General features: G+C 62.6%; 40 protein-coding genes (1 of these 40 cut by a window edge). 18 read left to right on the forward strand and 22 right to left on the reverse strand.

Annotated elements, in window-relative coordinates; genetic code table 11:
- The 7 genes from DM374_RS09015 to acs all read right to left on the reverse strand — a co-directional run.
- Window positions 1-668, reverse strand: the 5' portion of a protein-coding gene (locus tag DM374_RS09015; RefSeq protein WP_110969535.1) for an aspartate aminotransferase family protein. Its footprint begins 553 nt before the window's first position; only the first 668 of its 1,221 coding nucleotides appear in the window; its start codon is at window positions 666-668; its stop codon lies beyond the left edge, outside the window.
- 406 nt (window positions 669-1,074) lie between these two features.
- Complete coding sequence (gene argR, locus DM374_RS09020) at window positions 1,075-2,055, reverse strand: transcriptional regulator ArgR (protein WP_110969536.1); 981 nt, start codon at window positions 2,053-2,055, stop codon at window positions 1,075-1,077.
- A gap of 135 nt (window positions 2,056-2,190) precedes the next feature.
- Complete coding sequence (locus DM374_RS09025; protein ID WP_095156828.1) at window positions 2,191-2,955, reverse strand: ABC transporter ATP-binding protein; 765 nt, start codon at window positions 2,953-2,955, stop codon at window positions 2,191-2,193.
- 66 nt (window positions 2,956-3,021) lie between these two features.
- Window positions 3,022-3,720 (reverse strand): ABC transporter permease, encoded by a 699-nt coding sequence (locus DM374_RS09030; protein ID WP_110969537.1) that lies wholly within the window; start codon window positions 3,718-3,720, stop codon window positions 3,022-3,024.
- Window positions 3,717-4,406: an ABC transporter permease gene (locus DM374_RS09035; protein WP_110969538.1), complete on the reverse strand. Its 690-nt coding sequence runs from the start codon at window positions 4,404-4,406 to the stop codon at window positions 3,717-3,719. The genes DM374_RS09030 and DM374_RS09035 overlap by 4 nt, the downstream gene beginning before the upstream one ends.
- A gap of 89 nt (window positions 4,407-4,495) precedes the next feature.
- Window positions 4,496-5,281 (reverse strand): ABC transporter substrate-binding protein, encoded by a 786-nt coding sequence (locus DM374_RS09040; protein WP_110969539.1) that lies wholly within the window; start codon window positions 5,279-5,281, stop codon window positions 4,496-4,498.
- A gap of 570 nt (window positions 5,282-5,851) precedes the next feature.
- The gene (gene acs, locus DM374_RS09045; RefSeq protein ID WP_110969540.1) at window positions 5,852-7,807 is read right to left on the reverse strand and encodes an acetate--CoA ligase; all 1,956 of its coding nucleotides are present in this window, start codon (window positions 7,805-7,807) and stop codon (window positions 5,852-5,854) included.
- Between the two features lie 404 nt (window positions 7,808-8,211).
- On the opposite strand from acs, the gene DM374_RS09050 reads away from it, so the two are divergent.
- Window positions 8,212-8,472: a DUF2790 domain-containing protein gene (locus DM374_RS09050; RefSeq protein WP_095156824.1), complete on the forward strand. Its 261-nt coding sequence runs from the start codon at window positions 8,212-8,214 to the stop codon at window positions 8,470-8,472.
- A gap of 100 nt (window positions 8,473-8,572) precedes the next feature.
- Here the strand turns inward: DM374_RS09050 and DM374_RS09055 are convergent, their stop codons facing one another.
- Window positions 8,573-10,132: a sigma-54-dependent transcriptional regulator gene (locus tag DM374_RS09055; protein WP_110969541.1), complete on the reverse strand. Its 1,560-nt coding sequence runs from the start codon at window positions 10,130-10,132 to the stop codon at window positions 8,573-8,575.
- 271 nt (window positions 10,133-10,403) lie between these two features.
- Here DM374_RS09055 and phhA point away from each other — a divergent pair, with 271 nt between their 5' ends.
- The 4 genes from phhA (at window position 10,404) to DM374_RS34070 (ending at window position 13,137) form a co-directional block, all read left to right on the forward strand.
- Window positions 10,404-11,192 (forward strand): phenylalanine 4-monooxygenase, encoded by a 789-nt coding sequence (gene phhA, locus DM374_RS09060; protein ID WP_110969542.1) that lies wholly within the window; start codon window positions 10,404-10,406, stop codon window positions 11,190-11,192.
- A gap of 42 nt (window positions 11,193-11,234) precedes the next feature.
- Complete coding sequence (locus DM374_RS09065; protein ID WP_110969543.1) at window positions 11,235-11,591, forward strand: 4a-hydroxytetrahydrobiopterin dehydratase; 357 nt, start codon at window positions 11,235-11,237, stop codon at window positions 11,589-11,591.
- The gene (locus tag DM374_RS09070) at window positions 11,591-12,784 is read left to right on the forward strand and encodes an amino acid aminotransferase (RefSeq protein ID WP_110969544.1); all 1,194 of its coding nucleotides are present in this window, start codon (window positions 11,591-11,593) and stop codon (window positions 12,782-12,784) included. Before DM374_RS09065 ends, DM374_RS09070 begins: the two co-directional genes overlap by 1 nt.
- A 221-nt stretch (window positions 12,785-13,005) precedes the next feature.
- A complete protein-coding gene (locus DM374_RS34070) occupies window positions 13,006-13,137 on the forward strand; it encodes a hypothetical protein (RefSeq protein WP_256680101.1) in 132 nt (43 codons plus the stop codon).
- Between the two features lie 184 nt (window positions 13,138-13,321).
- On the opposite strand, the gene arfB is transcribed toward DM374_RS34070, so the two are convergent.
- The 7 genes from arfB to DM374_RS09105 form a co-directional block, all read right to left on the reverse strand.
- Window positions 13,322-13,735 carry an alternative ribosome rescue aminoacyl-tRNA hydrolase ArfB gene (gene arfB, locus DM374_RS09075; protein ID WP_110969545.1) on the reverse strand — a complete coding sequence of 138 codons (414 nt, stop codon included), beginning with the start codon at window positions 13,733-13,735 and terminating at the stop codon, window positions 13,322-13,324.
- A 99-nt stretch (window positions 13,736-13,834) separates the two neighbouring features.
- Complete coding sequence (locus tag DM374_RS09080; RefSeq protein ID WP_110969546.1) at window positions 13,835-15,250, reverse strand: amino acid permease; 1,416 nt, start codon at window positions 15,248-15,250, stop codon at window positions 13,835-13,837.
- Between the two features lie 659 nt (window positions 15,251-15,909).
- Window positions 15,910-16,968: a 23S rRNA pseudouridine(2605) synthase RluB gene (gene rluB, locus DM374_RS09085; protein WP_110969547.1), complete on the reverse strand. Its 1,059-nt coding sequence runs from the start codon at window positions 16,966-16,968 to the stop codon at window positions 15,910-15,912.
- Between the two features lie 151 nt (window positions 16,969-17,119).
- Window positions 17,120-17,932: an SMC-Scp complex subunit ScpB gene (scpB, locus tag DM374_RS09090; RefSeq protein ID WP_110969548.1), complete on the reverse strand. Its 813-nt coding sequence runs from the start codon at window positions 17,930-17,932 to the stop codon at window positions 17,120-17,122.
- A gap of 16 nt (window positions 17,933-17,948) precedes the next feature.
- Window positions 17,949-18,647, reverse strand: a complete 699-nt coding sequence (locus tag DM374_RS09095; RefSeq protein WP_177431539.1) for a segregation and condensation protein A — start codon at window positions 18,645-18,647, stop codon at window positions 17,949-17,951.
- A gap of 128 nt (window positions 18,648-18,775) precedes the next feature.
- Window positions 18,776-19,405 carry an L-threonylcarbamoyladenylate synthase gene (locus DM374_RS09100; protein ID WP_110969569.1) on the reverse strand — a complete coding sequence of 210 codons (630 nt, stop codon included), beginning with the start codon at window positions 19,403-19,405 and terminating at the stop codon, window positions 18,776-18,778.
- 13 nt (window positions 19,406-19,418) lie between these two features.
- Window positions 19,419-20,282, reverse strand: coding sequence for a PHP domain-containing protein (locus DM374_RS09105; protein WP_110969550.1), 864 nt, complete (start codon window positions 20,280-20,282; stop codon window positions 19,419-19,421).
- A gap of 67 nt (window positions 20,283-20,349) precedes the next feature.
- On the opposite strand from DM374_RS09105, the gene DM374_RS09110 reads away from it, so the two are divergent.
- The 6 genes from DM374_RS09110 to DM374_RS09135 all read left to right on the forward strand — a co-directional run bounded on the left by DM374_RS09110 (window position 20,350) and on the right by DM374_RS09135 (window position 24,402).
- Window positions 20,350-20,946 carry a septation protein A gene (locus DM374_RS09110; protein ID WP_095156813.1) on the forward strand — a complete coding sequence of 199 codons (597 nt, stop codon included), beginning with the start codon at window positions 20,350-20,352 and terminating at the stop codon, window positions 20,944-20,946.
- Between the two features lies 1 nt (window position 20,947).
- A complete protein-coding gene (locus DM374_RS09115; protein WP_095156812.1) occupies window positions 20,948-21,247 on the forward strand; it encodes a YciI family protein in 300 nt (99 codons plus the stop codon).
- Between the two features lie 124 nt (window positions 21,248-21,371).
- Complete coding sequence (locus tag DM374_RS09120; RefSeq protein ID WP_110969551.1) at window positions 21,372-21,764, forward strand: translation initiation factor 2; 393 nt, start codon at window positions 21,372-21,374, stop codon at window positions 21,762-21,764.
- A gap of 7 nt (window positions 21,765-21,771) precedes the next feature.
- A complete protein-coding gene (locus DM374_RS09125) occupies window positions 21,772-22,449 on the forward strand; it encodes a response regulator transcription factor (protein WP_095156810.1) in 678 nt (225 codons plus the stop codon).
- 126 nt (window positions 22,450-22,575) lie between these two features.
- A complete protein-coding gene (locus tag DM374_RS09130; RefSeq protein WP_110969552.1) occupies window positions 22,576-23,001 on the forward strand; it encodes a periplasmic heavy metal sensor in 426 nt (141 codons plus the stop codon).
- A 60-nt stretch (window positions 23,002-23,061) separates the two neighbouring features.
- Entirely contained in the window at window positions 23,062-24,402 is a 1,341-nt protein-coding gene (locus tag DM374_RS09135) for a sensor histidine kinase (protein ID WP_110969570.1), read from the forward strand.
- A 121-nt stretch (window positions 24,403-24,523) separates the two neighbouring features.
- Here DM374_RS09135 and DM374_RS09140 read toward each other — a convergent pair whose 3' ends face one another.
- Complete coding sequence (locus DM374_RS09140) at window positions 24,524-25,078, reverse strand: nitroreductase family protein (RefSeq protein ID WP_110969553.1); 555 nt, start codon at window positions 25,076-25,078, stop codon at window positions 24,524-24,526.
- A gap of 129 nt (window positions 25,079-25,207) precedes the next feature.
- On the opposite strand from DM374_RS09140, the gene DM374_RS09145 reads away from it, so the two are divergent.
- Window positions 25,208-26,662, forward strand: a complete 1,455-nt coding sequence (locus DM374_RS09145) for a TrkH family potassium uptake protein (RefSeq protein ID WP_110969554.1) — start codon at window positions 25,208-25,210, stop codon at window positions 26,660-26,662.
- Here the strand turns inward: DM374_RS09145 and DM374_RS09150 are convergent.
- Window positions 26,619-27,698, reverse strand: a complete 1,080-nt coding sequence (locus DM374_RS09150; protein WP_110969555.1) for an AraC family transcriptional regulator — start codon at window positions 27,696-27,698, stop codon at window positions 26,619-26,621. The two genes, DM374_RS09145 and DM374_RS09150, sit on opposite strands and share 44 nt — an antisense overlap.
- A gap of 142 nt (window positions 27,699-27,840) precedes the next feature.
- Here DM374_RS09150 and DM374_RS09155 point away from each other — a divergent pair, with 142 nt between their 5' ends.
- Window positions 27,841-28,152, forward strand: coding sequence for a DUF962 domain-containing protein (locus DM374_RS09155; RefSeq protein ID WP_110969556.1), 312 nt, complete (start codon window positions 27,841-27,843; stop codon window positions 28,150-28,152).
- A gap of 14 nt (window positions 28,153-28,166) precedes the next feature.
- On the opposite strand, the gene DM374_RS09160 is transcribed toward DM374_RS09155, so the two are convergent.
- Complete coding sequence (locus tag DM374_RS09160) at window positions 28,167-28,988, reverse strand: UDP-2,3-diacylglucosamine diphosphatase (RefSeq protein WP_110969557.1); 822 nt, start codon at window positions 28,986-28,988, stop codon at window positions 28,167-28,169.
- A 129-nt stretch (window positions 28,989-29,117) separates the two neighbouring features.
- Between DM374_RS09160 and DM374_RS09165 the strand changes: the two genes are divergently transcribed.
- Window positions 29,118-29,882 carry an AraC family transcriptional regulator gene (locus DM374_RS09165; protein ID WP_110969558.1) on the forward strand — a complete coding sequence of 255 codons (765 nt, stop codon included), beginning with the start codon at window positions 29,118-29,120 and terminating at the stop codon, window positions 29,880-29,882.
- 77 nt (window positions 29,883-29,959) lie between these two features.
- Window positions 29,960-30,844, forward strand: coding sequence for a DMT family transporter (locus DM374_RS09170; RefSeq protein ID WP_110969559.1), 885 nt, complete (start codon window positions 29,960-29,962; stop codon window positions 30,842-30,844).
- 3 nt (window positions 30,845-30,847) lie between these two features.
- Here DM374_RS09170 and DM374_RS09175 read toward each other — a convergent pair whose 3' ends face one another.
- Complete coding sequence (locus DM374_RS09175; protein ID WP_095156800.1) at window positions 30,848-31,129, reverse strand: SelT/SelW/SelH family protein; 282 nt, start codon at window positions 31,127-31,129, stop codon at window positions 30,848-30,850.
- Between the two features lie 69 nt (window positions 31,130-31,198).
- Between DM374_RS09175 and DM374_RS09180 the strand changes: the two genes are divergently transcribed.
- Window positions 31,199-33,403 carry a patatin-like phospholipase family protein gene (locus tag DM374_RS09180; protein WP_110969560.1) on the forward strand — a complete coding sequence of 735 codons (2,205 nt, stop codon included), beginning with the start codon at window positions 31,199-31,201 and terminating at the stop codon, window positions 33,401-33,403.
- Between the two features lie 249 nt (window positions 33,404-33,652).
- On the opposite strand, the gene DM374_RS09185 is transcribed toward DM374_RS09180, so the two are convergent.
- Window positions 33,653-34,093 carry a MarR family transcriptional regulator gene (locus tag DM374_RS09185; RefSeq protein ID WP_095160068.1) on the reverse strand — a complete coding sequence of 147 codons (441 nt, stop codon included), beginning with the start codon at window positions 34,091-34,093 and terminating at the stop codon, window positions 33,653-33,655.
- Between the two features lie 117 nt (window positions 34,094-34,210).
- Window positions 34,211-36,346, reverse strand: a complete 2,136-nt coding sequence (recQ, locus tag DM374_RS09190) for a DNA helicase RecQ (protein ID WP_095160069.1) — start codon at window positions 36,344-36,346, stop codon at window positions 34,211-34,213.
- A gap of 240 nt (window positions 36,347-36,586) precedes the next feature.
- Here recQ and DM374_RS09195 point away from each other — a divergent pair, with 240 nt between their 5' ends.
- Together DM374_RS09195 and DM374_RS09200 are read left to right on the forward strand one after the other, a co-directional pair.
- On the forward strand, window positions 36,587-37,174 hold the full coding sequence (locus DM374_RS09195; protein ID WP_110969561.1) for a UPF0149 family protein: 588 nt from the start codon (window positions 36,587-36,589) through the stop codon (window positions 37,172-37,174).
- Window positions 37,167-37,550, forward strand: a complete 384-nt coding sequence (locus DM374_RS09200; RefSeq protein WP_177431540.1) for a YbaN family protein — start codon at window positions 37,167-37,169, stop codon at window positions 37,548-37,550. Before DM374_RS09195 ends, DM374_RS09200 begins: the two co-directional genes overlap by 8 nt.
- 51 nt (window positions 37,551-37,601) lie before the next feature.
- Here DM374_RS09200 and DM374_RS09205 read toward each other — a convergent pair.
- Window positions 37,602-40,833, reverse strand: a 3,232-nt coding sequence (locus DM374_RS09205) for a beta strand repeat-containing protein (RefSeq protein WP_157969676.1), incomplete at its 5' end; no start/stop codon positions are given.

Genomic DNA, 40,833 nt, shown 5'->3' on the forward strand with positions numbered 1-40,833 from the left:
AGCAGGGCGTTGTGCTTGTCGCACAGTTCACGGGCGCCTTGCAGGAAAGCCTCGTCAGCCGGGACCACACCGCTTTCGCCCTGGATCGGCTCGATGACGACAGCGCAGGTCTTGTCGGAAATCTGTGCTTTCAGCGCTTCCAGGTCGTTGTACGGCACATGGCTGATACCAGTGATCTTCGGGCCGAAGCCGTCGGAGTACTTCGGCTGGCCGCCGACGCTCACGGTGAACAGGGTGCGACCGTGGAAGCTGTTGACGGTGGCGATGATCTCGTTCTTTTCAGGACCGAAACGGTCGTGGGCAACGCGACGGGCCAGCTTGAACGCGGCCTCGTTGGCTTCGGCGCCGGAGTTGCAGAAGAACGCCCGGTCGGCGAAGGTCGCGTCGACCAGCTTGTGGGCCAGGCGCAGGGCCGGCTCGTTGGTGAACACGTTGGACACATGCCACAGCTTGTTGGCCTGTTCGGTCAGTGCCGCGACCAGTGCCGGATGGGCATGCCCCAGGACGTTTACGGCGATGCCGCCGGCGAAATCGATCAGCTCGCGGCCCGACTGGTCCCAGACTCGGGAACCGGCGCCACGCACGGGAATGAACGCTGCTGGCGCATAGTTGGGAACCATTACCTGGTCGAAATCGGCGCGTTGCACCGGAGCTTGCTCAACGGACATCGGAGTCTCCTGAAGAGGAACGCCTGCCTGAAACTGGCGAGCGATGGGGGGATTGTAAGGAGAGATGAACACTCGGCCTTGCCGCCAAGCGACAACTTCTTATAGCGCCAAACCCTGTTTTTCCAAGGCTTTCGGCAATGCGACAAATAGGGTCGCAAAGGCGCAGTTTAAACGGTGCGAGGTGTTGGCGGGGAGAAGCGATGCGAGGGATAGAGGGTTTTTCTGTGGGGAGATGACCAGGTGGTCATGAGGTTGCCTGCCGCGACCTCATCGCTACATGGGTATCTTCACATCTCGTAGGCAAGACGCGGAACCTGTAGGAGCGGCCCATCGCGGCTATTGGCCGCTCCCACAAGATCGCAAGGGGCAAACGGTTTTGCGATTGCCCGCGATGAGACCCTGACAATCAACCCCGCTCGGCAGGCACCGAGGACAGTTCGAACGGCGAGCTGTTGCGGCGCTGGTTGCGATCTTCACGCGGCGTGGCGCCGAAGAAATTGCGGTACGCGCTGGAGAAGTGCGGACCGGAAGAGAAGCCGCAGGACAAACCGATCTGGATGATCGATTTGCTGGTCTGCATCAGCATCTGCCGCGCCTTGTTCAGGCGCAGCTCCAGGTAATACTGGCTCGGTACGCGATTCAGGTACTGCTTGAAGATCCGCTCCAGTTGCCGACGCGACACACAAACATGCTGGGCAATTTCATCCGTGGTCAGCGGCTCTTCGATATTGGCTTCCATCAGCAGCACGGCCTGGGTCAGCTTCGGATGGCTGGAACCAAGGCGATTCTGCAGCGGAATGCGCTGACGCTCGCCGCCTTCGCGGATGCGCTCGACCACCAGTTCCTCCGACACCGCCCCGGCCAGCTCGGCGCCGTGATCCCGCGCCAGCACCGCGAGCAGCAGGTCCACCACCGACATGCCACCACATGCGGTCAGGCGATCACGGTCCCAGTCGAACAAATGACTGGTAGCGATCACCTTGGGGAAACGCTCGGAAAAATCATCCTGCCAGCGCCAGTGCACCGCAGCGCGGTAGCCGTCCAGCAGCCCAAGTTGCGCCAGCGGATAAACCCCCGCCGACAAGCCGCCCACCACACAACCGGAGCGCACCAACTGCTTGAGCGCGCCAGCCAGTGCCGCGCCCACCGCCGCCGGCGGCTCATCAGCCAGCAAAAACAGCTTCTGGCAGTTTTCCAGGCGCCCGGTCCACGGCTCGCCCGGCAGACGCCAGTCACCTTCGGCTGGGGCTTCGGCCTGGAGAAAAGCCAATTCGTAGGTCACGTCCGGGTGCACCTTCTGCGCCACACGCAGCACCTCTTCGGCCAGCGCAAGGGTCAGCGCCTTGGTGCTGGGCCAGATGAGAAAACCGATTCGCTGGTTGGTCATGAAGTGCGGTCCGAAACCTGAAGTGAGTCTGGCGCCCGTCAGCGTAGACGGGCGGGAGAAAGCCTGGTGCAGGCTGCGCGGGTGGCGCAGCATGACCTATTTTGGTGCAAAGCGGCAGTCTGATAAACCGCGCGCTTATTTCAGGCTACCCGAAAGGAACTGCTGCAGACGCTCGGACTGGGGATTGACCAGCACTTCGCGCGGGTTGCCGGTTTCTTCCACCAGGCCCTTGTGCAGGAACACCAATTGGTTGGAAACCTCACGGGCGAAGCCCATTTCGTGAGTCACCACCACCATGGTCCGGCCTTCCTGGGCCAGCGACTGCATGACCTTGAGGACATCACCTACCAGTTCCGGGTCCAGTGCCGAGGTCGGCTCGTCGAACAGCATGACCTCCGGTTCCATCGCCAGGGCACGGGCGATCGCCACGCGCTGCTGCTCGCCGCCGGACATATGTCCAGGATAGGCATCCTTGCGATGGGCAACGCCGACCTTGGCCAGGTAGTGCTCGGCCTTTTCCAGCGCGTCCTTCTTGCTCATGCCGAGCACGTGCACCGGCGCTTCGATGATGTTTTCCAGCGCAGTCATGTGCGACCACAGGTTGAAATGCTGGAACACCATCGACAGCCGCGAACGCATGCGCTGCAACTGCTTGGGATCGGCCGCCTTGAGCGCGCCGTCCTTGTTGGGCACCAGCTTGAGTTCTTCGTTGTTGAGCAGGATCTTGCCGGCGTGCGGCTGCTCCAGCAGGTTGATGCAACGCAGGAAAGTACTTTTGCCAGAACCGCTGGAGCCGATGATGCTGATCACGTCACCGGCCTTGGCGGCCAGCGATACGCCCTTGAGCACTTCATGGCTGCCATAGCGTTTATGCAGGTCTTGGACTTCGAGTTTGTACATGCTGTCGGTTCTCACAAAGCGTTCAGTCGTGAACACACGCCAAGGGCGAAAAATTTGCCGCGGGCCTCAGCCCTTGCGCGGCGCCAGGTAGCCGAGCCAGCGGCGTTCGGCAAGCTTGAACAGGCGGACCAGGATGAACGTCAGGCACAGGTAGAACACGCCGGCGGTGATATACGCCTCGAACGGCAGGTAGAACTGGGCATTGACGGTCCGCGCCGCACCGGTGATGTCGATCAGGGTGACGATCGAAGCCAGGCTGGTGGTCTGCAGCATCATGATCACTTCGTTGCTGTACTGCGGCAGCGCCCGGCGCAGGGCCGATGGCAGCAGGATCCGGCGGTACATCTTGTAGCGCGACATGCCGACCGCCTTGGCCGCCTCGATCTCGCCGTGTGGCGTGGCCTTGAGGCTGCCGGCGATGATTTCTGCGGTGTAGGCGCTGGTGTTGATGGCGAACGCCAGGCAGGCGCAGAACGTCGCGCTGGACAGCCATGGCCAGAGGAAGCTTTCCCGCACCGCCTGGAACTGGGCCAGGCCGTAGTAGATCAGGAACAACTGCACCAGCATCGGCGTCCCGCGGATCACGTAGGTGTAGAGCCACGCGGTGAAGTTCACCACCGGCTGTTTCGACACCCGCATCAGCCCCAGGGGAATGGCCGACAACAGGCCGAACAGCAGGGAAATCGCCAGCAGCTTGAGCGTGGTCAGCAAGCCACCGAGGTACAGCGGCAGAGCTTCCCAGATGACGTTGTAGTCGAAAATCATAGTTCAGCCGCCTTTACGCCAACCGAGTAGCGTTTTTCCAGGTAACGCAGGGCCAGCAGCGAAACACTGGTGATCACCAGGTACAGCGCCGCCACTGCCAGGAAGAAGGTGAAAGGCTCGCGGGTGGCGTCGGCCGCCTGCTTGGCCTTGAACATCATGTCCTGCAGGCCCACCACCGAAATCAGCGCGGTCGCCTTGGTCAGGACCAGCCAGTTGTTGGTGAAGCCAGGAATCGCCAGGCGAATCATCTGTGGCACCAGCACCCGGAAGAAGATCTGCAGGCTGCTCATGCCATAGGCCATGCCGGCTTCGGCCTGCCCCTTGGGAATGGCCATGAACGCGCCGCGGAAGGTTTCCGACAGGTAGGCACCGAAGATGAAGCCCAGGGTGCCGATACCCGCCATCAGCGGATTGAGGTCGATGTAGTCGTCGAAACCGAACAGCGGCGCGACACGGTTGAGGAGATCCTGGCCGCCGTAGAAGATCAGCAGGATCAATACCAGATCGGGAATGCCGCGAATCACCGTGGCATAAAGATCGCCCAGCCAGGCCAGCCAGCGCACTGGCGACAGGCGCAAGGCCACGCCAATCAGGCCGAGCACGATGGCCAGGGCCATGGACGACAAGGCGAGCTGTAGCGTCAGCCACGCTCCATCGAGGATGACTGCCCCGTAGCCTTTCAACATGATGAGGTCCTCGACCTTAGGGATGAAAAAATGGTGCAAGCCTCAGCGCTTCTGCTGCTTGCACCATTGAACAGGTGACACGACGACGGTTACTTGCTTTCCGGGCCGTAGATATCGAAGTTGAAGTACTTGTCCTGGATCTCTTTGTACTTGCCATTGGCACGAATACCGGCGATGGCGGCGTTGATGCGCTCCAGGTTTTCCTTGTCGCCCTTGCGTACGGCGATGCCGATGCCGTCACCGAAGTATTTCGAGTCGGTGAAGGCCGGGCCTACGAAGCTGTAGCCCTTGCCGGCGTCGGTCTTCAGGAAACCGTCTTCAAGAAGCGTAGCATCGGCAACGGTGCCATCCAGACGGCCGGCGGTGATGTCCAGGTAGATTTCGTTCTGGGTGCCGTAAGGAACGATGGTGGCGCCTTTCGGAGCCAGGACTTCCTTGGCGAAGCGGTCATGGATCGAACCGCGCTGCACGCCGATCTTCTTGCCTTGCAGTTCGGTCAGGCCTTCGCTGATGGCGGTACCGTCCTTCATCACCAGGCGAGCCGGGGTCAGGTAGTAACGGTTGGTGAAATCAACCGACTTCTTGCGGTCTTCGGTGATCGACATGGACGACAGGATGGCGTCGATCTTGCGGACCTTCAGGGCCGGGATCAGGCCGTCGAATTCTTGCTCGACCCAGGTGCACTTGACCTTCATCTCGGCGCACAGGGCGTTGCCGATGTCGTAGTCGAAGCCGACGATGCTGCCGTCCGGTGCTTTCGAAGCGAACGGTGGGTAGGCGGCCTCAATGCCGATTTTCAGCGGTTTTTCGTCAGCCAGCGATGCCAGGGAAAACACGGACAGCGCCAGTGCGCCAAGCAGTGCGAGTTTTTTCATCTGGGAACTCCAATCGGTAAAGGGCAATGCCAGGCAGTTCGACTGCCCACTATGCGAATGAGTACAACGCAGAGCTGCGCGGGGCCTGACCACCGGTCCGGTGCCACGAGCGAGTGATCGGCATTTTAACGACAGCTCGGAAGCCGATATTTCTTCAAAGCGACAAGTAGTTACAGAAGCGCTGGAAGAATGGCCGGGGGATATTGACAGTTTTCGAGGATTATGCAAAAGCGAAAAACAAATAACCTTTAACCGAAGCAATAACCGGGCCCATTATTGGCAAAGCCTTGTAATACGGCAAGTCCAGCCGATTGAGTGTGGGAAATTTCATGAAGTAACGCACCAATAGCGCACATTCACGTTTCCTAACGCCCCGTTTTCGTACGAATCCAGCGACAGAAAGGTTACCGATGAAAGTCGAAGTAACAAAAAACCCAAGGCCCCGCGCAGCTCATGCTGGCGGGGCCTTGGGTTGTCTTCGAAAGATCGCGGGGCAAGCCACGTCCGGGAGGTACTACACAGCTCTTCCGCGGAACGACTGCTGACTTACCCTGCGAAACATTCGGCGCCTCAGGCGACGTTCATGGTCTTGTGGGTCTCGACCAGGTGAGCAACCACGCCCGGATCGGCCAGGGTGGAGATGTCGCCCAGCGCGTCGTACTCGGCCGTGGCGATCTTGCGCAGGATACGGCGCATGATCTTGCCCGAGCGGGTCTTCGGCAGGCCCGGCGCCCACTGGATGACGTCTGGCGAAGCGATCGGACCGATCTCCTTGCGCACCCAGTTTTTCAGCTCCAGGCGCAGCGCCTCGGTTGGCTCCTCGCCACCGTTGAGGGTGACGTAGACGTAGATGCCCTGCCCTTTGATGTCGTGTGGCACACCGACCACCGCCGCTTCGGCGACTTTCGGGTGGGCGACCATGGCGCTTTCGATCTCGGCAGTACCCATACGGTGGCCGGAAACGTTGAGCACGTCGTCGACGCGGCCGGTGATCCAGTAGTAGCCGTCTTCGTCGCGACGGGCACCGTCACCGGTGAAGTACATGCCGCGGAACGTCTTGAAGTAGGTGTCGACGAAGCGGTCGTGGTCGCCGTACAGCGAACGCGCCTGGCCCGGCCACGAATCGAGGATCACCAGGTTGCCTTCAGCGGCGCCCTCGATCAGGTTGCCCAGGTTGTCCACCAGCGCCGGCACCACGCCGAAGAACGGACGGGTCGCCGAGCCTGGCTTCAGTGCGGTGGCGCCTGGCAGCGGGCTGATCAGCACGCCGCCGGTCTCGGTCTGCCACCAGGTGTCGACGATCGGGCAACGCTCTTTGCCGACCGCCTGGTGGTACCAGTTCCAGGCTTCCGGGTTGATCGGCTCGCCGACCGAACCCAACAGACGCAGGCTGGAGCCATCGGCACCGGCAACAGCGGCCTGACCTTCGGCCATCATGGCGCGGATGGCGGTCGGGGCGGTGTAGAGGATGTTGACCTTGTGCTTGTCGATGATCTTCGACACGCGGGTGATATCCGGGTAGTTCGGCACGCCTTCGAACAGCAGCGTGGTCGCGCCGTTGGCCAGCGGGCCATAGACGATGTAGCTGTGGCCGGTGACCCAGCCGACGTCGGCGGTGCACCAGTAGACTTCGCCCGGACGGTAGTCGAACACGCGCTCATGGGTCATGGCGGCGTAGACCAGATAACCACCGGTGGTGTGCAGCACGCCCTTCGGCTTACCGGTGGAACCGGAGGTGTAGAGGATGAACAGCGCTTCTTCGGCACCCATTTCTTTCGGGGCGCAGACGCTGCCGGCAACCTTCATCAGGTCTTCGTACCAGATGTCACGGTGCTGGTTCCACTTGATGTCAGAACCGGTGCGCTTGCACACGATGACTTTCTGGATGCTGTTGGTTTCAGGGTTGGTCAACGCGTCATCGACGTTGGCTTTCAACGGCGTGCGGCGACCGCCACGCAAGCCTTCGTCGGCGGTGATCACCACCTTGGATTTGCAGTCGATGATGCGGCCGGCCAGAGCTTCAGGCGAGAAGCCACCGAAGACCACGGAGTGGATCGCGCCGATGCGGGCACAGGCCAGCATGGCGACCACGGCCTCGGGGATCATCGGCATGTAGATGGTTACCACGTCGCCGCGGTGAACGTCCTGGCCACGCAGGGCGTTGGCAAATTTGCAGACCTGCTCGTGCAGTTCGCGGTAGGTGATGTTGCGGTGTTCGGAAGGGTCGTCGCCTTCCCAGATGATTGCGAGCTGATCGCCACGCTCGGCCAGATGACGGTCCAGACAGTTGTAGGAAACGTTCAGGGTGCCATCGGCGAACCACTTGATATCGACGTGGTGATCGTCGAACGAGGTCTGCTTGACCTTGGTGAACGGCTTGATCCAGTCGAGGCGCTGAGCCTGCTCACGCCAGAAGCCGTCCGGGTTGATCACCGACTTCTGATACATGGCCTTGTAGGTAGCCTCGTCAGTCAGGGTATTCGCCGCAACCTCGGGACGAACGGGGTACAGGGAAGCCGCACTCATCTTTGTTACCTCGGTGTAATAGTTGTTTTTGTATGACCTCGTTTTAACTGTAACAGAGCCTCTCAGGCCATTCGACGTTGGTAGTAACAGGGCGGTCTTTTCGGCCACACGGTGGCCGGAACCGCTCTAGAACGGGCGTCGCCATCTACTCCCAAAGAAACAGAAGGCCCGCCGAGGGCGATTGTTACAAAATTTGCCAACAGTGTTTATCAAAACATCGACTGTTTCAGTTTCATGTCCAGCCCTAAAATTCACCTCGCCAGCAACGGCAACGAGATTAACTCAGGTAACAGCCCCCACGAAGGCACGTTAATCCCGAAATAACTTTCCGGTTTTACTTTTGCTGCACCGTAGCGCCACAAGCGCTACGCCCCCTCTTTCGACCCTGGACAGGTAAATTGAAGATGAAAGCTTTACTGGTATTGGCACTCGGTAGTTTTTGCGCAGCGGCAATGGCCGACGAAGTTGCAAACTCCACCGCCGAGCAGATCCCGGTTGAACAGTACAGCTACTCGCAACATCTGGACATCGCCAAAGTCATTTCGATGAGCGAGATCCCGAACGTCTGCGAAGTGGTTCCAGCCCGCATGACCTATGAAGATTCCCAAGGCCAGAAGCACATCCTCGAATACCGCGTCATGGGTAACGGCTGCTCTAACGGCTAATCAACCTTGCGTGGCTGTCGCGCCTCTTTTACCCAAAAGAGGCGCCACGTCCTGATAACACGCCCTTAATAAAACTCTCGCCTTTTTATAGTTCCGCGAATTATTCGCCGGACTTTCCAATTGCATAATCACGCAACTTGTTGGCAATTGTCGTATGGGAAACGCCCAGCCGTTTACCCAATGCCCGGCTGGTTGGATAATCGCCCTGCAAACATTCCAGCACCGCCTTTTCAAATCGTCCGACAATTTGTGCCAGATCGCCTTCCAACGAGAACTCACCCAATGGCTGGCGGGCGCCATAGTCCGGCAGACGAATATGTTCTGGCTTGACCACCCCGCCCTCGCACAGTGAAACCGCCTGAAACAACACGTTCTCCAGTTGCCGGACGTTGCCCGGCCAGTGGTACTGGCTCAACCGCTCCAGCGCCGCCGGCGCCAGGCGCGGCAAGGGGCAGCCGATCTGCCGGCTGGCCTGGTCGAGGAAGTGCTCAACCAGCGGCGGCAGGCCATCAAGGCATTCGCGCAGCGGCGGGATGTGCAGCGACAGGACATTGAGTCGGTGATAGAGGTCCTGGCGGAATTCGCCACGAGCACAGAGCTCGGACAAATCCACCTGGGTCGCACAGATCACCCGTACATCCAGGTAAACCTCTTCGTCGCTACCTACGCGGCGGAAGCAGCCGTCCTGCAGGAAGCGCAGCAACTTCACCTGCAAACGCGGACTCATCTCATCGACACCATCGAGAAACAGCGTGCCGCCCGCAGTCAGTTCCAGCAGCCCGAGCTTGCCTTCGGCGCGCGCGCCCTCGAAAGCGCCGGGGCCGTAGCCGAACAGCTCGGTCTCGGCCATAGACTCAGGCAATCCGGCGCAATTGAGCGCCATCAACGGTGCTTGGCCGCGCGGGCTGGCCAGGTGACAGGCGCGAGCGAGCAGTTCCTTGCCGGTGCCGGTTTCGCCCTCGATCAGCAGCGGTGCGTCCAGTGGCGCCATGCGCCGCGCCTCGCGCACCACCGCTGCCATCACCCGCGAACTCTGGAAAATGCTGTCGAACCCGCGCAGCTCCTGCTTGCGCACGTTGTAGATGCGTTCGCCGATGCGGTCGGCGCGGTGCAGGGTCAACACCGCACCGGCCAGCGCCTCGCTGTCATCGTGTTCGGATTGCAGCGGCGCGATATCCGCCAGGAACACATCACCCTTGACCTTGACCCGCAGCCCATTGATCCGTGACTTGTTGGCCCGCACCAGTTCCGGCAGGTCGAAATCCTCGGCATAGCGTGACAGCGGAATGCCCGGCACCTCATCGACGCGCACCCCGAGCAACTGCGCCGCCGCACGGTTGGCAGCAACGATCGAGCCGCCCATATCGATCGACAGCACCGGGAAATCCAGCGCGCCGAGCAGTGCATTCAACTCCATGTGCCGACGCTCACTCGGCATCAAACCCACGCGCTTGACCCCGAAGACCCCGGTGATCGCCTCGAATTTCGGCCGCAGCGCCTGGAATTGCAGATTGATCAGGTTCGGGCAGTGCAAATAGATGGCGTTGCCGTGTTCGCCGCCCACCTCGCCGCGGGCGACGTTGATGCCATAGGCCACCAGCAGGTTGAGGATGTCCCGCAGGATGCCGATGCGGTTCTGGCAATGCACTTTGATACGCATGAAAGGTCCTACAAAGCAGTGAGACCGACGATGTTTCTGCTTGAGCGCCGGAAAATTTGTAAATAATACGTTACAAAAACCGACTTTCACAGGGTCACAGCGCCGCGATTTTGCGGATCATGGCCAGATTCGTAAAATCTGCGTTACAAAAACCGCCTGCTGGCGCGGACCTTCACCTACGCAGGTAGCTGAAAAATTCAAAGCCAGCGGCTATCTCTAAGGGCACGGCGCAAGCCTTCAAAACAATAAGAGCCCTCATCAGGAGAGCAGCATGAAACAGACGCAATACGTGGCCCGCGAGCCCGATGCGCAAGGTTTTATCGATTACCCGCCGCAGGAACATGCGGTGTGGAACACCCTGATCACCCGGCAGATGAAGGTGATCGAGGGGCGCGCGTGCCAGGAATACCTGGACGGCATCGAACAGCTCAACCTGCCCCATGACCGCATCCCGCAGCTCTCCGAAATCAACGCCGTACTGGGCGCCACCACCGGCTGGCAAGTTGCCCGGGTGCCGGCGCTGATTCCCTTCCAGACCTTTTTCGAACTGCTGGCCAGCAAGCGCTTCCCGGTGGCGACCTTCATTCGCACCGAAGAAGAACTCGACTACCTGCAAGAGCCGGACATCTTCCACGAGATCTTTGGCCACTGCCCGCTGCTGACCAACCCCTGGTTCGCCGAATTCACTCACACCTACGGCAAGCTCGGCCTGGCCGCCACCAAGGAACAGCGCGTGTACCTTGCCCGCCTGTACTGGATGACCATCGAGTTCGGCCTGATCGATACACCGCAAGGCCGCAAGATCTACGGCGGCGGCATCCTGTCTTCGCCGAAAGAGACGGTCTACAGTCTCTCCGACGAGCCTGAGCACCAGCCATTCGACCCACGTGAAGCGATGCGCACGCCTTACCGCATCGATATTCTGCAGCCCGTCTACTTTGCCCTGCCGAACCTCAAGCGCCTGTTTGACCTGGCGCACGAAGACATCATGGGCATCGTCAGCCAAGCCATGCAGCTCGGCCTGCACGCACCCAAATTTCCACCCAAGGTGGCCGCTTGAGCCGCCCTGCACACCTATAACAATCCACTTGCGGAAAACCTTATGAACGCCTTGAACCAAGCCCACTGCGAAGCCTGCCGCGCCGATGCGCCGAAAGTCAGCGACGACGAACTGCCAGCACTGATCGCGCAGATTCCTGACTGGAACATCGAAGTCCGCGACGGGATCATGCAGCTGGAAAAAGTCTTCCTGTTCAAGAATTTCAAGCACGCCCTGGCCTTCACCAACGCCGTCGGCGAAATCTCCGAAGCCGAAGGCCATCACCCAGGCCTGCTGACCGAGTGGGGCAAAGTCACCGTCACCTGGTGGAGCCACTCGATCAAGGGCCTGCACCGTAACGACTTCATCATGGCCGCGCGCACCGACGAGGTCGCCCAGACCGCCGAAGGCCGCAAGTGATGCACTTCGAGGCCATCACCCGGGTTCCGGGTGACCCGATCCTCGGCCTCATGGAGGCGTACGCCAAGGACAACAATCCCGCCAAGTTCGACCTGGGTGTCGGCGTGTTCAAGGACGCCCAGGGCCTGACGCCCGTGCCGGCGGCGGTGAAACAGGCGGAGCAGCGTCTGGTCGATCGGCAGGCCAGCAAGAGTTATGTCGGCGGACACGGCGATGCCGCGTTCGGCCGGCTGCTCTGCGAACTGGTGCTGGGCAGCGCCTCGCCGTTGCTGACCGAACAGCGCGTCGGCGCCACCCAGACCCCGGGCGGCACCGGCGCCCTGCGCCTGGCTGCGGAATTCGCCCGGCAGTGTCTGCCGGGCCGCGGCATCTGGCTCAGCGACCCGACCTGGCCGATTCACGAAACCATCTTCGCCAGCGCCGGCCTCACGGTCAGCCACTACCCCTATGTCGGCGCGGACAACCGTCTGAATGTCGCCGGCATGCTCGCTGCGCTGGAAACGGCGCCGGAGGGCGATATCGTCCTGCTGCACGCGTGCTGCCACAACCCGACCGGCTTCGACCTGTCGCGGGATGACTGGCAAGCGGTGCTGGAGGTGGTGCGCCGTCGCTCGCTGCTGCCGCTGATCGACTTCGCCTACCAGGGCTTCGGCGACGGGCTGGAAGAGGACGCCTGGGCCGTGCGGCTGTTTGCCGCCGAACTGCCCGAGTTGCTGATCACCAGTTCCTGCTCGAAAAACTTCGGCCTCTACCGCGAACGCACCGGCGCCCTGCTGGTGTGTAGCCACGATGCGCAGAAGTTGCTGGATGTGCGCAGCCAGTTGGCGTTCATCGCCCGCAACCTGTGGTCCACCCCGCCGGACCATGGCGCGGCAGTAGTCGCGGAGATTCTCGGCGACCCGGCGCTGAAAAGCCTGTGGGTCGAGGAAGTCGAAGCCATGCGCCAGCGGATCGCCCGGCTGCGGGTCGGTCTGGTGGACGCGTTGAAGCCACACGGCCTGGGCGAGCGGTTTGCCCATATCGCCGAGCAACGCGGGATGTTTTCCTACACCGGACTGTCGCCACAACAAGTGGCGGCCTTGCGGGAACGGCACAGCATCTACATGGTGAGCACCGGGCGGGCGAACGTCGCCGGCGCGGACGAGGCCCGGCTGGACGTGCTGGCGGCGGCGATCGCGGACGTCTGCGGCTGAGGGCATCTGCTGGCTGAACCGCCATCGCGAGCAAGCTCGCTCCTACGCACACCCGGTGCGCGGGAGCGAGCTTCACAGCTCAAATGTTGTAATTTTCCTACCAAACAGCAGGAAAATTCATTCTGTCACGCAGACTGCTGTATCCTGCCCCCGGCTTCTCAGGAGCCAACCAAGCGCCATCGCGTAATCTTTCAACTATCGAACTTGCGAGGAACGACGAGATGCATGAAATCCCGAATCTTCCCTTCCCAAGCCTGAACCCCGTCGAACAGACGCCCGCCACTCACAGCGCCGAAACAGCCCAAGCGGCTGAACCACAAGGCGACGAAAACCCGAGCGCCGACCAGGAATAACCGCGCACCACAGGACGTGTGAAAACCTCGGTTAACGGGGGACCACCCCACCAACCGGTTTTCACACGCTCAAGAACGACCTCCCTCGCGCACTCCCCTCAGCGCATCAGCAGAGTCTCCGGCACCGCTCATCGTCAAGTGCTGCTCCGACTCCGATCCAAAGCCATGCAAGTACGTTCACGTATCAGTAGTCGATTTTTCCGCGGCCTGCCTTGATCGCCCCGCGCTTGCTCTTGGTGTCCAGACGCCGGGTCTTGGAACCCAGGGTCGGGCGCGTGGGTCGCCGTTTCTTTTCCACCTTGACCGCCGCAAGAATCAGCTCGCGCAAGCGCTCGAGGGCATCGGCGCGGTTCTGTTCCTGGGTGCGGTGTTGCTGGGCCTTGATCACGATCACACCGTCGCGGGTGATCCGGCTGTCACTGATCTGCAGCAGGCGCTCCTTGTAGAACGGCGGCAAGGAAGACGCCTGGCTGTCGAAACGCAGGTGCACGGCGCTGGAAACCTTGTTGACGTTCTGCCCGCCCGCGCCTTGCGCGCGGATGGCATTCAACTCGATTTCTTCGTCGGGGATGTGGACAGTGTTGGAGAGGACAAGCATGGAAACGCCCAGATCGGTGGCTGGGCGTCAGGATACTCGGTGTTGCCGGTTTTGGGGCTTCTCGCGGCGGTTCGGCGCACCGAACCGCCGCGCCCGGGCTTACTTGACCGCGGTACTCACGGCAGGCGCCGCCGCGGAACGCTTGCTCTTGAGCACATAGCCCACCCACATCACCAGCAGCCAGACCGGAATCGCGTACACCGAATTACGGATGCCAGGGATCAGCAGCATGATGCCGAGAATCAGCACCACGAACGCCAGACAGATGTAGTTGCCGTAGGGGTACCACAAGGCCTTGAACAGCGCCTTCTGACCAGTGCGGTCCATGTGCTGGCGGAATTTCAGGTGCGAGTAGCTGATCATCGCCCAGTTGATCACCAGCGCCGCGACCACCAGCGACATCAGCATTTCCAGCGCGTGCTGCGGCATGAAGTAGTTGAGCAGCACCGCCACCAGGGTCACCGCCGCCGAAGCCAGGATCGAACGTACGGGCACGCCGCGCTTGTCGATCTTCGCCAGGCCTGCCGGGGCATCACCCTGCTCGGCCATGCCGTAGAGCATGCGGGCGTTGCAGTAGGTACCGCTGTTGTATACCGACAGCGCTGCGGTCAGGACCACGAAGTTGAGGATGTGCGCTGCGGTGTTGCTGCCCAGCATCGAGAACACGTGGACGAACGGGCTGCCGCTGTAGGAACCGCCGGACGCGTCGATGTTGGCCACCAGGCTGTTCCAAGGGGTCAGCGACAGCAGCACGACCAAGGCACCGATGTAGAAAATCAGGATGCGGTAGATGACCTGGTTGATCGCTTTTGGGATCACGGTCTTCGGCTTGTCGGCCTCGGCTGCGGTGAAACCGAGCATTTCCAGGCCGCCGAAAGAGAACATGATGATCGCCAGGGCCATCACCAGACCGCCAACGCCATTGGGGAAGAATCCGCCGTGTTCCCACAGGTTGCTGACCGAGGCCTCAGGGCCGCCGCTGCCGCTGACCAGCATGTAGCTGCCCAGGGCGATCATGCCGACGATGGCCAGGACCTTGATGATGGCGAACCAGAATTCGGCTTCGCCGAACACTTTCACGTTGGCCAGGTTGATCGCGTTGATCAGGATGAAGAACGCCGCGGCCGAGGCCCAGGTCGGGATCTCCGGCCACCAGTAGTGAATGTATTTGCCGACCGCTGTCAGTTCGGACATACCCACGAGGATGTACAGCATCCAGCAGTTCCAGCCCGACAGGAAGCCGGCGAATCCGCCCCAGTATTTATGCGCGAAGTGGCTGAAGGAGCCGGCGACCGGCTCTTCGACGATCATCTCGCCGAGCTGGCGCATGATCATGAAAGCGATGAAGCCGCAGATGGCGTAACCGAGAATCATCGACGGACCGGCCGATTTCATCACCCCGGCCGAGCCGAGGAACAGACCGGTACCGATTGCACCGCCGAGGGCGATCAACTGGATGTGGCGATTTTTCAGGCCGCGCTTGAGCTCACCTGAATGTGGGTTTTGTCCACTCATGAACGAAGTCACCTGTTGTTTTTATCTGTGACGGGATCGGACCCACCACGCTCGTGGCGCAGCGGAATTGACAAGGTGGTTACCTTGGCGCTTGAAAACGGGCGGTTCGACGCGGGCAACAGGGCCCGGTCGCTCAGCCTGGCATCAGCAAGGTTGCGCGGTACGCAATAGGGTCACAGGTAAAACGCGGCGCACTGTATACCCTTGCATTGACGTAAGGGTCAACACATCGCGTAACGTTCTGTTGACGGCACGCAGCGGTCCAGCGGGAGAAATGAAGCCTGGGATGGTGAATGGCGTACATGGCGCCCTCCGTTTTTGTTGTTTTTTTCTGCCCCACTCTGCGGCGGGTCAGGCACATGGCAATGGCGCACATAACACCGTGCCACGGGGGCTGGAGCAAGGTGTTGACGCGAACGTAAAGCGGGTCGGAAGGGGATTTTCGGCACGGAATGTTTACAAGACGAATGGCGCTGCGGATTGGCTGGAGAAGCGGCCCAAGCTCGTAACAAATTATTTACAAAGTGGTTCAAAAAATTGCCAGGCAGAGATTGTTTGGGTGGCCAACGGGGGCGGTCATCGCTGCACGCCTATGCGCTACAAAAAATCGGGACAAAAAAAAAGCCAACCCGAAGGTTGGCTTTTTTCACACCCGGCCCTTACTCAGAGCGAGGCTTGCCCCGACCCGAGCCGCCGCCACCTGGACGCTTCGGCGTGCCAGCCGGCTTGCGGCGCACATCGCTCGGACGTTCGGCAACAGTGCTGCGGCCTTTACGCGCGGAATCGTCGCGCGGCTGGCGCGGCGAACGCTCGGTGGCACCGTCCTTCGCCGGACGCAGGGTCCGCACGCGCTCGCCACGGCCCACAGGCTTGCTGGATTTACGCTGCATGCGCTCCAGCTTGTCCTTGGTCTTGGCGTTCATCGCCGGCATCGCCACCGGGGTCAGACCCACTTCGGCGGCCAGGATGTCGATTTCGCCCTGGCTCATTTCGCGCCAGCGGCCCATCGGCAGGTCGGAATTGAGGAACACCGGACCGAAACGCACGCGCTTCAGGCGGCTGACCACCAGGCCCTGGGATTCCCACAGGCGGCGAACCTCACGGTTACGGCCTTCCATCACCACGCAGTGATACCAGTGGTTGAAGCCTTCACCGCCCGGCGCCTGCTGGATATCGGTGAAGCGTGCCGGACCGTCTTCCAGCACGACGCCTTCCTTGAGGCGGGCGATCATGTCGTCGTCGACTTCACCACGCACGCGCACGGCGTACTCGCGGTCCATCTCGTAGGACGGGTGCATCAAACGGTTGGCCAGTTCACCGTCAGTGGTGAACAGCAGCAGGCCAGTGGTGTTGATGTCGAGGCGGCCGACGTTGATCCAGCGGCCTTCTTTTGGCCGCGGCAGGCGGTCGAACACGGTCGGACGGCCTTCCGGGTCGTCACGGGTGCAGATCTCGCCGTCAGGCTTGTTGTACATGATGACGCGGCGTACGGCTTCGGCTTTTTCTTCGCGCTTGATCAGGCGACCGTCGACGGAAATGGCGTCGTGCAGGTCGACGCGCTGGCCGAGGGTGGAGACAACACCGTTGACCTTGATGCGGCCTTCGCCGATCCAGGCTTCAACGTCACGGCGCGAACCCACGCCAATGCGCGCGAGTACTTTTTGCAGTTTTTCGCCGGACGGACGTGGCGGGCTATCTTGCAGGTCTTGTTCACTCATCTGGGCACCTCCCGGTGTAGAGATTCAAATCTGGGCTTCTGGTGCGCCAAGCACCAAAAAGGTCGCGAATCATACGCTGATCCCGGCGCAAACGCATCAGAGCGTAGCGTTATATCGCCATCGGCGCCGCGCTTTTACGCCGGACGGTGGATCAGTCGCGGGTTGCTTCGGGCAACGTGTCGTGGCTGTCGTCTTCGCCCAGTGCTTCATCCACCGCCTCTTCAGACGCTTCGGGCAGGTCACGCAGCAGGTCGTCGAAGTCGGTTTTCAAGCCTTCCTCCATTGCGTCCAGCTCCACCAGCAAGGTGCGGAAGCTGGTTTCTTCCACCGGTGCCTCGCCATCAGGCTCAGCACTGGCATCGGCCAGGGCCTGCAAATGCGCGGGCACGGGCAGGTCGTCCAGGTCCATCGGCGGCATCGGCGCCGGCTCCATTTCCCGCAATTCAGCGAGGGACGGCAATTCGTCGAGACTCTTCAGGTTGAAGTGGTCGAGGAACCCCTTGGTGGTGGCGAACATCGCCGGCCGGCCAGGCACCTCTCGGTAGCCGACGATCCGCACCCACTCGCGCTCCAGGAGCGTCTTGACGATGTTGGTATTGACCGCAACGCCACGCACATCCTCGATCTCGCCGCGGGTGATCGGCTGGCGATAGGCGATCAACGCCAGGGTCTCCAGCAATGCCCGGGAATAGCGCTGCGGACGCTCTTCCCAGAGCCGGCCGACCCACGGCGCGTACGTCTCGCGAATCTGCAGGCGATACCCGGAAGCGACCTCCACCAGTTCAAAGGCCCGTCCGACGCAGGAGGCGCGCAGCACCTCGAGGGCTTCCTTGAATACGCTGGAGTCAGGGCGCTCGGCCTCTTCGAACAACTCGAAAAGCCGCTCCAGCGATTGCGGTTTACCCGAGGCCAGGAGGAAGGCTTCGAGCAGGGGCGCCAGGTCGCGCGGGTCGTTCAGGTTCATGCGGTTGCTCTTGAATTCATTCTGCCCGGGCCCGGACGTGGATCGGCGCGAAGGGCTCATTCTGCACGAGTTCGACCAGCGATTCCTTGACCAGCTCAAGAATCGCCATGAAGGTCACCACCACACCGAGCTTGCCCTCCCCTGCGGTAAACAGCTCGACGAACGGTACGAAGCCGCCGCCTTTGAGGCGTTCAAGCACTTCGCTCATGCGCTCGCGGGTCGACAGGGCCTCGCGGCTGATCTGGTGGCTTTCGAACAGGTCACTGCGGCGCAGCACCTCGGCCATGGACATCAGCACTTCTTCGATGCAGACATCCGGCAGCAGCTTGCGCGCCTTGGCCTGCGGAGCGTCGAGGCGCGGCACGATGATGTCGCGACCGACCCGGCTCAGTTGATCGATGTCCTCTGCCGCGGCCTTGAAGCGTTCGTACTCCTGCAGGCGACGGATCAGTTCGGCGCGCGGGTCGTCTTCTTCTTGCTCAGCCTGCTCGGCCCGCGGCAGGAGCATGCGTGACTTGATCTCGGCCAGCATCGCCGCCATCACCAGGTACTCGGCGGCCAGCTCCAGGCGCACGGTTTTCATCAGCTCGACATAGCCCATGTACTGGCGGGTGATTTCCGCCACCGGGATATCGAGGATGTCGACGTTCTGCTTGCGGATCAGGTAGAGCAGGAGGTCCAACGGGCCTTCGAAGGCTTCGAGGAACACTTCCAGCGCGTCCGGCGGGATGTACAGGTCCACCGGCATTTCGGTCAGGGCCTGGCCATAGACCATGACCAGCGGCAGTTCCTGTTGGGCGCCAGCCTGGGGATCGACCGGAGCCTCTACCTCTTCGACCATGCTCACGCTTCGACCATGAAAGGCGCAGGGTCGCCGCAACCGACCCGTATGACTTCCGGCTCGTCTCCGGACAAATTGATCACGGTGGAGGCTTTCAGGCCGCCGAAACCGCCGTCGATGATCAGGTCGACGTGGTGTTCGAGCGCTTGACGCATTTCATAGGGATCGGTCATCGGCTCGGACTCACCGGGCATCACCAGGCTGACGCTCATCAGCGGCTCGCCGAGTTCTTCCAGCAGCGCAAGGGCGATGGGATGGTCCGGCACGCGCAGACCGATGGTGCGGCGCTTTTCGTGCAACAGCAGGCGCGGCACCTCGCGGGTGGCATTGAGGATGAACGTGTAAGGCCCCGGCACATGCGCCTTGAGCAGGCGGAAGGTGCCGGTGTCGATCTTGGCGAACAGCCCCAGTTGCGACATATCGCAGCAGATCAGCGTGAAATTGTGGTTCTTGTCCAGCTTGCGCAACTGACGGACCCGTTCCACCGCGTTCTTGTCGCCGATCTGGCAACCCATCGCGTAGGACGAGTCGGTCGGATACACCACCACCCCGCCCTTGCGGATAATCTCGACGGCCTGTTTTATCAGGCGCGACTGCGGATTCTCCGGATGTATCTGGAAAAATTGACTCACGTTGTCTTCCTGTTCAGACGGCCGCGGATGGCTGCTCATGTTTGAATCGACGCCACAGAGGTGGCAGATCCTCCGGCAGAGGCCGGTAGACACCGATTTCGGACCAGGTGCCCGGGCCATGGAAGTCGCTGCCAGCACTGGCCAGCAGACCGAACTCACGGGTCAGGATGGACAACGTGCCGACCTGCTCGGCCGGCTGCATGCCGTTGACTACTTCAAGCGCCTGTCCCCCTGCTTGAATATAGTCGGCAATCAGCCGGCGGCGCTTGCTGCGGGTGAGTTCGTAATGCATCGGATGGGCCAGGCTGACCCAGGCACCGGCCGCGCGCAGGGTCTCGACCGTGTCGTCGAGGGTCGGCCAGTGCAGCTTGACGTCACCCAGCTTGCCGGCGCCGAGCCATTTGCGGAACGCTTCGGCGCGGTCCTTGACGTAGCCGGCGCTGATCAGGAAGTCAGCGAAATGCGGGCGCGCCGGCGCGTTGCCGCTGTCGCCGAGGGCCTGCTGGATCGCCCGCGCGCCTTCCAGCGCGCCGGGCATGCCCTTGGCCGCCAGGCGACGGCTGATTTCCTCGGCGCGCAGCCAGCGGCCACGGTGCAGAGACTCCACCGCCTCCAGCAACGGCGGGGCGTCCAGCGGGAACCCGTAACCCAGGACGTGGATGGTGACGCCCGACCAGGTACACGACAGCTCGATCCCGCTGACCCATTGCATGCCGCGCGCGTGCATCGCCTCGCGGGCCTCAAGCTGGCCTTCGAGGGTGTCGTGGTCGGTCAGGGCCATCGTCCGGACACCCTGTTCATAGGCGCGGGCAACCAGATCGGTGGGAGTCAGCGAGCCGTCTGACGCGGTGCTGTGGCAGTGCAGATCAACATTCATGGGGTGACGCTTTCCCTCTCATTGAGGTTTGTTATTATGCCGACACATCCCGCTCCTGGCTGCCACCGTGAAACAATTCATCGATTTCATCCCGCTGCTCCTGTTTTTCATCGTCTACAAACTCGATCCCCGCGTCGTCGACGTCGCCGGCCAGAGCTTCAGCCTGGGCGGCATCTACAGCGCCACGGCGGTGCTGATCATCAGCTCGCTGGTGGTCTACGGCACCCTGCTCATCCGCCAGCGCAAGCTGGAAAAAGGCCAGTGGCTGACTCTGGTCGCCTGCCTGGTGTTCGGCGGCCTGACGCTGGCCTTCCACAGCGAAACCTTCCTCAAGTGGAAGGCCCCGGTGGTCAACTGGCTGTTCGCCCTGGCGTTCCTCGGCAGTCACTTCGTCGGCGACAAGGTGCTGATCAAGCGCATCATGGGCCACGCACTGACCCTTCCGGACCCGGTCTGGACCCGTCTGAACCTGGCCTGGATCGCCTTCTTCCTGATCTGCGGCGCGGCCAACCTGTTCGTCGCCTTCACGTTCCAGGACTTCTGGGTCGACTTCAAAGTGTTCGGCAGCCTGGGCATGACCGTACTGTTCCTGGTCGGCCAGGGTGTCTACCTGTCCCGTCACATGCACGACAGCGACCCCACCACTCCCAAACCCGAGGAATGACATGCTCTACGCCATCATCGCCACCGATGTTGCCAACTCGCTGGAAAACCGCCTGGCCGCGCGCCCGGCGCACCTGGAGCGTCTGCAACAACTGAAGGCTGAAGGACGCATCGTCCTGGCCGGCCCGCACCCGGCCATCGACAGCAACGACCCGGGCGCCGCCGGTTTCAGCGGTAGCCTGATCGTCGCCGAGTTCGACTCCCTGCACGCCGCCCAGGCCTGGGCCGATGCCGACCCGTACATCGCCGCCGGCGTCTACGACAACGTCATCGTCAAGCCCTTCAAGCAAGTCCTGCCGTAACACCCACGGCGCGCCGGCCCAGGCTGGCGCGCCGTGCCCCGTTTTTAATCGGGACAGTTGCTCATTATTCTCATCGCGCGGCCGACAACACCCTGAACACTCGACTGGAATTACAGGAGTTCCGATGCGTCAAGGTCCGTTGTCCATGCTGCTGTGCCTGTTGTTGCTGAGCCCGTTCACTCAGGCCGAAGAGGCCACGCCGCTGTCGCTGAGTGCGGGCAGCCAGATCACCGAGTTGCAGCAGCGACTGAAAGAGAGCGAGCTTCAACGCGAAGCACTGACCCAGCAACTACAAAATACCGACAGCGAGCGCGAAAACGCGCAACTGGGCCGGCTACGCCAGGAAAACCAGCGCCTCAAGCTGATGCTCAAAGAGTCCCAGGCCAGCACGCCCCCTAAATTGCTGACCGATCAGCAGCAATGGTTCGTGATCGGTAGCGCGGTCACCCTGATCGCCGTGCTCTGCGGTATCTTTGTCAGCGGTAGCCACAGAAGGCGCAAGCAATGGTTGAATTGAGTGAGACATGAGTGAGCTGTTACTGATTGACGACGACCAGGAACTCTGCGAACTGCTCGCCCACTGGCTGAGTCAGGAAGGGTTCCAGGTCCGTGCCTGCCACGATGGCCAGAGCGCCCGCAAGGCATTGGCCGAACAGGCTCCGGCAGCCGTGGTGCTGGATGTGATGCTGCCCGACGGCAGCGGCCTGGAGTTGCTCAAGCAGTTGCGCAGCGAGCACCCCGAGCTGCCAGTGCTGATGCTGTCGGCCCGTGGCGAACCACTGGACCGCATCCTCGGCCTGGAACTGGGCGCCGACGATTACCTGGCCAAGCCTTGCGACCCTCGCGAACTGACCGCCCGCCTGCGCGCCGTGTTGCGCCGCAGCCATGCCCCCGCAGCGCCGAGCCAGCTTGAAATTGGCGACCTTAACTTCAGCCCGGCGCGCGGCGTGGTCGAGATTGACGAACGCGAGCTGACCCTGACCCTCTCCGAAAGCCGCATCCTCGAAGCCCTGCTGCGCCAACCCGGCGAACCGCTGGACAAGCAGGAACTGGCGCAGATAGCCCTGGGCCGCAAACTGACGCTCTACGACCGCAGCCTCGACATGCACGTCAGCAACCTGCGCAAGAAGATCGGCCCCCACCCTGACGGTCGTCCGCGCATCGTCGCGTTGCGCAGCCGCGGCTACTACTACAGCCTGTAAGCGCTGTGTCAGTCAGGTTCCCGGCGGTCTTTACCCAGGCTTTACCCTTGGCTGACCGCCGCTGACCTTGATCTCCATAAACTGGCCACATCCGGTAACGACCGGCCTACAGATAGGAGAGACACCATGCGCAAGACCCTTATCGCCCTGATGTTCGCTGCCGCCCTGCCAACCGTCGCCATGGCCATGCCCGAAGGCGGCCCAGGCCCTGGCCCACGCCACGGCGAGCACCACCGCGGTGACGCGCCTTTCGCCCAACTGGACCTGAGCCGCGAACAGCGCCAGCAAGTTGGCAAGCTGATGGGCGAAGAAATGAAGAACCGCCGCGAGGTCACCCAGCACTACCTGGAAAAACTGCCGGCCGCCGAGCAGAAGGCCATGAAGGACGAGCTCAAGGCCAAGCAGGACAAGACCCAGGCAGACATTCGCGCCCTGCTCAAGCCAGAGCAGCAGAAGCAGTTCGACGAACTGCAGAAGAAACGCGAGGAACGCCGCGCCGAATGGCAACAGTTCCAGGCCTGGAAAGCTGAACACGGCAAAAAGACCCAGTAAGCTGTCACACCTCCCCCGCCCGACCTGCTCATGCAGGCCGGGCTTCCGTCATTAGAGGGACTGCCCTTGCGTTCACTGTTCTGGCGTATCCTGGCCAGCTTCTGGCTCGCCATCGCCCTGGTCGCCGGTCTGTCGATCCTGCTCGGGCACACACTCAACCAGGACGCCTGGATTCTCAGTCGTCATCCGGGCCTCAACGTCCTGGCGAAAAACTGGGCCGAGCGCTACGAGCAGCAAGGCCCGGAAATCGCCCAGCGCTACCTCGAACAACGCAAACACCGCTACCACATCGATACGCAGGTGCTCAACGAGGCCGGCGAAGCCGTGGTACCGGGAACGTTCCCGCGTCGGGCGGCGGTGTTCGAAGCACGGCAAGGCAATGACGATCGCCCGCTGCCCTGGCGCCGCCTCACCGAGGAATACACCAGCCCCGGCAGCGGCACGACCTACCTGTTGATTTATCGCATCCCGCATCCCGAACTGGATGCCTGGCACCGCGAGAGCCTGATCTGGCCCCTGAGTGCACTGGGCATCACCTTGGTGGTGCTGACCCTGTTCAGTTTGCTGGTCACGCTGTCCATTACCCGCCCGCTCAGTCGCCTGCGCGGCGCGGTACATGACCTCGGCCAGGCCAGCTACCAGCAGAACAGCCTGGCGCGGTTGGCCAGCCGTCGTGATGAATTCGGCGTTCTGGCCAATGACTTCAACCGCATGGGCTCGCGACTGCAAAGCCTGATCGGCAGCCAGCGCCAACTGTTGCGTGACGTTTCCCACGAGTTGCGTTCGCCGCTGGCACGGTTGCGCATCGCTCTGGCTTTGGCCGAGCGAGCGGAACCGGAACAGCAGGAAACCTACTGGCCACGCCTGACCCGCGAGTGCGACCGGCTCGAAGCCTTGATCAGCGAGATCCTCGTGCTGGCGCGGGTCGATGCCGAGCATGCCCACGCCGAGCCTGTCGACCTCAATGCGCTGTTGAACAGCGTGTGCAAGGACGCGCAACTGAGCGCGCCGGAGCAAGAGATCCAGATCCAGGAAACCCCGGGCCTCATGCTTCAGGGCTGGCCCACGATGGTGGAACGTGCCCTGGACAACCTGCTGCGCAACGCATTGCGCTTCAGTCCGGAAGGTCGACCGATCGAGGTCACGGCATTACAGGAGGGCGAGCGGATCGTCATCAGCGTGCGCGATCACGGGCCGGGCGTGGCGCCGGAGCATCTGGAGCAGTTGGGCGAGCCGTTTTTCCGTGCACCTGGGCAGAGTGCGCCGGGACATGGTCTGGGCCTGGCGATTGCGCGGCGGGCGGCGGAGCGTCATGGCGGGAGTTTGCAGTTGGCCAATCACCCGCAGGGCGGGTTTGTGGCAACGCTGGTGTTGCCGGTTCAGGCGGGTGGGGGTGCCTGATTTGTAGCCTTATTCGCGAGCAAGCTCGCTCCTACAGAATGAGCCCTGTAGGAGCGAGCTTGCTCGCGAATGGGCCGAGAGGGCGACGACAGACTCATCGCTGGCAAGCCCCACAGCGGATTCAGCCCCAGGCGCTGACAAAGTCCTCGGTCTTCAATACCGGCGCAGTCCGCGGCTCACCCATTGGCGTGCCGAGGTACAGGAAGCCAATCAACTCTTCCCCCGCCTCCAGCCCCAGGCCCTTGGCCACATGCGCCGAATAGGCCATCTCGCCGGTCCGCCAGACCGCGCCGATGCCTTGCGCATGGGCCGCCAGCAGAATCCCGTGGCCGGCACACCCCGCCGCGAGCACCTGCTCGGACACCGGCACCTTGAAGTGTTCCTGAGTCCGGGCAATCACCAGCACCAGCAGCGGCGCCCGCAGTGGCATGGCGCGCGCCTTGTCGAGGGCGGCTTCGGTAGCATCGCCCTTGAGCGCCACCACTTCGGCGAACAGCTCGCCCAGACGGGCCCGCGCCTCGCCTTCGACCGTGAGGAAGCGCCAAGGCCGCAACTGGCCGTGATCCGGTGCACGCAAGGCCGCCTGGAACAGGCCTTCACGCTGGGCGGCGTTGGGCGCAGGGTCCGTCAGGCGCGGAACGGAAACACGGTTGAGCAAAACGTCGAGAGCCTCCATCGGCTACCCTCCAGGTCGAAAAATGAGGGCCCATTCTAGTGCCCTGCCGATCAAACACCACAGCGACGTTTACTTAAAAAGGCCCGCAGGTAGAATGGCGCCCTTCCGTTTCGAGTCAGAGCAGATCACATGGCGTTGCCGACCTTAAGGATCATCGGTTTCATTATCGGCATCTTCCTGATCACCCTGGCGGTCAGCATGGTCGTACCGATGGCGACGCTGGTCATCTTCGAACGCACCAGCGACATGCCGTCGTTCCTCTGGTCCAGCCTGATCACATTCATCGCCGGCCTTGCGCTGGTGATTCCCGGCCGGCCGGAGCACGTGCATCTGCGCCCGCGGGACATGTACCTGCTGACCGTCAGCAGTTGGCTGGTGGTGTGCATCTTCGCTGCATTACCGTTCCTGCTGACCCAGCACATCAGCTACACCGACGCCTTCTTCGAAAGCATGTCCGGCATCACCGCCACGGGTTCCACGGTGCTCAGCGGCCTGGACAACATGTCACCGGGGATCCTGATGTGGCGCTCGCTGCTGCACTGGCTCGGTGGTATCGGCTTCATCGGCATGGCGGTGGCGATCCTGCCGCTGCTGCGTATTGGTGGGATGCGCCTGTTCCAGACCGAATCGTCGGACCGCTCCGAGAAAGTCATGCCGCGCTCGCACATGGTCGCCAAGTCCATCGTGCTGGTGTACATCGGCATTACCGCGCTCGGCGGCCTGGCCTTCTGGCTGGCGGGAATGAACGCGTTCGATGCGATCAACCACGCCATGTCGGCAATTTCCACTGGCGGGTTCTCCACCTCGGACCTGTCCCTGGCCAAGTGGCACCAGCCAGCAGTGCATTGGGTCGCGGTGGTGGTGATGATCTGCGGTAGCGTGCCGTTCACCCTGTATGTGGCGACCATGCGCGGCAACCGCAAGGCGCTGATCAAGGACCAACAGGTCCAGGGCCTGCTGCTGTTGCTGGTGGTGACCTGGCTCGTACTCGGCACCTGGTACTGGGCCACCACCAAGCTGCACTGGCTCGACGCCCTGCGCCACGTCGCGCTGAACGTCACCTCGGTGGTCACCACCACCGGCTTCGCCCTGGGGGACTACAGCCTGTGGGGCAACTTCTCGCTGATGCTGTTCTTCTACCTGGGCTTCATCGGTGGCTGCTCAGGCTCGACCGCCGGCGGCATCAAGATTTTCCGCTTCCAGGTCGCCTACATCCTCCTCAAGGCGTCGCTGAACCAGTTGATCCACCCGCGGGCAGTGATCAAGCAGAAATACAACGGTCACCGGCTCGACGAAGAAATCGTCCGCTCGATCCTGACCTTCTCGTTCTTCTTCGCCATCACCATCTGCGTGATCGCCCTGCTGCTGTCACTGCTCGGCGTCGACTGGATGACCGCCCTGACCGGCGCCGCCAGCACGGTGTCCGGCGTCGGCCCCGGCCTTGGCGAGACCATCGGCCCGGCGGGCAACTTCGCCACCCTGCCAGATGCGGCAAAATGGATCCTTGCCGGCGGCATGCTGCTCGGCCGCCTGGAGATCATTACTGTGCTGGTTCTATGTATGCCGGCGTTCTGGCGTCACTGACCGGCGCTGGCGTTGCCTCGGGCTGGTTCAGTCCGTGGCGGCGGGCGCGGTATTCGCCGGGGGTGACATCGAACCAGCGGCGAAAAGCCCGGAAGAAATTGCTCGGGTCGGCGAATCCCAACAAATAGGCCGTTTCCAGCAGGGTCATGCCCGGCTGGGCCAGGTACTGCTCGGCCAGTTCGCGCCGGGTATCATCCAGCAGGGCCTGAAAACTGGTGCCCTCCTCCTGCAAACGACGCTGCAAGGTGCGCTGGGACAGGTGCAGCGCCTGGGCCACGAGTTCGCGCTTGGGTTCGCCCTGCGGCAGCACCCGACACAACACCTGTCGGGCGCGGTGGGTCACCCGGCTTTCGGAAAAGCGCGCCATGTATTCCCCGGCGAAACGGTCGTGCAGGGTCGCCATCGCCTCGTTGGCGGTGGGCAGCGGCGCCTGCAGGTCTTGCGGGTCGAAGATCAGCGCGTCGTAGGGCGCGCCAAACACCAATGGAGAATGAAAAGCCGCTTTATAGGGTTCGATATCGTGCGGCTGCGGGCCCTGGATCAGCACCCGCCGCGGCTGGATCACCCGCCCGCTCAACCAGGTGCACAGCGACAACGCGCAGGCCAGCGACGCTTCAGAGCTGTGGCGGGTCGGCGGCAGATGGTCGCCGTGGACGGTGAGGATCAGGGCATGGCCTTCCGGGCCGAGGTGAAAACTCAGGTCCGAGCTTTCGGCAATGATTCGCTGATAGCGCACCAGACGCTCGAAACCTTCGGCCAGGGTCCGGCTCGACATCAGCGCATAACCCACCACATGAAACGACGCTGGCCGCACCACCCGGGCCATGTTCAGGCCGATGGCGTGGTTGCCGGACAAGTCCTCGGCCAGTTGCCAAAGGCGGGTCATCGAGTCCTGGGTGAAGCGTGCGTCAGGATCGTCCAGCGCGGTGAAATCCAGGCCAAGCTTGCGAAACAGGGCCGGACAGTCCAGCCCCTCAAGCTCAAGCGCTTTGACAATCCCGGAGGCCCAGCTTGCTGACGTGGTTCTCTCGTTCATGGCGGGCTCAGGTTCTGGGGAGACGCAAAGGATACTAAAGTGGCGCCTATTGTCACTTGCTGATACAGCTACTGACTCTAGACTCAGTTCAGGCTCCACGCCCTATAGGTTGCAAACTTACAAGAACAGGGAGGCTAAAGCCGTGGACAATCTGCAGCGTTTCAACAGCTTCGCCCAGTTCTATCCCTATTATCTGGGCGAGCACAGCGACCCTACGTGCCGTCGCCTGCACTTCGTCGGCACCACGCTGGTGATCGCCCTGCTCGCCTACACCATCGGCAGCGGCAAGTGGCTGTTGCTGCTGGCGGTGCCGTTCGCTGGCTACGGATTTGCCTGGGTCGGGCATTTCTTCTTCGAAAAGAACCGTCCGGCCACGTTCAGCTATCCGCTCTACAGCCTGTTGGGGGATTTCGCGATGTACCGCGACATGCTGCTGGGGAAGGTGAGCTTCTAGACACGTGACCGAAGTCAGCCCTGCACGGACTCCGCCAGCCGCGCCGCTTCCGCTTCGGCCTGGCGGGCCTGGTCATCTGCCAGCCGATACAACTCGATCTGGCCATCCCAGTGTTCGATCAGCGCCGTGCATGACTCCACCCAGTCGCCGCAATTGAGGTAGTCGATCTCGCCGACCTTGCGGATCTCGGCGTGGTGGATATGCCCGCAGACCACCCCGTGAAAGCCCTGCTTCACACACTCGCGGGCGATGGCTTCCTCGAAGTCACTGATGAAGTTCACCGCGCTTTTGACCTTGTGTTTCAGGTACGCCGACAACGACCAGTAGCCATAGCCGTAGCGCGCCCGCCAGTGGTTCAGCCAGCGATTGAGGGTCAGGGTGAATTCGTAGGCCGAGTCGCCGAGAAAGGCCAGCCAGCGGTGATAGCGGGTGATGACGTCGAACTGGTCGCCATGGATCACCAGCAGGCGGCGGCCGTCGGCGGTCAAGTGCTCGGCCTGGTCCACCAGATGAATGTTGCCCAGCACCAGTTTCGAGTAGCGCCGGAGGAATTCGTCGTGGTTGCCGGTGACGTAGATCACCTCGGTGCCGCGCTTGCTCATGGTCAGCAGGCGGCGAATCACGTTGGTGTGGGCCTGCGGCCAGTACATGCCGCCGCGTAGCTTCCAGCCGTCGATGATGTCGCCGACCAGGTAAATGCGGTCGGCGTGATAGCGCTTGAGAAATTGCGACAGGTGCTCGGCCTGACAGTCGCGTGTGCCCAGGTGTACGTCGGAAATCCACAGGGTGCGTACGCGCTGCTTGCGCGAGGGTTTGATCAACGCGGCACTGTTCATGGGCGGGGCTCCGGCAGACTTTGGGCGAGCTTGCCAGCCGGCGGTTAATCGAACATGACAGCCATACGGCAGTCCCATGACAGCCGCAGCGGAGTAAACTGGCGCCTTTCACCCGCTTGGACCCTCGCCATGAGCTGCGGCCCGATCCTCTCCCTGCGTCACTACCGCGATGACCTTATCGCCCACAGCCACGAGCACCCGCAACTGGTGTTCGGCCTGCGTGGGCGCCTGGACTTCGAAGTGGACGGGCGCGGCGCGCGGGTCGAGCGCCAGGACCTCATGGTGGTGCCCGCCGGCGCACATCACACGTGCGGCAGCGACACCGGCAGCCATTGCCTGGTGCTGGATGTGCCCGCCGACAACTGGCTGGCCAGCAGCCTCGGCGCACATGCGGTCGACTGTCACCGCTTGCTGGAACGACCCGGCCCGCTGCTGCTGGACACTCGTCAGCAGCAATTGGTGGACTGGCTGGCCCACAGCCCCGTGAGCGACCCGCTGATTGCCCGCCAGGGCGCGGTGTTGTTGCTCGCCAGCTTGAATGCCGCTGCCAGCGCCAGCCCGATCCAGCGCGAACTGCCCTACGCCAGCTTCGACGCCCATATCGAGCAGTACGCGGCCTATCCGTTGCAGGTCGCTGACCTGGCGCGGCTGGCCGGACTGTCCAGCGCACGCCTGCACGCCCGCTTCATCGCCGAGCGCGGCATCACGCCGATGGACTACATTCGCCAGCGCCGCCTGCTGCGCGCTCGGCAATTGCTGCAAGCCACGTCCTTGCCGGTCGGCGAGATCGCCAGCCGGGTTGGCTACAGTTCCCAGAGCGCCTTCGCCGCCGCCATGCTCAAGGCCTTCGGTCGCAGCCCCGGTGCGCTGCGCCGCGAGTCTGGCGACAACTGACGCGAGGACCGCGACAGACGCCCCGGCGTAGGCCGCCTTACACTGGCCACGCTGTCGCCTGCTCATCAAGGACTCCCATGAACCACCGCACCGCCCTCGGCGCCCTGCATATCGGCGCGCTGTTTTTCGGTTTGACCGGCGTTTTCGGCAAGCTTGCCAGTGCCGCGCCCTCGATCATCGTCTTCGGTCGCGCCGCCTTCGCGGTGCTCGCCCTCGGCCTGTTCGCCCGCCTCGCCGGCTCGGCCTGGCGGCCGCTGCAAGCCCAGGACTGGCGCCGCCTGGCACTGGGCGGCGTGCTACTGGCCGGGCATTGGGTGAGTTTCTTCATCGCAGTCAAGGTCGGTGGCGTGGCCATCGCCACCCTGGGCTTCGCCAGCTTCCCGGCCTTCACGGTGATCCTCGAAGGCCTGTTGTTCCGTGAGCGCATTCGCAGCAACGAACTGCTGTTGGTGGTGCTGGTGAGCATCGGTCTGGTGCTGGTCACTCCCGATTTCGACCTCGCCAGCGAAGCCACTGCGGGCCTGCTCTGGGCGCTGCTTTCGGGCTTGCTGTTCTCGCTGTTGTCGCTGACCAACCGCGCAGGCGGCGGGCGCATCCCCGCAGTGCAGGCCGCGTTGTGCCAGAATCTGGTGGTCGCCCTCTGCCTGCTGCCGGTCGCGGCCCCGTCGCTGGCAGAGGTCCCGGCGATCGACTGGCTGTGGATCGGCTTGCTCGGGGTGTTCTGCACCGGCGTCGCCCACAGCCTGTTCGTCGCGTCCCTGGCGGTGATCAAGGCGCGTACCGCAGCGGTGGTGTTCGCCCTTGAGCCGGTCTACGGCATCACCATGGCCTGGCTGCTGTTCGCCGAGACGCCCACCCCGCGTATGCTGCTGGGCGGTGCGCTGATTATCCTGGCGATCGTGGCGTCCAGCCGTCTCGCCGCCAGCGCGGAGCCGCGCAAGGCCGCCGCCGGCCAAAGCTGAACCTCAGCGATCGTTGTGACCGAGGTCGCGCTCGGGGTCGATCTGGTCGCGCACCCGCTGCTTGAGCACCTTGGCTTCCGGGAAGCCGCCGTCGGCCTTGCGCTCCCAGATCTGCACGCCATCGCAGGTGATGCGGAACGTGCCGCCGCTGGCGGGCTCCAGCGCCACTCGGCCCAGTTCGTCGCTGAACGTGCTGAGCAGTTCCTGGGCCAGCCAGGCCGCGCGCAGCAGCCATTGGCACTGGGTGCAATAGGTGATGACAATTTCCGGCTTCGGCGCGCTCACGGTAACAACCTCAAACAAAATGTGTGGCGCTTATACTAGCGGTCTTTGCCCTTCGCTCCGAGAGCCACGATGCGCCGCCTGCTGCTCTGTCTGCTGCTGTTGTCCACCTCCCTTTCCCTGTTCGCCGCCGAGACCGCCAAGCCTGGCGCTACCCGGCCCAAGGTCGGCCTGGTGCTGTCCGGCGGTGCCGCCCGCGGACTGGCCCATATCGGCGTGCTCAAGGCGCTGGAAGAACAGGGCGTGAAGATCGACGCCATCGCCGGCACCAGCATGGGCGCGGTGATCGGTGGCCTCTATGCCTCCGGCTACAAGATCGAGGAACTGGAGAAACTGGCGCTGTCGATCGACTGGCAGCAGGCCCTTTCCGATGCGCCGCCGCGCAAGGACGTCCCGTTCCGCCGCAAACAGGACGACCGCGACTTCCTGATCAAACAGAAAATCAGCTTCCGCGACGATGGCAGCCTCGGCCTGCCGCTGGGGGTGATTCAGGGCCAGAACCTGGCGCTGCTGCTGGAAAGCCTGCTGGCCCACACCAGCGATACCCGCGACTTCGACAAACTGCCGATTCCGTTCCGCGCCGTGGCCACCGATATCGCCAGCGGCGAGAAGGTGGTGTTCAGCCGAGGCCACCTGCCCCAGGTGATTCGCGCCAGCATGTCGATTCCGGCGGTGTTCGCCCCGGTCGAGCTGGAAGGTCGGCTGCTGGTCGACGGCGGCATGGTGGACAACATCCCGCTGGATATCGTGCGGGAAATGGGCGTGGACATCGCAATCGTCGTCGATATCGGCACGCCGCTGCGCAACCGCAAGCAACTGGCGACGGTGGTTGATGTGCTCAACCAGTCCATCACCCTGATGACCCGACGCAACTCCGAAGAACAACTGGCCGCCCTCAAGCGCGACGACATCCTGATTCAGCCGTCACTGGCCAGCTTCGGCGTCACCGACTTCGGTCGAGCGCCGGAAATGGTCGAGGCCGGCTACCGGGCGACACAAATCCTCGGCCCTCGCCTGGCCGCCCTGCGCCACGTCGAAGGCAGCGGCGCCGAGCTGGCAGTGGCCCGCTCGCCAGGGCAGCGGACCCCGATTATCACCGCGATCAAGGTGGAGAACGACTCCAAGGTCAGCGACGACGTGATCCGCTACTACATCCGCCAACCCGTCGGCCAGCCGCTGGAGCTGGACCGCCTGCAGACTGACATGGGCACCCTGTACGGCCTGGACTACTTCGACCGGGTCCAGTACCGCGTGGTGCACAAGGGCCAGGACAACACCCTGGTGATCAACGCCCGCGGTCGCCGCGGCGGCACCGACTACCTGCGCCTGGGCCTCAACCTCTCGGACGACATGCGCGGCGACAGCGCCTTCAACCTCGGCGCCAGCTACCGGGTCAACGGCATCAACAGGCTCGGCGCGGAATGGCTGACCCGAGCACAGATCGGTGATGTGCAGGAGCTGTACAGCGAGTTCTACCAACCGCTGGATACCGGCTCGCGCTATTTCGTCGCGCCGTACCTGAACCTCGGCTCGCAGAACATCGAGGCGACGCTGGACAACGACCCCGTCGCCGAATACCGCCTGGAGCGCTACGGCTTCGGCCTGAACCTCGGCCGGCAGATCGGCAACAGCGGTGAAGTGCGCTTCGGCGTCGGCCAGGCCTGGGGCAAGGCCGAGGTGCGAATCGGCGACCAGGACCTGCCCAAGGTCAATTTCAACGAAGGGTTCTACGAGCTGAAGTACTCCTTCGACACCCTGGACAACGTCTATTTCCCCCACAGCGGCGAAGACATCCGCCTGACCCTGCGCCAGTTCGAACCGGGCCTCGGTTCCGATCAACGCTACCGGCAATGGGACTTCAAGCTGGACAAGGCACTGAGCAACGGCCCGAACACCTGGGTGCTGGGTGGACGGTACGGGCGGACCCTGGACGATGCCGACGTGGTGGTGTCGAGTATGGTGATGGGCGGGCCGCGACAGCTTTCGGGTTTCCGCCAGAACTCACTGTCCGGGCAGAACCTGAGCCTGATGCGCATGGTCTATTACCGCCGGCTGACCCCGCGCGCCTATCTGCCGCTCGACTTCCCGCTGTACCTGGGCGGCTCGCTGGAACGCGGGCGGATCTGGAACAACGACAACGAGTTCGACAGCGGCTATGTCAACGCGGCGAGTGTGTTCGTCGGTTTCGATACGCCATTGGGGCCGCTGAGCTTCAGTTATGGCTTCAATAGCGAGGATGAGAAAGCGGTTTATCTGAATTTGGGGCAGACGTTCTGAAGGGGGGTTGGCTGTAGGAGCCATAAAAAACCGGCACACAATGCGTAATGCCTGTCAGTTAAACCGATTGGGGCCGCTTTGCGGCCCTTCGCGAGCAAGCTCGCTCCCACAAACTGCACCTTGGCTAGGGATCCTGTGGGAGCGAGCTTGCTCGCGAAGGGCTGCAGAGCAGCCCCAACATCGACACTGAAACGCTAACTGACTGACATTACGCACAACACGTCGGTTTTTTTGTCTTGCCAGATCCGGTCAGACCTTGGACTTTTCCAGGTTCGCCAGAATCCGCGTATGAACCCGCATGCACACTGCCAGGTCCTCTTCATCCACGCCGATGAACAACTCCAGCCGCAGGGCGTTGGCGATGGTTTCGATCTGGTCGATCAGTGGCTTGGCCGGTGGGCAAAGAACAATCTTCTTCGCACGGCGATCTTCCACCACCGCCTGACGCCGCACCAACCCCTGGGCTTCGAGGCTGTCGAGCAGCCGGGCCAGGGTGGGACCTTCGACTCCCACGCTCTGCGCCAACTCGCGCTGAGTCGGTGCTTCTTCGAAACGGGCCAGGTGCAACAGTACAAGCCAGCGCGCCTGGGACAGGTTCAGGCCCGCCAGGCGGCGGTCCAGTTCGGCACGCCAGCCCCGGGACATATGGGCCAGTTGCATCCCGAAGCGGTGTTGATCGGTCAACGGCATAAAAAACTCATAATCAGAACTAATTATTAGCCAGCTAACCATGGCCATTGCCCTTAGGCAAGGTTCATCTGGACGAGGCGTCACGGCAAACGTAAAAAATCATGACAGATGCGCCGGTCACATCTCGAATTCGGACGCCAGTGCGGCGCGAACGCAATACAGCACGCCTTCCGGCACCCGCGCGCCAAACAGCGGGCTGATCTCCGACACTGGCGGCAGTTCGCCCTCTCCATCGAGGAACGCGTCCTGCACTTCCGCCATCAGGTCTTCCGGCAGGTCCAGGGCCTGCTCCAATGACAGCTCCTGGCGACCGATGGCCTCGGCGAGCAGGCTGTAGACGTTCTTCTCGCTGCACTGCAACTGCCCGGCGATCTGTGCCGGCGTCATGCCGGCGCGGGCCAGGGTGACGAGTTCGTGGCGCAGATCGGCAACCACCGGAGGCGCCTCGGCAGCGCCGCCCAGCACTTCGAGGAAGGCCTGGCCATAGCGCTCCAGCTTGCGCGCTCCAACGCCGCTGACCTGGGCCATCTCGCTGAGGCTGGTCGGCTGGCTGCGGAGCATTTCCAGCAAGGTGGAGTCGGGGAAGATCACATAAGGCGGTACACCGTGCTCCTCGGCCAGCTTGCGGCGCAGGGCGCGCAGGGCTTCCCACTGCTCGCGCTCCTCGCCGCGCACCAGTTGACTGGCCGGGCTGCCGCCGCTGCTGCTGGACTTGCTGCTGGTCTGCGGCTTGAGGTCCCGGCGCAGTTCCAGACTGACTTCGCCACGCAGTAAAGGCCGGCAACTGTCGGACAGGCGCAGCCCGCCATAGCCCTCCAGATCGATATCGACCAAGCCGCGCGCCACCAACTGGCGGAACAGCGAACGCCATTCGCCCTCGGCGCGGGCCTTGCCGACGCCGTAGACCGCCAGCTTCTCGTGACCGAAGTTGCGGATTTTTTCGTTGTCCTTGCCCAGCAACACATCCACCAGGTGACCGACGCCATAACGCTGGCCGGTGCGATAGACCGCCGACAGCGCCTGACGCGCCGACTCGGTGGCATCCCAGGTTTGCACGCCGTCGACGCAGTTGTCGCAATGGCCGCAGGGCTGCGGCAGCTCCTCGTCGAAGTAGCGCAGCAGGGCCTGGCGGCGGCAGCGGGTTTCTTCGCAGAGGGCAAGCATGGCGTCGAGCTTGTGCTGCTCGACGCGCTTGTGCCGCTCATCGCCCTCGGAGTTCTGCAGCATCTGCTTGAGCATCACCATGTCTTGCAGGCCGTACGCCATCCACGCATCGGCGGGCAAACCGTCACGGCCGGCGCGACCGGTTTCCTGGTAATAGGCTTCCAGCGACTTGGGCAGGTCGAGGTGGGCGACGAAGCGCACGTTGGGTTTGTCGATACCCATGCCGAAGGCGATGGTCGCCACCATGATCAGGCCTTCCTCGTTGAGGAAGCGGCGCTGGTTGGCGGCACGGGTCTCGGCCGGCAGCCCGGCGTGATATGGCAGCGCCGGGAAACCCTGGTCGCAGAGGAACGCGGCGACCTCATCGACCTTCTTGCGCGACAGGCAGTAAACGATCCCGGCGTTACCGCGGCGCTCGCCGAGGAACGCCAGCAACTGCTTGCGCGGCTGCTCCTTGGGCACGATACGGTAGAAGATGTTGGGCCGGTCGAAGCTGGAGAGAAAGCGTTCGGCGTCTTGCAGGTGCAGGCGCGTGACGATTTCTTCCCGCGTACGCATGTCCGCCGTGGCGGTCAGGGCGATACGCGGCACATTGGGGAAGTACTCGGCCAACTGGCCCAGTTGCAGGTATTCGGGACGGAAATCATGGCCCCACTGCGACACGCAGTGGGCCTCGTCGATGGCGAACAGGGCGATATCGAGTTCACGCAGGAAGTCCAGCATGCGCGGCTGCACCAGGCGTTCCGGCGCGAGATAGAGCATTTTCAGCTCGCCCCTGCGGATCCGCCCGGCCAGTTCGCGCTGTTGTTCGGCGCTCAGGGTGGAGTTCAACGAGGCGGCGGCTACGCCCAACTCGTCGAGGGTCGCGACCTGGTCTTCCATCAGCGCGATCAGCGGCGAAACCACCACCGCCAGGCCATTGCGCAACAGCGCCGGAACCTGGAAGCACAGCGACTTGCCGCCGCCCGTGGGCATCAGCACCAACGCATCGCCGCCATTGGCCACGCGTTCGATGATCGCCCCCTGGCGTCCCCGGAAGCTGTCGTAGCCGAAGATATCCTTGAGGACGCGCTGAGCCTGTTCGAGCATAACCACTCCAAAAATCGTGAAACCATCCCGGCCACAGGCTGGATGAAAACCGTCCGCGACTCACGCAAAAATGCGCAAGCAGCTTTTACCGGGGGAAATCCGCACCCACCGGAAAAAAGCCGGCAGTATACCCGAGCGCCCAACGCCAAAGGGGGTTGCACGATAGACCGTCATCCTTTGCGTTGCAGGTGCTGCAAAATGCTAGAATTCAGCATCGTTATATTTCCAAGGTAGCCCCTAATGTCCTTCGCTGAGCAATTGACCCGCCTGCAAGCCTTCCTCGACGCCGACGAGCTGCACGAAGAGGCGCTGGACTACGTTGCCGCCCACGGCTACCTGACCGCGCTGTCGATCAGCGCCGAAGAGGTGACCGACCGTGAGTGGATCGACGCCCTGTTCGCCGAGGAACCTCACTACGCCAACGACGCACAGCGTGCCGACATCGAAGCTACGCTGATCCAGCTCAAGGCCCACATCGCCCGCCAACTGGCCAGCGACGAGGAGTTCGAGCTGCCATGCGACCTCGACCTGGGCGACGAGCCTGATGATTCCGACCTGCGCGGCTGGTGCATCGGCTTCATGGAAGGTGTCTTCCTGCGTGAGGAAGCCTGGTTCGAAAGCGCCGAGGAAGAAGTCAGCGAAATGCTCCTGCCGATCATGGTCGGTTCCGGTCTGTTCGATGAACAGCCAGAGTTCGCCGATATCGCCAGCGACGCGAACCTGATGGACGACATGATCGTGCAGATTCCGGAAGCGCTGACCGCGCTGTACCTGCTCTGCCACGCACCAGAAGAAAAGCCGGCCCTGCTCAAGCCGCGCCATCACTGAGTTCGCGTTCGTGCGCTACCTGCTGCTGGCCATCGGCTGGCTCAGCGTCGCGCTGGGGGTGATTGGCATCTTCCTTCCGGTGTTGCCAACCACCCCTTTTCTTTTGCTCGCGGCCGCCTGTTTCGCCCGCAGTTCCCCCCGCTTCCACGACTGGCTGGTGTATCACCCGCGCCTTGGGCCGTGGATCCGCGACTACCTCAGCGGCGAAGGCATTCCCCTCAAGGGCAAGGTCTACGCCATCGGCCTGATGTGGGCCAGCATCAGCTTATCGTGCTACCTGGTGCCCTCGCCGTGGGCCCGTGGCTTCATGCTGACCAGTGCGGTGCTGGTGACGATTTACATCCTGCGACAGAAAACCCTTCGCCGGCCGCTCTGAAAAAAGTCGGGAGTGGCGCAGCGTGCTACGCCACTCCCGCGGTCCCCGCCCTTAAACCGTATCCACCTTCAACGAATGGTCATTGATCATGCCGTTGATGATGGTCGCCGTGTCCGCCCCCGAGGCAATGACCCCGCCCGCCCCCGCCGTCACCCCGTAATGCTGGGCAAGGTCCACACCGGCAAGATCGATGGTCTGGGTCGGCGTCGCCCCGGCCACCGAACTGACCTCGATGGTCGAAACAACGCTGGCCCCGGCGCCGGTCACCTTGAAGTGCAGATAATCATCCAGCGACGCCGACGTCGTGTTTTCCCCCTGGAGCAACTGCGACAGGTCCAGACGGTCGGTGCCCGGCGTGAAGTCGGTCACCACGTCGTGACCGGTATCACCCAACTGCCAGAGGAACGTGTCGCTGCCTGGCCCCCCGGTCATTGTGTCGTCCCCGCGCCCGCCAATCAGCACATCATCGCCACCACCGCCGTTGAGCGTGTCATTGCCCAGGCCGCCCTCCAGACGGTTCGCGCCGGCGTCCCCGGTGAGAGTGTCGTTGTAGTCAGAGCCGATCAGGTTCTCGATCGAGACCAGCGTATCCAGTCCCGCGCCTATGGTGTTCTGCTGACCGGCAAGGCTCAGATTGACCGTCACAGCGCTGGTGGCGCTGGCGTAACTCGCCGTGTCGATACCGGCCCCGCCATCGAGCAGGTCGTTGCCAAGGCCGCCGATCAGCAGGTCATTGCCGTTGCCGCCATACAGCGAGTCGTTGCCGGCGCCGCCCACCAGTACATCATTGCCGTCCCCACCATTGAGCGTGTCGTTACCGCTGCCGCCGAGCAAGGTGTCGGCATTGGCGGTGCCGGTCAGGGTTGAACTGTCCTGGTAGGTGATATCCAGAGCGCCGGTGGCGGTGCCGCCGTGTCCGTCGTTGACGGTGTAGGTGCCGTTGTACTGCGGGGTATTGTTGGCCGCGCCCGAGTAATCGACGGTCATGGTCAACTGGTAGTTCTCGGCGTTGTTGACGCCGCTGCCGCTCGTGTTGGTGAGGTTGACCACATGGATGCTGTAGACCCCGTCATGGCTGGCAACAAAAGAGCTGCCGTCAGCAATCGTCTGATAGCTGCCAGACGCATCCTTCCACTCCATCAGCACGTTGCCGGCAGGCCGGTCATGGTCGAGTTTGAGGCTCTCGCCCGTTTTCAGGGTGACCGTGATCACGTCTTCATCGTTGGCGTTGGTGTTCGAGACCGCCCCCAGATAGCCGCTGACGATCAGTGCCGCGGTCATTGAACCGCTGGTGCCGGTGAACGTGCTGCGGGCAATGTCCTTCAACTGATTCGCCGGACTGTCCCCGTTGCCATTGAACAAGACCGTCGGCGTGGTACTGCCTACCGTGAAGTCGGCACCCCGGGCGCTCCAGCCGGTATTGAAGGTGATCGGCGAGGCGCTCAGGCGGTCGTTGTTGGCATCGGTGTCATTGGCCAGCAAGGCCTCGGCCGGCACCGTGATATTGGCCGAGAGGATATTGGTGATGACGTGGTCGGCCCCCGCCACTGGCGCGGCGTTGGTATAGACATTGATCACCAGGCTGGCATTGCTCAGGTCGCCGTCGTTGTCGCTGACCACGAAACCGACGTTCTCCACCTGGCTGCTGCCATTGTCCTTCGGCGGGGTGTAGGTGAAATCGCCGGTGTCCATGTCCACCACCAGCGAGCCGCCCATGACCGTCTTGACGGTGATGCTGTTGGTCACAGTGTCGAAGGTGCCGCGGTCGGTACCACTGGTGGCGTAGGAACCCTGGTTGGAATTGCCTTTCGGATCGTAGGTGTAGGTCGTGCCGTCCACCACCAGAGACTTGATAAAGCCGCCATCGGCGCCGAAGTACCCGCCACTCATCAGGCTGCCGGTGATCGGCGCGCCCTGAACGGTGCCCGACAGGACCGAGTTCAACTGGTTGAGGTCGGTCACTACGGTCGCGTTGGTGTCGGTATGGGTACTGCCGTCGTAGGCCAGCGGATTGAGGTTGCTGGCGTTGACCCCGGTGCCGAGACCAATGGCGTAGGACTTGATCCCATTGGCATCAAGGAAATTGGTCCAGGTCGTTTCCCGGGTGCCGGAAATAGCGTGCCCGGAGGTCGGCTCACCGTCGGAGAAGAAGTAGGTAATGTTCTGCGCACCCACGATTTTTCCGGCAGTGGTGTAGGCGCTCTGCGCCGAGGCAGTGGCCGAGTCGTAGTACGTCGACCCGCCGGCACTGAGACCATTGACGATGGTCTTGGCCTGGTCGACGGTGACCCACACCGCGGACTGCCCGGTGGCGCCGCTGGAGAAGGTGACGATCTGCACTTTTACATCGCCCAGGTCATCGTACTTGTCGAGCAATGCGGCAATGGCCTGTTTCGCCAATTGCAGGCGCGTGAGCCCGGGCACGCCGGAGGCATCGTTCATGCTGCCCGACACGTCGATGACCAGCAGCAGGTTGGAGTCTACCTGCCCCGGTGTGACGGAGCGCGTCGCGCCTACAGCCTTCGGCACATCGTCGACGATGTTGATCAGGATGGTGCTGGTGGTGAAGTTGCCCAGTGCATCCGTCGCCTTGTAGGTGAAGGACTCGGTCATCACATTCGCGCCATCGTTGGCGCCACCCGGCGTTTTCGGTGCCGAGGTCAGGGTGTATTTGTAGGAACCGTCGGCATTGAGCAGGAGCTGGCCGTAGGCGCCAGTCGAGCTGCCCAACAGGCTGTAAGAAATAGCGCCGGATCCGCCCGACACCGAACCTACCAACGTCCCACTGCCGGTTTCCGTAGTCGCACCTGGATCGCTGCCAACCACCGTACCGGCGGCCAGGTCCTGGCCATCCTTGATAAGGTCCAGGGCTTTTTCATACACCGTCACGTCCTGGTCCTGACCTGCAATCAGCGCACAATCCTTCACATTGACGGTGAGGGTCGTGGTGCTTTCGTCACCGTCGGCATCCCGAATGGTGTAGGTGAACACGTCCTGCGCACCGGCCGCCGCCACCGAGTTCGGATTGGCGTGGTACACCGCATTCCCTGCGGCATCCAGGGTCAGGGTGCCGTAGGTGCCGGCGACATTGGTGTTCAGCGAGCCAATGGCCGACGTTGCGGTATTGGAGCCAGCGCGGACACCCACCACCACATTGCTGCCCGGGTCGTCGGCACCCTTGGTGTCGTTGGTCAGGACATTACCGGTCACCGTATCGCCCTCGATGACCGAGACCGCATCGGGGCGCGCCGTCGGCACATCGTCGATGATATTGACGTCGAGG

The organism is Pseudomonas huaxiensis, assembly GCF_003231275.1.
GTDB classification, from domain to species: domain Bacteria; phylum Pseudomonadota; class Gammaproteobacteria; order Pseudomonadales; family Pseudomonadaceae; genus Aquipseudomonas; species Aquipseudomonas huaxiensis.

Bases quoted from the DNA above. Each gene is read 5' to 3' on its own strand.
- argR (WP_110969536.1), bottom strand. From the start codon at position 2,055: ATGACCAACCAGCGAATCGGTTTTCTCATCTGGCCCAGCACCAAGGCG.
- DM374_RS09025 (WP_095156828.1), bottom strand. From the start codon at position 2,955: ATGTACAAACTCGAAGTCCAAGACCTGCATAAACGCTATGGCAGCCAT.
- DM374_RS09030 (WP_110969537.1), bottom strand. From the start codon at position 3,720: ATGATTTTCGACTACAACGTCATCTGGGAAGCTCTGCCGCTGTACCTC.
- DM374_RS09035 (WP_110969538.1), bottom strand. From the start codon at position 4,406: ATGTTGAAAGGCTACGGGGCAGTCATCCTCGATGGAGCGTGGCTGACG.
- DM374_RS09040 (WP_110969539.1), bottom strand. From the start codon at position 5,281: ATGAAAAAACTCGCACTGCTTGGCGCACTGGCGCTGTCCGTGTTTTCC.
- acs (WP_110969540.1), bottom strand. From the start codon at position 7,807: ATGAGTGCGGCTTCCCTGTACCCCGTTCGTCCCGAGGTTGCGGCGAAT.
- DM374_RS09050 (WP_095156824.1), top strand. From the start codon at position 8,212: ATGAAAGCTTTACTGGTATTGGCACTCGGTAGTTTTTGCGCAGCGGCA.
- DM374_RS09055 (WP_110969541.1), bottom strand. From the start codon at position 10,132: ATGCGTATCAAAGTGCATTGCCAGAACCGCATCGGCATCCTGCGGGAC.
- phhA (WP_110969542.1), top strand. From the start codon at position 10,404: ATGAAACAGACGCAATACGTGGCCCGCGAGCCCGATGCGCAAGGTTTT.
- DM374_RS09065 (WP_110969543.1), top strand. From the start codon at position 11,235: ATGAACGCCTTGAACCAAGCCCACTGCGAAGCCTGCCGCGCCGATGCG.
- DM374_RS09070 (WP_110969544.1), top strand. From the start codon at position 11,591: ATGCACTTCGAGGCCATCACCCGGGTTCCGGGTGACCCGATCCTCGGC.
- DM374_RS34070 (WP_256680101.1), top strand. From the start codon at position 13,006: ATGCATGAAATCCCGAATCTTCCCTTCCCAAGCCTGAACCCCGTCGAA.
- arfB (WP_110969545.1), bottom strand. From the start codon at position 13,735: ATGCTTGTCCTCTCCAACACTGTCCACATCCCCGACGAAGAAATCGAG.
- DM374_RS09080 (WP_110969546.1), bottom strand. From the start codon at position 15,250: ATGAGTGGACAAAACCCACATTCAGGTGAGCTCAAGCGCGGCCTGAAA.
- rluB (WP_110969547.1), bottom strand. From the start codon at position 16,968: ATGAGTGAACAAGACCTGCAAGATAGCCCGCCACGTCCGTCCGGCGAA.
- scpB (WP_110969548.1), bottom strand. From the start codon at position 17,932: ATGAACCTGAACGACCCGCGCGACCTGGCGCCCCTGCTCGAAGCCTTC.
- DM374_RS09105 (WP_110969550.1), bottom strand. From the start codon at position 20,282: ATGAATGTTGATCTGCACTGCCACAGCACCGCGTCAGACGGCTCGCTG.
- DM374_RS09115 (WP_095156812.1), top strand. From the start codon at position 20,948: ATGCTCTACGCCATCATCGCCACCGATGTTGCCAACTCGCTGGAAAAC.
- DM374_RS09120 (WP_110969551.1), top strand. From the start codon at position 21,372: ATGCGTCAAGGTCCGTTGTCCATGCTGCTGTGCCTGTTGTTGCTGAGC.
- DM374_RS09125 (WP_095156810.1), top strand. From the start codon at position 21,772: ATGAGTGAGCTGTTACTGATTGACGACGACCAGGAACTCTGCGAACTG.
- DM374_RS09130 (WP_110969552.1), top strand. From the start codon at position 22,576: ATGCGCAAGACCCTTATCGCCCTGATGTTCGCTGCCGCCCTGCCAACC.
- DM374_RS09140 (WP_110969553.1), bottom strand. From the start codon at position 25,078: ATGGAGGCTCTCGACGTTTTGCTCAACCGTGTTTCCGTTCCGCGCCTG.
- DM374_RS09145 (WP_110969554.1), top strand. From the start codon at position 25,208: ATGGCGTTGCCGACCTTAAGGATCATCGGTTTCATTATCGGCATCTTC.
- DM374_RS09150 (WP_110969555.1), bottom strand. From the start codon at position 27,698: ATGAACGAGAGAACCACGTCAGCAAGCTGGGCCTCCGGGATTGTCAAA.
- DM374_RS09160 (WP_110969557.1), bottom strand. From the start codon at position 28,988: ATGAACAGTGCCGCGTTGATCAAACCCTCGCGCAAGCAGCGCGTACGC.
- DM374_RS09165 (WP_110969558.1), top strand. From the start codon at position 29,118: ATGAGCTGCGGCCCGATCCTCTCCCTGCGTCACTACCGCGATGACCTT.
- DM374_RS09170 (WP_110969559.1), top strand. From the start codon at position 29,960: ATGAACCACCGCACCGCCCTCGGCGCCCTGCATATCGGCGCGCTGTTT.
- DM374_RS09180 (WP_110969560.1), top strand. From the start codon at position 31,199: ATGCGCCGCCTGCTGCTCTGTCTGCTGCTGTTGTCCACCTCCCTTTCC.
- DM374_RS09185 (WP_095160068.1), bottom strand. From the start codon at position 34,093: ATGCCGTTGACCGATCAACACCGCTTCGGGATGCAACTGGCCCATATG.
- recQ (WP_095160069.1), bottom strand. From the start codon at position 36,346: ATGCTCGAACAGGCTCAGCGCGTCCTCAAGGATATCTTCGGCTACGAC.
- DM374_RS09195 (WP_110969561.1), top strand. From the start codon at position 36,587: ATGTCCTTCGCTGAGCAATTGACCCGCCTGCAAGCCTTCCTCGACGCC.